Source organism: Faecalibacterium sp. 3 (genome assembly GCF_048323735.1).
GTDB classification, from domain to species: Bacteria; Bacillota; Clostridia; order Oscillospirales; family Ruminococcaceae; genus Faecalibacterium; species Faecalibacterium wellingii.
This window is the reverse complement of sequence record NZ_JBLWFN010000001.1, coordinates 1,107,501-1,162,371: the sequence shown is the minus strand read 5'-3', so window position 1 is coordinate 1,162,371 and position 54,871 is coordinate 1,107,501. Positions and strand designations below refer to the sequence as shown.

54 protein-coding genes and 1 pseudogene (2 of these 55 only partly in view) are annotated in these 54,871 nt (G+C 59.5%); 38 read left to right on the top strand and 17 right to left on the bottom strand.

The features are described 5' to 3' along the window. Together ACNSPV_RS05440 and ACNSPV_RS05435 are read left to right on the top strand one after the other, a co-directional pair. A protein-coding gene (locus ACNSPV_RS05440) for a Na+/H+ antiporter NhaC family protein (protein ID WP_348584281.1) crosses the window boundary here: on the top strand, positions 1–1,441 show its 3' portion. 224 nt of this gene lie to the left of the window's left edge; 1,441 of the gene's 1,665 nt are visible here — the last part of the coding sequence; its start codon lies off the left edge, out of view; it ends in the stop codon at positions 1,439–1,441. A 92-nt stretch (positions 1,442–1,533) separates the two neighbouring features. Next, positions 1,534–1,989 carry a MarR family winged helix-turn-helix transcriptional regulator gene (locus ACNSPV_RS05435; protein ID WP_097800683.1) on the top strand — a complete coding sequence of 152 codons (456 nt, stop codon included), beginning with the start codon at positions 1,534–1,536 and terminating at the stop codon, positions 1,987–1,989. A gap of 45 nt (positions 1,990–2,034) precedes the next feature. Here ACNSPV_RS05435 and ACNSPV_RS05430 read toward each other — a convergent pair whose 3' ends face one another. Further along, on the bottom strand, positions 2,035–2,316 hold the full coding sequence (locus ACNSPV_RS05430) for a hypothetical protein (protein ID WP_348584283.1): 282 nt from the start codon (positions 2,314–2,316) through the stop codon (positions 2,035–2,037). 162 nt (positions 2,317–2,478) lie between these two features. Here ACNSPV_RS05430 and ACNSPV_RS05425 point away from each other — a divergent pair, with 162 nt between their 5' ends. The 6 genes from ACNSPV_RS05425 to ACNSPV_RS05400 all read left to right on the top strand — a co-directional run bounded on the left by ACNSPV_RS05425 (position 2,479) and on the right by ACNSPV_RS05400 (position 5,887). Then, the gene (locus ACNSPV_RS05425) at positions 2,479–3,240 is read left to right on the top strand and encodes an AzlC family ABC transporter permease (RefSeq protein WP_348584285.1); all 762 of its coding nucleotides are present in this window, start codon (positions 2,479–2,481) and stop codon (positions 3,238–3,240) included. Continuing rightward, complete coding sequence (locus ACNSPV_RS05420) at positions 3,237–3,566, top strand: branched-chain amino acid transporter permease (RefSeq protein ID WP_005943786.1); 330 nt, start codon at positions 3,237–3,239, stop codon at positions 3,564–3,566. Before ACNSPV_RS05425 ends, ACNSPV_RS05420 begins: the two co-directional genes overlap by 4 nt. 188 nt (positions 3,567–3,754) lie before the next feature. Further along, positions 3,755–4,612, top strand: coding sequence for an NAD(P)/FAD-dependent oxidoreductase (locus tag ACNSPV_RS05415; RefSeq protein WP_348584287.1), 858 nt, complete (start codon positions 3,755–3,757; stop codon positions 4,610–4,612). Positions 4,613–4,617: 5 nt separating this feature from the next. Then, entirely contained in the window at positions 4,618–5,307 is a 690-nt protein-coding gene (locus ACNSPV_RS05410) for a Crp/Fnr family transcriptional regulator (RefSeq protein WP_348584288.1), read from the top strand. 68 nt (positions 5,308–5,375) lie between these two features. After that, positions 5,376–5,624, top strand: a complete 249-nt coding sequence (locus ACNSPV_RS05405) for a type II toxin-antitoxin system Phd/YefM family antitoxin (RefSeq protein WP_154260095.1) — start codon at positions 5,376–5,378, stop codon at positions 5,622–5,624. After that, the gene (locus ACNSPV_RS05400; RefSeq protein ID WP_154260093.1) at positions 5,624–5,887 is read left to right on the top strand and encodes a Txe/YoeB family addiction module toxin; all 264 of its coding nucleotides are present in this window, start codon (positions 5,624–5,626) and stop codon (positions 5,885–5,887) included. Before ACNSPV_RS05405 ends, ACNSPV_RS05400 begins: the two co-directional genes overlap by 1 nt. A 173-nt stretch (positions 5,888–6,060) precedes the next feature. Here ACNSPV_RS05400 and ACNSPV_RS05395 read toward each other — a convergent pair whose 3' ends face one another. Genes ACNSPV_RS05395 through ACNSPV_RS05385 form a run of 3 tightly spaced genes read right to left on the bottom strand, consistent with a single transcriptional unit; the run spans position 6,061 to position 8,778 of the window. Then, positions 6,061–6,528, bottom strand: a complete 468-nt coding sequence (locus tag ACNSPV_RS05395) for a hypothetical protein (RefSeq protein ID WP_348584289.1) — start codon at positions 6,526–6,528, stop codon at positions 6,061–6,063. Positions 6,529–6,553: 25 nt separating this feature from the next. Then, positions 6,554–7,516, bottom strand: a complete 963-nt coding sequence (locus ACNSPV_RS05390) for an outer membrane insertion C- signal (RefSeq protein ID WP_249237757.1) — start codon at positions 7,514–7,516, stop codon at positions 6,554–6,556. Positions 7,517–7,545: 29 nt separating this feature from the next. Next, entirely contained in the window at positions 7,546–8,778 is a 1,233-nt protein-coding gene (locus tag ACNSPV_RS05385) for a CobW family GTP-binding protein (protein WP_348584290.1), read from the bottom strand. Between the two features lie 416 nt (positions 8,779–9,194). Here ACNSPV_RS05385 and ACNSPV_RS05380 point away from each other — a divergent pair, with 416 nt between their 5' ends. Next, positions 9,195–10,994, top strand: a complete 1,800-nt coding sequence (locus tag ACNSPV_RS05380; protein ID WP_348584291.1) for an aminopeptidase P family N-terminal domain-containing protein — start codon at positions 9,195–9,197, stop codon at positions 10,992–10,994. A gap of 99 nt (positions 10,995–11,093) precedes the next feature. On the opposite strand, the gene ACNSPV_RS05375 is transcribed toward ACNSPV_RS05380, so the two are convergent. Both ACNSPV_RS05375 and ACNSPV_RS05370 read right to left on the bottom strand, forming a co-directional pair. Beyond that, a complete protein-coding gene (locus tag ACNSPV_RS05375) occupies positions 11,094–11,999 on the bottom strand; it encodes a glycosyltransferase family 2 protein (RefSeq protein WP_339394540.1) in 906 nt (301 codons plus the stop codon). Positions 12,000–12,013: 14 nt separating this feature from the next. After that, positions 12,014–12,931 carry a glycosyltransferase family 2 protein gene (locus ACNSPV_RS05370; protein WP_348584292.1) on the bottom strand — a complete coding sequence of 306 codons (918 nt, stop codon included), beginning with the start codon at positions 12,929–12,931 and terminating at the stop codon, positions 12,014–12,016. Between the two features lie 62 nt (positions 12,932–12,993). Between ACNSPV_RS05370 and ACNSPV_RS05365 the strand changes: the two genes are divergently transcribed. Then, positions 12,994–13,716 carry a LytR/AlgR family response regulator transcription factor gene (locus ACNSPV_RS05365; protein WP_339394542.1) on the top strand — a complete coding sequence of 241 codons (723 nt, stop codon included), beginning with the start codon at positions 12,994–12,996 and terminating at the stop codon, positions 13,714–13,716. 53 nt (positions 13,717–13,769) lie between these two features. Here the strand turns inward: ACNSPV_RS05365 and ACNSPV_RS05360 are convergent, their stop codons facing one another. Continuing rightward, complete coding sequence (locus tag ACNSPV_RS05360; protein ID WP_348584293.1) at positions 13,770–14,753, bottom strand: glycosyltransferase; 984 nt, start codon at positions 14,751–14,753, stop codon at positions 13,770–13,772. 208 nt (positions 14,754–14,961) lie between these two features. Continuing rightward, positions 14,962–15,612 carry an HAD family phosphatase gene (locus ACNSPV_RS05355; protein WP_348584296.1) on the bottom strand — a complete coding sequence of 217 codons (651 nt, stop codon included), beginning with the start codon at positions 15,610–15,612 and terminating at the stop codon, positions 14,962–14,964. 147 nt (positions 15,613–15,759) lie between these two features. On the opposite strand from ACNSPV_RS05355, the gene ACNSPV_RS05350 reads away from it, so the two are divergent. Together ACNSPV_RS05350 and ACNSPV_RS05345 are read left to right on the top strand one after the other, a co-directional pair. Next, on the top strand, positions 15,760–16,950 hold the full coding sequence (locus ACNSPV_RS05350) for a patatin-like phospholipase family protein (RefSeq protein ID WP_348584298.1): 1,191 nt from the start codon (positions 15,760–15,762) through the stop codon (positions 16,948–16,950). Next, on the top strand, positions 16,937–18,547 hold the full coding sequence (locus tag ACNSPV_RS05345; protein ID WP_348584300.1) for a phosphoenolpyruvate--protein phosphotransferase: 1,611 nt from the start codon (positions 16,937–16,939) through the stop codon (positions 18,545–18,547). The genes ACNSPV_RS05350 and ACNSPV_RS05345 overlap by 14 nt, the downstream gene beginning before the upstream one ends. A gap of 487 nt (positions 18,548–19,034) precedes the next feature. Here the strand turns inward: ACNSPV_RS05345 and ACNSPV_RS05340 are convergent, their stop codons facing one another. The 3 genes from ACNSPV_RS05340 to prmA form a co-directional block, all read right to left on the bottom strand. Beyond that, positions 19,035–21,164, bottom strand: a complete 2,130-nt coding sequence (locus ACNSPV_RS05340; protein ID WP_348584301.1) for a hypothetical protein — start codon at positions 21,162–21,164, stop codon at positions 19,035–19,037. A 410-nt stretch (positions 21,165–21,574) separates the two neighbouring features. Beyond that, complete coding sequence (locus ACNSPV_RS05335) at positions 21,575–22,318, bottom strand: RsmE family RNA methyltransferase (protein ID WP_249237767.1); 744 nt, start codon at positions 22,316–22,318, stop codon at positions 21,575–21,577. Positions 22,319–22,391: 73 nt separating this feature from the next. Next, positions 22,392–23,306: a 50S ribosomal protein L11 methyltransferase gene (gene prmA / locus ACNSPV_RS05330; RefSeq protein ID WP_348584302.1), complete on the bottom strand. Its 915-nt coding sequence runs from the start codon at positions 23,304–23,306 to the stop codon at positions 22,392–22,394. Between the two features lie 318 nt (positions 23,307–23,624). Between prmA and ACNSPV_RS05325 the strand changes: the two genes are divergently transcribed. The 10 genes and pseudogenes from ACNSPV_RS05325 (at position 23,625) to sstT (ending at position 33,476) form a co-directional block, all read left to right on the top strand. After that, complete coding sequence (locus tag ACNSPV_RS05325; protein WP_348584304.1) at positions 23,625–25,091, top strand: PTS transporter subunit EIIC; 1,467 nt, start codon at positions 23,625–23,627, stop codon at positions 25,089–25,091. Between the two features lie 176 nt (positions 25,092–25,267). Further along, complete coding sequence (locus tag ACNSPV_RS05320) at positions 25,268–25,867, top strand: GNAT family N-acetyltransferase (RefSeq protein WP_348584305.1); 600 nt, start codon at positions 25,268–25,270, stop codon at positions 25,865–25,867. A 299-nt stretch (positions 25,868–26,166) separates the two neighbouring features. Next, positions 26,167–27,060, top strand: a pseudogene (locus ACNSPV_RS05315) (phosphate ABC transporter substrate-binding protein). Between the two features lie 123 nt (positions 27,061–27,183). Further along, positions 27,184–28,095 carry a phosphate ABC transporter permease subunit PstC gene (gene pstC, locus ACNSPV_RS05310; protein WP_249237772.1) on the top strand — a complete coding sequence of 304 codons (912 nt, stop codon included), beginning with the start codon at positions 27,184–27,186 and terminating at the stop codon, positions 28,093–28,095. Next, positions 28,088–28,945, top strand: a complete 858-nt coding sequence (pstA, locus tag ACNSPV_RS05305) for a phosphate ABC transporter permease PstA (RefSeq protein ID WP_348584306.1) — start codon at positions 28,088–28,090, stop codon at positions 28,943–28,945. Before pstC ends, pstA begins: the two co-directional genes overlap by 8 nt. Before the next feature lie 168 nt (positions 28,946–29,113). Further along, a complete protein-coding gene (pstB, locus tag ACNSPV_RS05300; RefSeq protein WP_348584307.1) occupies positions 29,114–29,881 on the top strand; it encodes a phosphate ABC transporter ATP-binding protein PstB in 768 nt (255 codons plus the stop codon). 14 nt (positions 29,882–29,895) lie between these two features. Continuing rightward, positions 29,896–30,564, top strand: a complete 669-nt coding sequence (gene phoU / locus ACNSPV_RS05295; protein ID WP_348584309.1) for a phosphate signaling complex protein PhoU — start codon at positions 29,896–29,898, stop codon at positions 30,562–30,564. Positions 30,565–30,816: 252 nt separating this feature from the next. Further along, complete coding sequence (locus ACNSPV_RS05290) at positions 30,817–31,206, top strand: helix-turn-helix transcriptional regulator (RefSeq protein ID WP_249237775.1); 390 nt, start codon at positions 30,817–30,819, stop codon at positions 31,204–31,206. A gap of 171 nt (positions 31,207–31,377) precedes the next feature. Next, positions 31,378–31,881 (top strand): GNAT family protein, encoded by a 504-nt coding sequence (locus ACNSPV_RS05285; RefSeq protein ID WP_348584311.1) that lies wholly within the window; start codon positions 31,378–31,380, stop codon positions 31,879–31,881. Positions 31,882–32,228: 347 nt separating this feature from the next. Then, positions 32,229–33,476: a serine/threonine transporter SstT gene (sstT, locus tag ACNSPV_RS05280; RefSeq protein ID WP_348585205.1), complete on the top strand. Its 1,248-nt coding sequence runs from the start codon at positions 32,229–32,231 to the stop codon at positions 33,474–33,476. Between the two features lie 199 nt (positions 33,477–33,675). Here sstT and ACNSPV_RS05275 read toward each other — a convergent pair whose 3' ends face one another. Further along, positions 33,676–34,212, bottom strand: coding sequence for an ECF transporter S component (locus ACNSPV_RS05275; RefSeq protein WP_348584313.1), 537 nt, complete (start codon positions 34,210–34,212; stop codon positions 33,676–33,678). A gap of 467 nt (positions 34,213–34,679) precedes the next feature. Here ACNSPV_RS05275 and ACNSPV_RS05270 point away from each other — a divergent pair, with 467 nt between their 5' ends. Further along, positions 34,680–35,531 carry a transketolase gene (locus ACNSPV_RS05270; RefSeq protein ID WP_348584314.1) on the top strand — a complete coding sequence of 284 codons (852 nt, stop codon included), beginning with the start codon at positions 34,680–34,682 and terminating at the stop codon, positions 35,529–35,531. A 1-nt stretch (position 35,532) separates the two neighbouring features. Next, on the top strand, positions 35,533–36,480 hold the full coding sequence (locus tag ACNSPV_RS05265; protein ID WP_339394559.1) for a transketolase family protein: 948 nt from the start codon (positions 35,533–35,535) through the stop codon (positions 36,478–36,480). A 77-nt stretch (positions 36,481–36,557) separates the two neighbouring features. On the opposite strand, the gene ACNSPV_RS05260 is transcribed toward ACNSPV_RS05265, so the two are convergent. After that, positions 36,558–37,448, bottom strand: a complete 891-nt coding sequence (locus ACNSPV_RS05260) for a LysR family transcriptional regulator (RefSeq protein WP_348584317.1) — start codon at positions 37,446–37,448, stop codon at positions 36,558–36,560. 202 nt (positions 37,449–37,650) lie between these two features. Here ACNSPV_RS05260 and ACNSPV_RS05255 point away from each other — a divergent pair, with 202 nt between their 5' ends. From ACNSPV_RS05255 to ACNSPV_RS05195, 13 genes are all read left to right on the top strand, one after another. Continuing rightward, positions 37,651–39,714: an FAD-binding protein gene (locus ACNSPV_RS05255; protein ID WP_348584319.1), complete on the top strand. Its 2,064-nt coding sequence runs from the start codon at positions 37,651–37,653 to the stop codon at positions 39,712–39,714. 169 nt (positions 39,715–39,883) lie between these two features. Further along, positions 39,884–40,192, top strand: coding sequence for a thioredoxin (trxA, locus tag ACNSPV_RS05250; RefSeq protein WP_348584320.1), 309 nt, complete (start codon positions 39,884–39,886; stop codon positions 40,190–40,192). A gap of 289 nt (positions 40,193–40,481) precedes the next feature. Continuing rightward, positions 40,482–42,080: an ATP phosphoribosyltransferase gene (hisG, locus tag ACNSPV_RS05245; protein ID WP_348584321.1), complete on the top strand. Its 1,599-nt coding sequence runs from the start codon at positions 40,482–40,484 to the stop codon at positions 42,078–42,080. Then, positions 42,077–43,354: a histidinol dehydrogenase gene (hisD, locus tag ACNSPV_RS05240; RefSeq protein WP_339394563.1), complete on the top strand. Its 1,278-nt coding sequence runs from the start codon at positions 42,077–42,079 to the stop codon at positions 43,352–43,354. Before hisG ends, hisD begins: the two co-directional genes overlap by 4 nt. 11 nt (positions 43,355–43,365) lie before the next feature. Next, positions 43,366–44,427, top strand: a complete 1,062-nt coding sequence (gene hisC / locus ACNSPV_RS05235) for a histidinol-phosphate transaminase (protein WP_348584324.1) — start codon at positions 43,366–43,368, stop codon at positions 44,425–44,427. A 3-nt stretch (positions 44,428–44,430) separates the two neighbouring features. Then, a complete protein-coding gene (hisB, locus tag ACNSPV_RS05230) occupies positions 44,431–45,027 on the top strand; it encodes an imidazoleglycerol-phosphate dehydratase HisB (RefSeq protein WP_118527613.1) in 597 nt (198 codons plus the stop codon). After that, positions 45,024–45,632 carry an imidazole glycerol phosphate synthase subunit HisH gene (gene hisH, locus ACNSPV_RS05225; RefSeq protein WP_348584325.1) on the top strand — a complete coding sequence of 203 codons (609 nt, stop codon included), beginning with the start codon at positions 45,024–45,026 and terminating at the stop codon, positions 45,630–45,632. The genes hisB and hisH overlap by 4 nt, the downstream gene beginning before the upstream one ends. A 146-nt stretch (positions 45,633–45,778) precedes the next feature. Then, positions 45,779–46,498, top strand: coding sequence for a 1-(5-phosphoribosyl)-5-[(5-phosphoribosylamino)methylideneamino]imidazole-4-carboxamide isomerase (gene hisA / locus ACNSPV_RS05220; protein ID WP_348584328.1), 720 nt, complete (start codon positions 45,779–45,781; stop codon positions 46,496–46,498). Between the two features lie 16 nt (positions 46,499–46,514). Next, complete coding sequence (gene hisF / locus ACNSPV_RS05215) at positions 46,515–47,270, top strand: imidazole glycerol phosphate synthase subunit HisF (protein WP_154260055.1); 756 nt, start codon at positions 46,515–46,517, stop codon at positions 47,268–47,270. Positions 47,271–47,409: 139 nt separating this feature from the next. Then, positions 47,410–48,045 carry a bifunctional phosphoribosyl-AMP cyclohydrolase/phosphoribosyl-ATP diphosphatase HisIE gene (hisIE, locus tag ACNSPV_RS05210; protein WP_249237790.1) on the top strand — a complete coding sequence of 212 codons (636 nt, stop codon included), beginning with the start codon at positions 47,410–47,412 and terminating at the stop codon, positions 48,043–48,045. Between the two features lie 7 nt (positions 48,046–48,052). Then, entirely contained in the window at positions 48,053–48,877 is an 825-nt protein-coding gene (locus ACNSPV_RS05205; RefSeq protein WP_348584330.1) for a histidinol-phosphatase HisJ family protein, read from the top strand. A 224-nt stretch (positions 48,878–49,101) separates the two neighbouring features. Beyond that, entirely contained in the window at positions 49,102–50,478 is a 1,377-nt protein-coding gene (locus tag ACNSPV_RS05200; RefSeq protein WP_348584331.1) for an MATE family efflux transporter, read from the top strand. Beyond that, positions 50,388–50,804 carry a hypothetical protein gene (locus ACNSPV_RS05195; RefSeq protein ID WP_418268308.1) on the top strand — a complete coding sequence of 139 codons (417 nt, stop codon included), beginning with the start codon at positions 50,388–50,390 and terminating at the stop codon, positions 50,802–50,804. The genes ACNSPV_RS05200 and ACNSPV_RS05195 overlap by 91 nt, the downstream gene beginning before the upstream one ends. 154 nt (positions 50,805–50,958) lie before the next feature. Here the strand turns inward: ACNSPV_RS05195 and ACNSPV_RS05190 are convergent, their stop codons facing one another. From ACNSPV_RS05190 to ACNSPV_RS05175, 4 genes are all read right to left on the bottom strand, one after another. After that, entirely contained in the window at positions 50,959–51,594 is a 636-nt protein-coding gene (locus ACNSPV_RS05190; RefSeq protein ID WP_348584332.1) for a phosphoribosyltransferase, read from the bottom strand. A 233-nt stretch (positions 51,595–51,827) separates the two neighbouring features. Beyond that, positions 51,828–52,412: a twin-arginine translocation signal domain-containing protein gene (locus tag ACNSPV_RS05185; protein ID WP_348584333.1), complete on the bottom strand. Its 585-nt coding sequence runs from the start codon at positions 52,410–52,412 to the stop codon at positions 51,828–51,830. 165 nt (positions 52,413–52,577) lie between these two features. Beyond that, positions 52,578–53,192, bottom strand: a complete 615-nt coding sequence (locus ACNSPV_RS05180) for a twin-arginine translocation signal domain-containing protein (protein ID WP_348584334.1) — start codon at positions 53,190–53,192, stop codon at positions 52,578–52,580. Positions 53,193–53,314: 122 nt separating this feature from the next. Continuing rightward, positions 53,315–54,010 (bottom strand): helix-turn-helix transcriptional regulator, encoded by a 696-nt coding sequence (locus ACNSPV_RS05175; RefSeq protein ID WP_348584335.1) that lies wholly within the window; start codon positions 54,008–54,010, stop codon positions 53,315–53,317. Positions 54,011–54,350: 340 nt separating this feature from the next. On the opposite strand from ACNSPV_RS05175, the gene ACNSPV_RS05170 reads away from it, so the two are divergent. Next, a protein-coding gene (locus ACNSPV_RS05170) for a histidine phosphatase family protein (RefSeq protein WP_249237797.1) crosses the window boundary here: on the top strand, positions 54,351–54,871 show its 5' portion. The gene runs 154 nt beyond the window's last position; the window shows 521 of its 675 coding nt (coding positions 1–521); the start codon lies at positions 54,351–54,353; the stop codon falls past the right edge of the window.

Here is a 54,871-nt window from a genome sequence, read left to right as displayed (position 1 = left end):
GCTGTACGCCAACGGCAATCTGGAGCTGGCCATCAACACCCTGTTCTTCAACGAAGACGGCGGCATGGTCGCCAAGCTCTCGGACAGCAGCAATGTGGGCATCCTGATCTTTCTGGTGATGCTGGGCATCCTGGTGGCCCTGATGAACAAGGCCGGCGGCTCTGCCGCCTTTGGCCGCTGGGCCTCCACCCACATCCACTCCCGGGCCGGTGCGCAGTTTTCCACCCTGCTGCTGGGTGTGATGATCTTCGTGGACGACTACTTCAACTGCCTGACCGTGGGCTCTGTCATGCGCCCGGTCACCGACCGGCAGAAGGTGTCCCGCGCAAAGCTGGCCTACCTGATCGACGCCACTGCGGCCCCGGTTTGCATCATTGCACCCGTGTCCAGCTGGGCGGCAGCGGTCACTTCCAGCGTGCCCGAAGGCTCCGGCATCAACGGCTTTACCATGTTCCTGCGCACCATTCCTTATAACTATTATGCCCTGCTCACCATTGTGATGAGCCTGTTCCTCATCTTCACCGGCACGGACTTCGGCTCCATGAAGCTCAACGAGGACAACGCGAAAAACGGCGACCTGTTCACCACCGAGGACCGTCCCTACGGCAACGATGTGGACGACGGCACCGACACCCGCGGCCATGTGGCGGACCTGATCGCCCCGGTGCTGGTGCTGATCGGGGCCTGCATCTTTGGCATGATCTACACCGGCGGCTTCTTTGAGGGCGTGGACTTCGTTACCGCCTTTGCGGACTGCAACGCCTCTGCCGGCCTTGTGCTGGGCAGCAGCATTGCCCTGCTGTTTACCTTTGTGTTCTACCGCGTGCGCAACGTGATGACCTTTCAGGACTTTGCCGCCTGCATCCCCGAGGGCTTCAAGGCCATGGTCAGCCCCATGCTGATCCTCTCCCTCGCATGGACCCTGTCCGGCATGACCGGCCTGCTGGGCGCAAAATATTACGTTGCAAACCTGCTGAGCGGCTCCGCCGCTGCCCTGCAGTACATGCTGCCGGTCATCATCTTCCTTGTGGCAGTGTTCCTTGCCTTTGCCACCGGCACCTCCTGGGGTACCTTCTCCATCCTCATCCCCATCGTGTGCCATGCCTTCCCGGAGGGTGAGATGCTGGTCATTTCCATTGCGGCCTGCCTGTCCGGTGCCGTCTGCGGCGACCACTGCTCCCCCATCTCGGACACCACCATCATGGCCTCCGCCGGTGCCCACTGCAGCCATGTGAACCATGTGTCCACCCAGCTGCCCTACGCCATTACGGCGGCTTCCTGCGCGGCAGTGTGCTATGTCATCACGGGCATTGCACAGGCTTTTCTGGGTGCCAATGGCAGCCTGTTTACCTCGCTGATCCTGCTGGCTGTTGCCATTGTGGTGGAGCTGGCGGTGCTGAACGTGATCCGCCTGCGCACCAAAAAGACGAAGCAGGCCTGAAAAGGCTGTTCGGCTTCTCCGTGATTTCCCTTTGCGCTGCGTGCAAAATGTGGTATACTGAAAGAAAATGAACCATCGGAGGCGCACGACCCATGCTGGAACAGGCATTTCAGGACGTATATACCAAATTCAAGCTGCACTTTTACCAGAACATTTTTCAGCGCTTTGCCACCCGGGAAGCCACCCTGACCACGGTGGAATCCTTCTGCATGGAGGGCATCATGGCCATGGGCGAGCCCACCATTGCGGAGTTCTCCCGCATGATGCAGATCTCCACCCCCAATGCGGCGTATAAGATCGGCAGTCTGGTGAAAAAAGGCTATGTGGAAAAGATCCAGTCCACCACCGACCGGCGCGAATACAACCTGCGTCCCACCCAGAAGTATATCGATTACTACAACATCAGCTATTCCTACCTGCACACCGTAGTGGAGCGCGCCCGCGAACGTTTCTCCCCCGAGGACTGCGCAAAGCTGGAAGAGATGCTCACCATCGTGAGCGACGAGCTGATGCCGGAACTGGATCTGCCCAAAAAGAACGCAGAATAAGCAAAAACCCTCCCGGTCGCTGGCCGGGAGGGTTTTTATGTATCGTTACTTCTGCTCTTTATCCACTACCTGGATCTTGCCCTTCTTCCACAGCACGTAGGAGGTCAGGACGCCGATGGGCAGCATCACGATGATAAAGATGCCCACAAGGCCGCCCAGCGCGGAGCCGTAGCCTGCAAGGCGTGCGGCGAGGGAGAGGACTGTCATGATGACCAGCACCGGCAGCACGCCCTTGATGCCGCCCTTGACCACCTTGCTGCCGCTGGACGAGCTGGCGAACAGACCCAGCGCCATGGAGCCGAACAGGGCCGGCAGGGAAGCCTTCATGCGGAAAACTGGTTTCCATGGCAGCGGGGCCGCTACTCTTGCAAAAGCCGTGAAACCTGCTATAATAATACATACATCTACATATCGAAAAAGTGGGTTTTGCCGGCAGCACTGCGGCTGCGGTCAAAGGCCCTATGCTGTTTTTTTTTTGAGGGAAGACCAATGGAATATGCAACCGGACAACAACTGACAAGGCGGCAGAGCACCGTATGGCGGGCACTGCACGCCGCCGCACCGCAGACCATCCCGGTGCTGGCGGGCTATTTTGTGCTGGGGATGGGCTATGGCATTTATGTGCAGTCGCTGGGCCTGCCGGTGTGGATGCCCATGCTCATGGGCACGGTGGTCTACGGCGGTTCGCTGGAATTTGTGCTGGCAAGCCTGCTGCTGAGCGCGTTCTCGCCCCTTTCGGCCTTTTTGATGGCGCTGATGATCCAGGCGCGGCATCTGTTCTACGGCCTTGCCATGCTGGAACGCTACAAGGGCTACGGCCTGCGCAGCTTTTATATGATCTTTGCCATGAGCGACGAGACTTTTTCCATCACCTGCTCGGCCGAGCCGCCGGAAGGGGTGGACAGGGGCTGGTTCATGTTCTTCATCACCCTGCTGGATCAGTGCTACTGGGTGCTCAGCGCCGGTCTTGGCGCGGTGGTGGGTTCGGTGCTGCCCTTCAGCACCGAGGGTGTGGACTTTGTGATGACCGCCATGTTCACGGTGATCTTCCTCAACCAGTGGGAAAAGGACCGGCAGCACTACAGCGCCCTGATCGGCCTTGCCGCCCCATTGGCGTGTCTGGTGTTTTTTGGCTCCGGCAGCTTTCTGCTGCCCTCCATGGGATGCATCCTGATCCTGCTGCTGGCCCTGCGCAGGCCCATTGAAAAAGCCGAGGGCCCCGCAGAAGAGACCGGGGAGGTGGGCGCATGACCGCCGTTCAGATGGGCCTGACCATTGCGGTGTGCACAGCCGCCACCATGCTCACCCGTTTTCTGCCCTTTGTGGTGTTCTCTTCCAAGGATCAGCAGCCGCCGGAGGTGGTGCGGTATCTGGGCCGGGTGCTGCCCGCAGCCATTTTTGGAATGCTGATCGTCTACTGCCTGAAAAGCGTCACCCCCTTTGCGGGCAGCCGCGGCATTCCGGAGGCCATCGCCCTGCTGGTGACGGTGGGCCTGCACAAGTGGAAGCATGAGACCCTGCTCAGCGTCGCGGGCGGTACGCTGTGCTATGTGCTGCTGGTGCAGCTGGTGTTCTGAAGAAAGAAAAAAGCGCGCTGCCGCGCAGGAAGATTCCTGTACGACAGCGCGTTTGTGCGTGGGACGATCCGCTGACAGCGAACCGGAGCAGGACCGTCCGAAAAAACGATGTTTTGCGACCCGGTCACGGAAATTTTTCAAAAAAAGGTGTATACTGTAGAAAAATGCATCCGAAGGAGGGGGTTCCCATGCCCAGCATCATCATTGTCGGTTCCGGCCCGGCGGGCATTTCCGCTGCTCTGTACGCTGTCCGCGCCGGTGCGGACACCACGGTGCTCACCAAAGGCCCCGGTGCCCTTGACCGCGCCGAAAAAATTGAAAACTACTACGGCTTTGCCCAGCCTGTTTCCGGTGCGGAGCTGGAACGCCGCAGCATGGAAAACGCCAGACGTCTGGGTGTGCAGTTCGTCACGGCCGAAGCGGTGGGCCTGACCTATACAGATAAACTCACAGTAGAAACAGTGGATAAAAATTACCCGGCGGATGCTGTAATCCTTGCCACGGGCGCATCCCGGGCGGTGCCGCGCATCCCGGGCCTTGCCGGGTTGGAGGGGCACGGTGTGAGCTATTGCGCCGCCTGCGATGCCTTTTTCTACCGTGGAAAGGACGTGGCGGTGCTGGGCAGCGGCGAGTACGCCCTGCACGAGGTGCAGGCTCTGCTGCCGGTGGTGCGCAGCGTCACCCTGCTGACCAACGGCGCACCGCTGACGGCGGATTTCCCGCCGGAGGTCACAGTCTGTCCGCAGGCCGTGGAGGCTGTTCTGAGCGAAACCGTCGTCACCGGCGTGCAGCTGTCCGGCGGAGCGCAGCTGCCTGTCAGCGGCGTATTTGTAGCGCTGGGGGTGGCGGGCAGCACCGCACTGGCCAGAAAAATCGGCGCAGAGGTGAACGGGAACCGCATCGTTGTGGATGCGCGGATGCAGACCACCGTGCTCGGCCTGTATGCGGCGGGCGACTGCACCGGCGGCCTGCTGCAGGTGGCAAAGGCCGTGTATGAGGGCGCACAGGCTGGCACCGAAGCCGCCAAGGCCCTGCGGAAAGGATGAATGGAATGACGGAAAAAGCGACCGACCACCGTGGCTGTCTTGCCAAAGGCTTTCCCTTCTGGAACGACCTGACGCCGGAGGAGCAGGAGATGCTCTGCCGCTACACCCGGCCGGTGCACTACGCAAAGGGGGCAAGGGTGCACAGCCCGCTGGAAAGCTGTGTGGGCATCCTGCTGCTGCGCTCGGGCCAGCTGCGGGCCTACCTGCTCTCGGAGGACGGGCGGGACGTGACCCTTTACCGCCTGTTCGGCGGGGAGGTGTGCATCCTGTCGGCCTCCTGCGTCATGGACTCGGTGAACATCGACCTGTATATCGACGCCGAAGAGGACACCGAAGCCTACTGCATCAGCGCGGGCATCTTCCGCAGGCTGATGCAGCAGAACGTGCATGTGCGCTGCTACGCCTATCAGATGACGGCAGAGCGTTTTTCCGACAGCATGTGGACCATGCAGCAGGTGCTGTTCATGAGCGCAGACCGCAGGCTTGCCATTTTTCTCACCGATGAGCTGGCCAAGACCGGCGGTGATGAGGTGCGCATGACCCACGACCAGATGGCAAAGTATATGGGCTCCGCCCGCGAGGTGGTGAGCCGGATGCTGAAATACTTTGCACAGGAGGGCTGGGTGCGGCTGTTCCGGGGCGGCGTGCAGGTGCTGGACCGGAAAAAGCTGCAGCAGCTGGCAAGAGGACAATAAACGCAGCTGTGTGAGATATTGACAAAAATAAAAGCGTACAGTATACTGTACATAAAGGGGGCGGTACTATGACGACCACCAATATCACAAACTTCCGCAAGAATGCATTCAACTATGTGGAGCAGACGATCAAATACAATGAACCGTTGAACATCAGCACAAAAGAAGGCAATGCGGTTCTGCTGAGCGAAGAAGACTACAGCGGCATCATGGAAACGCTTTATCTGGTATCGGTACCCGGAATGCGGGAAAAACTCATGGACGCGATGAAAGAACCGTTGGAGGAGTGCGTAGCTGAAGATGCGGTGGAGTGGTGATGTATAAAATCGTTTATGCCAAAATGGCCTCAAAAGATGTTCCGAAGCTGAAAGCCGCTCATCTGACCGAAAAAGCAAAAATGCTGATCGATCTGCTGCGGGAGAATCCGTTCCAGAATCCACCGCCATATGAAAAATTAGTGGGTGATTTGAACGGCGCATACAGCCGCCGCATCAATGTGCAGCATCGGCTGGTGTACCAGGTATACGAAGAGGAACAGACGGTGAAAATTTTAAGCTTGTGGACCCACTACGAGCGCTGACAAAAAAAGGGCTGCTGCAAAATAAAAATGCGATAGCAATTTGCACAAAGAAATAGCGCAAAATCAGAAACCCGGAACCCTTTTTGAGCCGTTTTGGCCCTGAAAAGGTTCCGGGTTTTGTGCATTGTTTTTTCAGGAAGCTATTTGCAACAGCCTCTTTTTACGTTTAAGATTCAGCCTTTGCAGCCCTGTTCTTCCCAGTCGCCGAAGTCACTGGCTTCGGCGATCTTGGTGGGATCGAATTTTCCGCTCGCGTCTTTGGGTGCCACGGCGGGGCCTGCTTCCACCGGGTTCGGGTTGGGCGCCTCCGGGTCGCACACCGGCTTCTCGCCGTGCTCTGCGGGTGCTGCCGGGGCAGCGGCTTCTTCGGCGGGCTGGGCAGCAGGTTCGGCAGCCGCTTCCGGGGCTTCGGCGGCAGCGGCCTCTGCGTTGGCCTCGTCTGCCGCCTTTGCCTCGCCCTCGGCGTAAGCCTCGGCAGCCTTTTCGGCCTCCTTGGGGTCTAGCTCGGCGTCCTCGGGGAACTCTACTTCCTCCACGTGGAGGGGGTCTTTCTGGTTCAGGATCTTGTCCAGTGCCACGATGGCAGCACCGGTAACGGCTACCGCAGCAGCCGTGCCAAGGATACGGAACAGTGTTTTCATGCCGGGACCTCCTTGAAAGATCAGATCAAGAGAATGTTACTACATCTTCCAGCGGCTTTTCGGCGGGCTCCACCGACACAGCGGTGAGCACCGGGCCTTTGCCGCGGTAGATGTTGTGGAACTTGTAGCCTACCTTTGCGGTCACACGCACCCATGCGCGCTGCTCCAGCGCCTTGTAGCCATCGTAGCTGCAGGGGAAGCCCACGAACTGGATGTCCTGCACGCAGCAGGTCATGGCGAAACGGCCCGGCACGAAGCTGTTCTTGCCGGCACGATTGGTCTGGCACACCTGTGCAAGGAATTTGACCGTTTTGCCGGTGTACTTCTGGGGCTCGTCCTGACAGTCCATGTACCAGATGCCGAAATCGTCATCCGGAATGTCGATGATATCTGCGTTGATGTCAAAGGGCAGCGGGTCGGGGATGTCGTCATAGGCCACGCTGCCGTCGGCAAACTCGTAGGCGATGTCGCACTTGCGGGAAGCCTGACGCACCAGCTTGTGCAGCTCCTGACGGGCGGCGTCATTGTTCACGGCTTCGGCGCGGTTGAACACGATCAGCTCACTGCGGGCGATCTTGTCCAGCAGCAGGCTGCGCATGGAGTTGTCGCGGGCGTAGGTCAGGGCGGTGGTGCCGTCAGCGGTGGCGATGCACTGGTACACGATCCAGCTCTCGGGCAGAGCCTCGGCCAGATCCTGCAGCAGCCACATGCCGTTGTACTCAATGACCACACGGCCTGCGCCGGATTCCTTTTCCAGCTTGAGCAGGTTCTGCGGGTTCAGCTCGGCCTTGTCCTCCAGCACCTTGACGGTCACGCCGGGAAAGGCGAACTTTTTGGGATTATACTCTTCTTCGCCCTCTTCGCAGATCAGCAGCAGGGTCTTGTCGCCAGAGTCAAAGTTGGGGTCTTCAAAGGTCTCCTGAATGAATTTGGTCTTGCCGCTTTCCAGAAAGCCCACAAACAGGTAGACCGGAATTTCTTTTGCCATAGGAATGGTTTCTCCTTTTTACTTTAAGCTCAGCAGCCGAACAGCTCTGCAATGGCCTTTTCGTTCAGCTTGGAGCCGATGACCACCAGCTTGCCGCCCACATCTGCACCGCGGGCACGCACTTCCCACTCGCCGGGCACATAGTCAAACTCCAGCCAGCCGTCTGCGCCGCCGTTCACGATGCCCTTGCTGCGCAGGATCATGCCGTAATTGCCGGTATCCAGCTCGGTGAGGGCATGCTCCACTTCTGCCTTGGTGAATTTGCGGGCCGTCTCAACGCCCCAGCTGGTGAACACCTCGTCGGCGTCGTGGTCATGATGATGGTGATGGCCGCAGCAGCAGTGGCCGTCATGGTCGTGATGATGCTCGTCCTCGTCATCGTCATCATCGTGGTCGTGATGGTGGCCGCAGCAGCAATGGTCATGGTCGTCATGATCGTGATGATGGTGCTCGTGCTCATCGTGGTCATCATCTTCATCGTGATCGTGGTGATGCTCGTGCTCATCCTCGTCGTCATCATCATCGTGGTCGTGATGATGGCCGCAGCTGCACACACCGTTTTCGTCATCGTGGTGATGATGGTGGTGATGCTCTTCTTCCTCGTCCTCGTGGGTGTGCTCTTCGTTGGCCTTTGCAGCCATGGCGATCAGCTCTGCCTTGAAGTCGTCCTTGGTGGACATGGCCTTCAGGATCTGCTCACCGGTCAGCTCGTCCCATGCGGTGGTCACGATGGTAGCGGTGGGGTTCTTCTCGCGCAGCAGGGCGACTGCAGCGGCGATCTTCTCTTCGCTGGCGGTCTGGGTGCGGCTGAGCAGGATGCAGCTTGCGTGGCTGATCTGGTCGTCGTAGAACTCGCCGAAGTTCTTCATATACATCTTGACCTTGTTCACGTCGGCCACGGTGACAAAGCTGTTCAGCTGCACATCCAGATGCTCGGCCACGCCTTCCACAGCGCGGGTCACGTCGGAGAGCTTGCCCACGCCGGAGGGCTCGATCACGATGCGGTCGGGGTGGTACTGCTCCACCACCTGCTGCAGGGCGGTGCGGAAGTCGCCCACCAGAGAGCAGCAGATGCAGCCGGCGTTCAGCTCGTTGATCTGGATGCCGCTTTCCTTCAGAAAGCCGCCGTCAATGCCGATCTCGCCGAACTCGTTCTCGATCAGAACGACCTGCTGGCCGGCAAAGGCCTCTTTGATGAGCTTTTTGATCAGCGTAGTCTTACCGGCACCCAGGAAGCCGGAGAAAATATCGATTTTGGTCATGATTCAATTGCCTCTTTCTTTTTAGCGCAAAGAGCCGCAGAGTGCTGGCTCAAATATCTTACATTCCTATTATAACAAGGCTGTCAATGGGAAAACGGCCTTTTTCAAGAAAAAATTGTAACTTTTTTTGCAAATTGGCGGCATTTTGAAGGAGAACGAACTCCCTCAGTCAAAACCTGACGGTTTTGCTGAGAGGACGCCAACCCTCTCAGGGGGAGCTTTTTGCCATCTGCCGATAAGTGGAGTAAAACCTCCCCCTTTCGGGGGAGGTGGCATCGCGCAGCGATGACGGAGAGGGTTCGTACTCCCCTGCATTGCAATCTTTTTCCCGGAATGATACAATAGGACACAGAAAAATTCCCTGCCGCCGGGGGCTTTTCCGGCGGTCTGACCATAGAAAAAAGGAAGCTGTCATTATGAGCATGAATACCGTACCCGAGCGCCTTGCCGCGCTGCGTGCCGCCATGACCGCAAACGGCGTGGCTGTTTATCTGATCCCGGTGGGGGACCCCCATGCCAGTGAGTACCTGCCCGCCCACTATACCAGCCTGACCTGGTTCTCCGGGTTCCACGGCGAGAACTCCAACCTTGTCGTCACCCGCACCGGGAGCGCCCTGTGGGCCGATGGCCGGTACTTCGTGCAGGCAGAAAAAGAGCTTGCCGGTACCGAGATCGAGTTGCAGCGCATGGGGGAACCGGGTGTGCCCACCGTGGAGGAATACTGTGCCAACGCCCTGAACGAGGGGGAGGTGCTGGGCCTGTGCGGCCTGACCGCCAGCACGGCCCTCGTGAACGGCCTGAAAAAGGCACTGGAGAAAAAAGGCGCTTCCATCCGGACGCTGCGCCTTGAGGACGAGCTGTGGACCGAGGGCCGCCCCGCCCTGCCGGACACCCCGGCATGGATCCTGCCGGAGGAGTACGCGGGCTTCTCCCCTGCCCAAAAGCTGGAACAGCTGCGCGGCAGGCTCCGGGAACTGGGCTGCACCGCGCAGTTCGTGGGCAAGCTGGATAATCTGGCATGGCTGCTGAATCTGCGCGCCATGGACATCGAGTGCACCCCCTACGCCATGGCCTACTGCTACGTGACCCCGGACCGGGCGGTGCTGTTCATCAACACAGCCCGCGTGGCTCCGGAAGCCCGGGCAGAGCTGGAAGCGAACGGCGTCACGCTGGCGGAGTATGATGACGTACTGCCCTGCCTTGCGGCCGAGACCGAGCCGCAGACCGTGCTGGCCGAGACGGCCACCGTCAATTATGCCGTGTATCAGGTGCTGGAACAGAATGCCGCCCTCACCGTGAAGGACGGCACCGACCCGCTGCTGCTGATGAAGGGCGTGAAGAACGAAACGGAGCTTGCCCACACAAAGGAGGCCCATATCCGGGACGCTGTGGCCATGGTGCGGTTCCAGATGGAGCTGGAAAGCCGCCTTGCCGCCGGTGAGACCCTGACCGAGCTGACCGTGGACGAGATCCTGCACAAGTACCGCAGTGCGGACGATAAATTCCTTGTGGAGAGCTTTGGCACCATTGCGGCCTACGGCGGCAATGCGGCCATGATGCACTACCACGCCACCCCGGAAGATCACGCTGTGCTGGAAAAGAAGGGCTTTCTGCTGGTGGACAGCGGTGCCACCTACATGGACGGCACCACCGACATCACCCGCACCTATCCGCTGGGGGAGCTGACCGAGGACGAAAAGCGCTTCTACACATGGACCCTGCAGAGCCATATCGACCTTGCCAGGGCTGTCTGGCTGGATTACTGCGAGTGTAAGATGATCGATACCATCGCCCGGGAGCCGCTGTGGCGCCACCTCATCAACTACCGCTGCGGCACCGGCCACAGCGTCAGCTTTGTGGGCAATGTGCACGAGGGGCCCCATGCCCTGAACAGCCGCAACACCACCCGGATGCGTCCCGGCATGGTGGTCACCGATGAGCCCGGCGTCTACGAGACCGATCTTGTGGGCATCCGCATCGAGAACGAGCTGGTGTGCATCCACAAGGCGGATAACCAGTACGGCACTTTTCTGGGCTTTGAGCCGCTGACCTTTGTGCCCATTGCCACCTCGCCCATCCTGCCCGGTGTGCTGGACAAAGACGAGCTTGCATGGCTGAACGACTACCACCGTCAGGTGTTTGCAAAGCTGGCCCCGCACCTGAACGCGGAAGAGCGGGTCTGGCTGGCCGAAAAGTGCGCCTCCATCGGCTGCTGAGCCGGATAAAAACAGACACACCCGGATGCCGTACAGCGGCAGTCCGGGTGTGTGGTTCTCAGAAAAGCGGTGCGCCGTTTTGCCCGCGGAAACAGCCGGTTACAGCCTGCAGGAATGGGCCTGCGGGGTGTCCAGCGGCGGCAGGGTGAACTCGTTCTCGCCAAAAGCGGAGCGCAGAATGGCGGCCCGGGTCTCCGGGTAGATGCCCAGTTCGGTATAGATGCTCTTGTACAGGCCCATCACCCGCCGCCGCAGCCGAAGGATATCGGCGGTGGTCACTCTGGAGTGGGAAACGCTCTGGCTGCACTGCAGGTAATAGTAGCCGATGTCCGGGATGGAAACGGCGGTGCGCACATAGCGCAGGTATTCGGTGTTGAACAGCTGATCTTCCGCAAACAGCTCCTGCCGGAAGCGGATGCCGTGCCCGGCAAGGAGATCCCGGCGGTAGAGCTTGTTCCACAGCACACCGTAGTAAAAGGTATTGGGCTTTTCGATCAGCTGCCGGGCATACTCCTGACCGGTATACACCCCGGCGGGCAGATAGCCGTAGGCCCGGGTGCGGGGCGGGTTGCGCCGGAGCACGGTGCCCAGCGCCTTTTCCCACGGGCGGATGTGTTCCACGTAGTCCTTCGGATACACCATCCAGAAGGGCGCGATCACAAGATCGGCGGCGTGGGTCTCGGCGGCGGTGACGAGCTTCTCGGTAAAGTCCGGGGCCAGCCAGTCGTCGCTGTCCACGAACTGGACGTAGCGGCCATGGGCCAGCGCAAGCCCCTGATTGCGGGTGTCCGCCGCGCCGGAATTGGGCTTGTCCACCAGCGCGATGCGGTGGTCCTGAGCGGCAAGAGCGCGGCAGACCGAGAGGGTGCCGTCCTTGGAGCCGTCGTTCAGCAGGATGATCTCGATGCTTTTGTAGCTCTGGGCACAGATGCTTTTTACACAGCGGGCAATGCAGCCTGCGGCGTTGTACATGGGCACGATGATACTGACAAGGGGAAATTCCATAGCGTCTCCTTTTCTCAGATGCGGCTGTGGGTGCGTGCAGCGGCGTCGGAGAGCCGCTGCACCGGGCCGTTGGGCAGGGGGCTTTCAAACAGGCTCAGGTAGATGCCCCGCAGCCGCAGACGGAACCGGTCGTACACGCCCAGCTGAATGCACATCTGCCGGTAGGCGCGGTACATCCGGTCACGGTGGCGCAGCATGTCTGCCACCCTCACCTGCGTGTGACAGACGCTCTGCGGGTTCTGGATGTAGCAGTAAACGGCCTCGTCGATGGCGGCGAACCGCTGCGCCGCCTGCAGATACCGGGTGTTGAACAGCTGATCCTCGGCGAAAACGACATTTTCAAAACGGATCTGCGCCATCCGGATCAGGTCGCGGCGGTAGAGCTTGTTCCACAGCACGCCGTAGTAAAAGGCGGCGGCATGGCCGGTGAGCTGCCACAGGTAATCCACCTTGCTGTACTCCCCTGCGGGCAGCAGGCTGTATTCCCGGGTGTCATAGCCGCCGTCTCTGCGGGGCACCATCATCCGGTAGGGGGCCAGCACAAGGTCGGCACGGCTGCGCCGGGCAGCTGCCACAAGGTTTGCCGTGCAGCCCGGCAGCAGATAGTCGTCGCTGTCCGCGAACTGGATGTACTCGCCTCTGGCCAGCGCAAGGCCGCAGTTGCGGGTGTCGGCTGCGCCGGTGTTCAGTTTGTCGATCACCCGGATGCGGGGGTCGGCTTCGGCCAGCTTCCGGCAGATGGCAAGGGTGTCATCCCTGGAGCCGTCGTTCAGCAGAAGGATCTCAAGCTCCTGATAGCTCTGGGAGACGATGCTCTCCACACAGCGGGCAATGCAGCCTGCGGCGTTATAGGCGGGCACAATGATGCTGACAAGGGGTTCCGGCATGGCAATGGTCTCCATTTCTGTTTTTTCGGTGCAGCGAGGTTTCATTTATCATACTCCAGCCCTGCGCAAAAATCAAGGCGGGCGGCTGGCGGAGAGGGGAATGTCGGATGGTCTTTCACATTGCGGTATGCAGCACGGATGCGGCCCTGCGCAGCGGGCTGGAACGTCAGTGCATGGAATATTTTGCCCGGCGGCAGGATGCGTGCATCGTGCAGCAGCTGCCGGACGCAGATGCACTTCTGCGCCGTGATGCCGAGGGCGAGCGGTTCGACCTGTATCTCATAGAGCTGGCAGCGGTGGCGGCTCCGGCCGGGCTTTCGGCGGCTGCGGAGCTGCGCCGCCGGGGCCGCAGGGCTCCGCTGGCCTTTGCGGCCCGCACGGCGGCCCACGCCTACAGTGCCTTCCGGGTGGACGCCATGCAGTATCTGCTGCTGCCGGTGCATCAGCAGGAGCTTTCGGCCCTGCTGGCCCGCGCCACCGAGCCGGAGTATGGCCCGGCCCTCACCGTGGCCACGGCCGAGGGCCTGCGGCTGCTGCCCTATGCCCAGCTCGAGTATCTGGAGTGCACCCACCATGTGGTGCGTTTCCACCTGCTCAGCGGGGAGGATGTGATGTCCCTTTCGCTGCGGGTATCCTTTGCCGAGGTGGCAAGGCCGCTTTTGGCGGACGGCCGCTTTTTGCAGCCGCACCGCTCCTATGTGGTCAATCTGGCGGCGGCCCGGCTGCTGACGGCGGGCGAGCTGCAGATGAGCAGCGGCGCGCGCATCCCCATCCCCCGCGGGCGGGAGGGCATGGTGCGTGAGGCCGTCCGCAGCTGGACCGACCGGTAAAATGGCAAACAAAAAAGAGCTGCCTTGTGCAGCTCTTTCTCATGTACGGAAGTTCAGGCCTCTGATTTGGCGTGGCGTTTCTTTTCCTTGTCGGAAGCATCCAGAACACCAAAGCCCCAGCGGTTGGCCATGTCCATGATGATCTTCTGGGGCGAACCGGCGGGATAGGCATTCTCCGAGAATGCAGTCAGAAATTTGTACAGCTGCGGCTGCACCTTGTCGTACAGGCCCAGCTTTGTGTAAAGCTCCTTGTAATAGCGGAACACCTGCAGCTTGTTCTGCACGATGGAAGCCAGATTGATCTGGGTGTGGCAGATGCTCTGGGGGTTCTGCACATAGTGGTAGCCTGCCTTGGGAATGGAAACGAATACGTTGGCGTACAGGATGTATTCCAGGTTGAATACCAGATCCTCGGCCCAGCGCACCTCGCTGGTGAACTGCAGATGGTTGTCCACAAGGATGTCGCGGCGGTAGAGCTTGTTCCACAGAACGCTGTAGAAGAAGGATGCGGGCTTTTCCATCAGGCGCAGGGCAAAGGTGTCGCGGTCATAGATGCCCTCGGGCAGAAAACCGTATTCGCGCACATCATCGGGACGCTTTTCCTCGATGCCAAGGTTCTCCTGCAGGTTTTCCAGAGCCTGACCGGCCTTGCAGGAGTTTGCCGGGATCACCATCCAATAGGGGGCGATCACCAGATCGGCATTGTTGGTCTCGGCGGCCGTTACCAGCCGCTCGGTAAAATCAGGCTCGATATAATCGTCGCTGTCCACAAACTGTACGTACTTGCCGGATGCAAGGGTCATGCCGCAGTTGCGGGTGTCCGACACGCCGGAATTGGACTTGTCCACCAAAACGATACGCGGGTCTTTTTCGCGGAACTGCTCACAGACCGAAAAGCTTTCATCTCTGGAACCGTCGTTGACCAAAATGATCTCGATATTCTTCCACGTCTGCGCACAGATGCTCTCCAGGCAGCGGGCAACACTATTCTGCACATTGTACACTGGCACGATAATGCTGACGAGTGGGTTGTTCATGACGGAAGGTCTCCTCTTTACGGATATTATACCTTTATATTTTGAAAATCAAACGGTGTATTCTCACATATCTTACAAAAACAGGAAAATGGGGGCACTGCCCCCTTGGGACAGTCCTGTTTATAATATCATACTCTTCTTGACGGCAAAAAGCAAGAGTAATACCCCTTTAATATGAAAAAGAACCGCACCCTGCGGCCCTTTTTTATTACACGGCGGTCCAGTCCAGCGCATCCCACCGGGGGAGGAACTGGCTGCAGACGCGGCGCATCTCCGGCTCGTCGGCGGCGGAGGTGGGGTCTGCGATGCCCACGACGTAAAATCCGGCCCCGTGCGCCGTGGAAGCAGCGTACACTGCATCCTCGCACACCGCACACCGGGCGGGGTCTGCACCGCCCAGACGGCTCATGCATTCAAAGAACACCTCCGGGCGGCTCTTGTGCAGCACGCCCTGCGCCTCCACGATGAAGGAAAAATACCCGGCAATGCCAAGGCGGGTGAGCACGGTGCGGCACTGGTCGGCCCAGGTGTTGGAGCAGATGCACATGCGGGCACCCTCGGCCTGCAGCTTTGCCAGCATCGTGCGCACGCCGGGCTTGAGTTCCACGGTCTCGTACAGCTCGGCGATCACCTCCCGCATCACGGCAAAGTAGCTCTCCTCGGTCAGCGGCAGATCGTATTCCCGGATCAGGTACCGTGCGCCTTCCTGCATCCCCATGCTCAGCAGGGTGGCACGCAGGTCGGCCCGGGGCGTGCGGCCGTAGCGGCGCAGCAGGGCGTCCGGCGCACCCTCCCATACCACGGTCATGCTGTCGGTCAGGGTACCGTCCATATCAAAGATCCATTGGCTGCAGTGCATGAGAATGCCTCCTTTAAAGTATCCTGACAAGTATACCATGTTTCTTAGCCGGGAGAAAGCCTTCAATTTACAAAAAAAGGGAGAAATTTCTCCGGAAATATGCTATAATCTGAACAAAACCGGAACCAATCAAAGGAGGCGGAGGCAATGGAAGAACGCAGTGTCCCGTGCAGGGCTCTGGTGTTGGCCGGCGGCGGTGCCCGCGGCAGCTATCAGGTGGGTGTGTGGCGCGCGCTGATGGAGCTGGACTGGCACCCGCAGATCATCACCGGCACCAGTGTGGGCAGCCTGAACGGTGCCATGTTCGTGCTGGACCAGTACGAAACGGCGCGGGACATGTGGCTGAGCATCCGCAGCAAGGACGTGATGGAGCTGCCGGAAGAGGATGCCGACCTCTCGGCCCTGCACCAGTTCCTGCGCAGTGTGGTGAAGGCCGGCGGCATGGACGTGACCCCGCTGGAGGAGATCGTGGAGCGGGTGCTGGACGAGGATGCCCTGCGCGCCGCACCCATCCGCTTTGGCCTTGTCACGGTGGAGCAGCGGGGCCTCAAGGCCCGGGAGCTGACGCTGGACGAGATCCCGGCAGGAAAGGTCAAGGACTACCTGATGGCCTCCGCCGCCTGCTTCCCTGCCCTGCGGGCGCGGGACATCGACGGGGTCAAGTTTCTGGATGGCGGCTACAGCGACAACATGCCCACCGGCCTTGCCAAACGGATGGGCGCAGAGGAGCTGGTGTGCGTAGACCTTGAGGGGGTGGGCATCACCCGCCCGAACCTCACCGGCCTGCCCACCGTCATGGTGCGCAGCTACTGGGAGCTGGGGGACATCCTGCACTTTGACCCGGACACCGCCCGCCGCAACATCGAGCTGGGCTACTACGACACCCGCCGCGCTATGGGATATCTGCGGGGCTGCGCCTATGCGGTCTCCTGTGACGCCCAGAGCTGCGCGGACGCTGCTGCCTTCCATGCAAAATTTGAGCGGGTGCAAAAGCAGGTGCGGGAGAAATACCCCGTCACCCTGACGGCGGACGCCGCCCTGCTGCTGGCCAACATGAAGGATGCGGACCTTGCCCCGCTGGAAGCTGCCGCCGAGGATGTGGGCGTGAGCCCTACCGGCTACTATACCACCCACACCCTGTGCGATGCGTTCCTTGCAAAGTGCGATCAGGCACGGATGCAGAGCTTTGCACCGCTGTTTGAGGGCAGCGCCGATGCGGCGCGGGCTGCACTGGCGGCATTGCTGCCCAATACCTTTCTGCAGGCGCTGGTCTGGCACACCCTGACCGCGCCGGAAGCGGAACTTTTGCCGGAGGTGAACCAGAATGAAGATCTATAAAGGTTTCTGTGCCTCGCCGGGCCTTGTGCTGGGTCAGGTGAGCCGGTTGGAGCACCATGTGGAGACCACGACCGTGGGCCCCTTTAAACCGTCCCGGGAGCTGCAGCTGCTCACCGATGCCATCCGCACCGCGCAGGACGAGCTGGAATCCATGGCAGACCGCGCTGCGCCCAGCGAGCAGGCCATCTTCCAGTTCCAGAGCATGATGCTGGACGATGAGGGCATGATGAACGAGGTGCGTTTCTGCATCAATGCGGGCGTTGGCGCCGCTGCGGCCATGAATCAGGTGGGCCAGCGCTACGCCGACCAGCTGGCCAACATGAAGGATAACCCTTACATGCAGCTGCGCAGCGTGGATATTCTGGACGCCACCCGGCGGGTCATCAACATCATCACCAACCGCCCCCGCATGTGGCTGGCGCTGGACCACCCGGTGATCCTTGCCGCAGAGCGGCTGATGCCCACCGACCTGTTCAGCGTGCCCTCCGGCATGATTTTAGGCATCATCACGGCAGAGGGCAGCGGCCAGAGCCACGCGGCCATCATTGCCCGGGCAATGAATATCCCGGGCATCGTGCAGGTGGGCCGGGATTTTCTGGACGACTGCGACGGCCGCACCGTGATTTTGGACGCCACCGGAGGCCAGTGCACGCTGGACCCGGACGCTGCCGCCCGCCAGCAGGCCGAGACCCGCATCTGCGAGCTGCAGCGGGAGAACGAAGAGATGGGGCAGCTGCATGCTCTGCCCAACAGGACAAAGGACGGCCAGCCCTTTGAACTGCTGGCCAACTGCTTTGGGCCGGAGGACATCGACACGGCCATGCAGTCCGGCGCACAGGGCGTGGGCCTGCTGCGCACCGGCTACATGATGCTGCCGGGCCGTATTCTGGACGAGCAGGAGCAGTATTTCTTCTACTGCTCCTGTCTGGCGGCGGCGCAGGGCCGGCAGGTGACCGTGCGCACCTTCGACTTTGGCTCAGACCGCACCATTTCCGACGCCTATCAGGGCCTGCAGTCCTCCAAGCTGGGGCTGCGGGGCATCCGCAACAGCCTGCGCCAGCCCCGCCAGTTCGAGACGCAGCTCTGCGCGCTGATGCGCGCCGCCGCCCGGGGCCCGCTGCAGGTGATGTTTCCCATGGTGACGACGGTGGAGGACTGGGACGCCGCCATGCGCGTGGTGGAGCGCTGCCGGGAGCATCTGCGGGAGCGGGGCGTGCCCTTTAAGGAGGATACCAAGTTCGGCGTGATGCTCAGTGTGCCTGCCGCCTGCCTGACGGCGGAGGAGTTCGTGGCGCACGGGGTCGATTTTCTTGTGGTCGGCACCAACGACCTGACCCAGTACACCCACGCCGCCGACCGTGAGCTTGCCAGCGCGGAGCACTACTACCGCCCGGCCAGCAGCGCCATGAAAAAGCTTATCACCATGGTGATGGACGCCGCCAGAGAGCGGGACGTGCCGGTGACCATCTGCGGCCTTGCGGTGGGCAACCCGGCCAACACGGTGCAGTATCTGCAGCTGGGCCTGCGCAGCTTCTCGGTAAGTCCGCAGAACCTTTTGAACGTGAAGAAAGCTCTGCGGGAAGCAGAGATCAAATAAAAACAGGGGCTGCTGCCGGAAAATGCAGCGGCTGCTTTCCTGCGCCCTCATCCGTCTGCTCACTGCGTTCGCATCCACCTTCCCCCGACCGGGTGAAGGCTTCAGCGCGTACGGTACAGTTTCTGGTCAACCGCAAAGCCTGTCGGTTTCAAAAGCCTTCACCCCTTGGGGGGAAGGTGCTGAACGAAGTGAAGCGGATGAGGGGTGATCTTCTGGCAGGCAAGTCGGAAATTAAGAAACAAAAAACAGGGGCTGCTGCACGCATGGATGTGTGCAGCAGCCCCCTTTGTTTGGGGAACCTGCCGTGCAGCTTGCGGAATGCACAGCAGGAGGAGATGGCTTTTAAAAATGGCTCCTCAGTTCATGCGGCGGTTCTTGCGGTCCAGCACAAAGCCTGCGGCCAGCAGGAACATGCCGCTGAGGGCAGTGCCTACCACCGCCAGCCAGTTTGCACCGCTTGCGGCCAGCACGGCAGAGGAGGCAGTGTTTACTGTGCCGTCACGTTGGCGATGACGTAATATTGGCAGCCGCTCGCCTTCACGGCCTGCTCATAGACCGTGCCCGCAGCGTCTGCAGCAGGGTGGATCATCAAATCGCCCACGTCCTCCGCCAGCTTCCAGTTTGCCTTGTCTGCCAGCAGAGACTCGACCTGTGCTTTTGCTGCCGTTGCGGTCTGCTTATCTGCCGAGAGCACCTTGCCCTGCAGGGCTGCCGGGGCAGCCTGTGCGGCGGCATCCCAGAAGATCACGCCGACCTCGCGCGTTTCAACACTGCCGGATTCCTCCGGGGTCAGTTTGGGCAGCACCACACGCTTGGTCTGGCCGCACTTGTCAATGCTGCAGACGTAGTCTGCATAGCCGTCCTTTTCCAGCGTAGGCTCCACGACCTTGCCCACCAGCTTCCAGTCGTGCAGGTCGCTGTTTTCCAGCTTGTTGATGTCAACAATTTCTTTGGGGTGCTCTTCCATGTACTTGCGGTTGTGGACGGTCTGATAAAGGGTGCCGAGGGTGTAACCGGTCAAATCTCCCTCATATTTGCTGAAAGGACCATATCCCGTAGTAGTAGACGAACCGTGGTTATACATCCGGACAATGACGCTGCCGTCTTCGCCGAAGGGAGATTTTCCGTCTTTGTCATAGCCGATGATATCGGCAGCACCATTACCGGTACTGATGGCGCTTTCCTGATCCAGCCAGCAGGACGCATTGACGGTGGTGTTGCCCGTGGTGCCGTTGATGGTAACGGTGACATCCTGCACTTTGTCGGAGTTGCCGCCGCCGATGGCAGATGCAAGACTTTTGTAGCAGTTTCCATTCCAGTAATCAATGTAGGATTTTCCGCCAATAGCAGTTACCGTACCACCGGTAATGGTGACCGTTGTTTTCCCCTGCTGGGAAGAAGCTCCGTTTCCGATCGCTGCTGCTCTGTAGGAGCCGACAGCCGTCACCTCAGCGTTTTCGGAGATGGTGACGCTGGTATCCACTAATTCCGGATGGTCGCCCCAGCACGAGCAACTATAGCCGGAACCGATCCCGGCACCGCAGTTAGCGCCCTTGGCGAAGACCTTCGCGTTGCCGGAAATTTCCACAGAGCCGCCGCGGTAAGGGCCACCGCCAATTCCGGCACCCTGATTTCCGCCGTAGGCGGTCACATCGGCATGGTCGGTAATGCGGATGTTTTTGCCTACGCCGTCGTCACCGCCGCCGATGCCGGCACCGCCGGAGTTTGAACCGGTTGCAGCGACCTTGGCGTTGCCGGAAATGGTGATGTTGGTGGCATTGCCGTCGTCACCGCCGCCGATCCCGGCTGCATAGTAGCCGCCCGCAGCAGATACATCAGCATTGCCGGTGATGGTGATATTGGTGGCATTGCCGTGACCAGTAGCGCCGCCGATGCCGGCACCGCTGTATTCCGGCTGATGATATTCTTCCTTCGTCTCGATGAGGGATCCCGCCTTGATCTGACCGCCTGTTATGGTGATATCGGAAGTACTGGCACAGGCATCCGATTCTTCTCCATCCTTCTTTTTGCGCCCGCCAATGCCAGCACCGTCATAGCCACCGGCAGCTATTAAGGTGCCGGTGTCGCCGCCGGTGGAATAGCCGGACCCGTCTTTTTCTTTTTCGGTGCGGTTGTCGTTGTTCAGATCATCCTTGATGGTCAGGGAACCATGACTTACATCATCGGCTTTTTCCAGACCTGCATGATAGTGTCCGCTGATAAGAGTATTATCCCCGTTCAGTTCGATTTCGGTATCGCCCTCTCCTTTGATGGTCATTGCGGCAGATTTGTTGTCCCACTCGTCTTTTTGGATATTCACATCCTGCAAGGTCACATTGGTGGTCTGATCTTTTGCCGTCTCCACCGTGATGGTATTTGAAGTCTGTGTGCCGTTGCTGGTGATGGTAACGCCGGTAGTGTCTGGGCGCACTTTTATATCTGTGTTCTCCTGCGTCACATAGGTGGTGCCGTTATCTTTGGTCTCTACCGTCACACTGCCCGTGTTCAGGTCGTAGGTATCCGCAAACGCCGCTGTGGCGATGGACGAGACCATGGCCAACAGAGCCGCCGTGGACAGCACCCGCAAGGCAAGCTGTTTTTTCACGTTTTTCCTCATTGCAAAACCCTCCAAACAAAAAAGCTTACAGAGACGCGAACGTTACCGTGAACGTTACCGGGAACGATACCGAAAACCGGCAAAAACCGGGATTTCGGGGCATAAAATCACATAGCTGCGCATTTTCATGCCCGGCGTCTCTTTGCGGCACAAGTATAGTGCTGTGCTGCGGAAAATGTCAAGATAAAATGCCGAATTTTCGGGGGGGGGGTGGGCAATTTTGTGAAACATGCATAAAAATAGCTGAGAATTTGCGACAGAATGACAGGACAAAGCTGCACAAAAATCCGGGAGATCTTTATACGGGGCAAAAAAATAAAAAATGGGCCCGGGAAAGCCCGCAGACTTTCCCGAACCCGTAGGTCAGAATTTTTCTTTTATGGAAGGTGCGCCGCCCGCCGGAGCCCCGGTTATTCCAGATCCCCGGTCAGTGTCATGACGGACGCAAGCACGGCCAGCGGGGCGGTCTCGCACCGCAGGATGCGGGGGCCAAGGCCCACTGTTCTGGCACCGGCCTTTGCGGCCATTTCGGCTTCCTCGGCGGCAAAGCCGCCCTCGGCTCCGGTCACGATGGCAATTTTCCGCTTTCTGCCGTCGGCAGGCGCGGTCTCTGCCAGCAGCTGGCGCAGGGGCGCGCCGCCGCACTCGTAGCAGAACAGCACAAGGTCATACTGGTCAAAGGTGCGGCACACGGCCCCGAAGTTCGGCAGCGGCAGGGCCACATCCGGCAGAACGCCCCGGCCGCACTGCTTGGCGGCTTCCGCTGCAATGCGGTTGTAGCGCTCGTTCTTCTGCTCCTCTTTTTTGGGCGCGGCCACGCAGTACCGGCTGAAGAAGGGGATGAAGTGGGCTGCGCCCAGCTCCACCCCGTGCTTGATGATCTGTTCCAGCTTGTCCTGCTTGGGATAACCGGCCAGCAGGGTCACTTCCACGCCGGGCTCGGCGGCGCTGGGATAGCCCGGCTCCACCCGGAACTCCACGCACTCGTCCCCAAAGCCGGTGATGGTGGCGGTGTATTCCACGGCGTTGCCGTCGCATAAAATGACAGTGTCGCCCAGCTTTGCGCGCATCACGCGGGCAAGATGGTGGGCATCGGCCCCGCGCAGGGTAGCGGTGCCGTCAGAGATCTCGGTGGTAAAATAACGGTGCGGCATTTTATCAATCCTTTTACATCTTATAGCTCGCCCTTCGGGAGAGCTGGCGCGTCAGCGCCTGAGAGGGTTCTCCTTACGCTTTCTTGCAGACGATGCACTCCCAGCCGCGCTTCTCCTTCACTTCCACAACGGCAAGGCCGGCCTTTTCCAGACCTGCGATCACTTCGTCCTTGCGGCTGTCGATGATGCCGCTGGCAATAAAGGTGGCACCCTCCGCCATCAGGCCCGGCACGGCGGGGGCCAGAGACAGGATGGCGTTGGCCACGATGTTGGCGGTGATGATGTCATATTTGCCGCTGGCCTTGTCCGAAAGGTCGCCCACCAGCACGGTCAGCTTGTCCTGCACGCCATTCAGGGCGGCGTTTTCCCCGGCGGTGCGCACCGCCACAGGGTCAATGTCCACGCCCTCGGCCACGGCAGCGCCCAGCTTCAGCGCCGCAATGGCAAGGATGCCGCTGCCGGTGCCGATGTCCAGCACCCGCTCGCCGCCGGTCACCCGCTCGTCCAGCGCTTCCATGCACAGGCTGGTGGTCTCGTGGCCGCCGGTGCCGAAGGCAAGGCCCGGGTCAAGGATCAGCTTTACCCGGTCGGTGTCGTACTGCTGCCACGAGGGCACCACCGCCAGCCGTTTGCCGATCTCCAGAGGGTGATAATACTTGCGCCAGCCGTTCTGCCAGTCCTCCTGCTCCACGCCCTCGGTCGCTACGGTGTAGGCGATGCCGGCGGCTTCCATGCGGGCGGCAATGAGGGCCAGCGTCTCCACGGGAGAAGCGCCCGGCTCCAGATACATATGGATGATAACGGTGTCGCGGGGCTTGTCCAGCAGCTCCTGCTCGATCAGATCCACATGGGCGATCTCGGCCACCTGCTGCTCGATGTCGCTGTAGTCTTCGATATAAATACCGCCCTCGGCGATCATGGTGGCAACGGCTTCGGCGTTGTCGGCATCGGCCTTGGCCACGGTCAGGCGGATATCAGTCCATTCCATAAAGTAAACCTCCTTCGGTTCCCGGCTTTTCTTATAATAGTATAGTACCCGATTCGGCTGTGGGATGCAAGCCTTTGGGCAAAATGTACGCAAAAAGAAAGGAATTTTCAACATAAAAACGGTACGCGTGCGGAAAAACCAAAAATTATCGACTATAAAGCCGGTAAATAAGGACTTTTGACGCATTTTGATAGAAAAAATGAGAAAGGGGCTTTCTTTTCTTTCAAAAATATGTTACTATTCTATTACGGAATTATGGACGGCCGACAACCAGAGGCGTCTGTAAACACAAACATTTCTTAAGGAGGAATGTGCTTTATGATGAAGTATCTCCAGAAACTGGGCAAAGCATTGATGCTCCCCGTCGCGGTCCTGCCGATCTGCGGCATCCTGATGGGTCTCGGTTATGCCCTTGCTCCGGGCGTTATGGGCGTTCCCGGTGCTGCAACCTCCGGTGCAGCTTACACCGTTGGCTTCCTGCTGGTCAAGGCAGGCGGCGCTCTGATCGATAACATGGCATGGCTGTTTGCCATTGGTGCCGCTGTCGGCCTTGCTGACAACGACGGCACCGCAGGTCTGGCCGGTCTGGTCAGCTTCCTGATGATGCAGCAGCTGCTGAACCCCGGCGTGGTCGGCATGGTCCGTCACCTGGAAGAAGGCACTGCTACCTACATCGCCTTCCAGAAGGTCGCCGGCAACTCCTTCATCGGCATTCTGGCCGCTGTTGTGGGCGCTGCCTGCTACAACAAGTTCAAGGATATCCAGCTGCCTGACTGGCTGGCATTCTTCTCCGGCAAGCGCTTCGTTGCAATCGCTACCGGTCTGATCTCCATTCTGGTGTCCGTTGTTCTGCTGTTCGTCTGGCCCGTCATCTTCGACGCTCTGGTCGCAATCGGCAACGGCATCGCTGGCATGGGCGGCATCGGCGCTGGCATCTACGCCTTCCTGAACCGTCTGCTGATCCCCACCGGCCTGCACCACGCTCTGAACAACGTGTTCTGGTTCGACACCATCGGTCTGGGCGACCTGTCCCACTTCTGGGCTGGCGAGACCTCTGCTGATGTGGGCTGGAGCCTTGGTATGTACATGTCCGGCTTCTTCCCCTGCATGATGTTCGGTGTCCTGGGCGCTGCTCTGGCTATGGTCAAGACCGCTAAGAACAAGAAGGCCGCCATCGGTCTGGTTCTGTCTGCTGCAATCTGCGCATTCGTCTGCGGCGTTACCGAGCCGTTTGAGTTCGGCTTCATGTTCCTGTGCTTCCCGCTGTACGTTGTGTACGCTGCTCTGTACGGCATCTTCACCGTCATCACCTACTACTCCGGTTTCCGTGCTGGCTTCTGCTTCTCTGCAGGCGCTACCGACCTGGTGTTCTCCGCTTCTCTGCCCGCAGCTGCCAAGACCTGGATGATCATTCCTCTGGGCATCGCAGCCTTCGTGGTGTTCTACGCAGTGTTCTACTTTGCCATCACCAAGTTCGACCTGAAGACCCCCGGCCGTGAGGACGAGGACGATGAGGCCGAGAAGAAGGTCGTTCTGGCAAACAACAACTACACCGAAGTTGCTTCCGCTGTTCTGGCTGCTGTCGGCGGCAAGGAGAACGTGAAGGACGTTGGCTACTGCGCAACCCGTCTGCGCTTTGAGGTCAAGGATAACGCAAAGGTGGACGAGAAGGCCGTCAAGGCTGCTGGTGCTGCCGGTGTCATCCGTCCCAGCAAGACTGCCTGCCAGGTGATCATCGGCACCAAGGTCCAGTTCGTGTACGACGAGCTGAAGAAGATGCTGTAACACAAGGCATTCCATCTGACCCGATGCGGGAGACTGGTTGATCCCGCACCATCATAAAACTGCCGCCGGGAGACGGGACTCAGCTGTCCGCTCCCGGCGGCTTTTTGCGTTCCCGCACGGAGTATGCTATACTGGAAGCAGCAAAACAGGGCGCACCTGCCCGGGAGGAGAAAGCGATGAGCAAAACGTACAACTGGCGGAAACTGAACGAAAAAGAGCTGACGCGGGTCTATCTGGACGAAATGCGGCGGGACTTCCCGCCCACGGAGCTCAAGGCCCTGAGCATGATCCTGAACAGCGAAGCCAACGGCACAGCCCACACATGGGGCGTGTTCGACGGCGAAACACTGGCGGCGTACCTGCTCATGGTGCGCCCGGCGGGCAGCAGGGTGAGCCAGCTGGATTACTTTGCCGTGCTGCCGGAATACCGTGCTGCAGGGCTGGGCGCGCAGCTGCTGGCCGACCTGCCGCAGCACGAGCGGGGTGCACAGGCCATCCTCATTGAGGCCGAATGCCCGGATAAGGCGGAGGACGAGGCAATGGCGGTGCGGCGGCTGGGCTTTTATGCCCGGTGCGGGGCCCGGGACTCCGGCTTCACCGAGCATCTGTTTGATGCATGGTTCCGCATTCTGGTGCTGGACTGCCCGGGTGCCGGTACCTTTGCGGACCGGCAGGCCGTGGATGCCCTGGTGGACTGCTACCGCCGCACCATCAGCGAGACCGAGTGGCAGAAGTACGTGCAGTTCTACTGCCCGGACGGAACAAAATACTGCTGAGCAGAAGGCGCTCCATGGAGGGCGCCTTCTTTTTTTGTCACTTTGCCCAGCCGGAAAATGGCATTTTCGGCATATTTATCCTGTTTGTAAAATCCGAGTGCAGGTTTTTCATCCCGGCTTTACGCAGGCTTGACACGGCCGCCGGAGCCTGTGCAAAAGCTTTACCTCCATTTTGCGCGTACATGGTCGCAGCGCGCACGGCGGTGCGGTACAATAAGGCCGTTCCCAAGGAAAACACAGAGAAACAAGAAAACATCGGCCGGAAATGCATTCCGGCATTTATTGGAGGAAAAAGGGTTATGAAAAAGATCACTCGTCGTTCGTTTATCACTGTCTGCGGCGCTGCTGCTGCAGCGATGGCTCTGACCGCCTGCGGCGGCGCAGCCTCTTCCACTGTGGCATCCTCTGCTGCAGAGTCCACCTCTTCTTCTGCCGCTGCTGAAACCGCTGCGGGCACCCTGTCCGGCAATGTGGCTACCGGCGGTTCTACTTCCATGAAGAACGTCATCGCTGCCCTGACCGAGGGCTTTGCCGAGGTGGAGCCGGGTGTCACCGTCAGCTACGACCCCACCGGTTCCGGCGCAGGCATCACCGGTGCTACCGATAAGACGCTGGACATCGGCCTGTCCTCCCGCGCCCTGAAGGACGACGAGAAGAACGACGTGGACGGCACCATCGTGGCTCTGGATGGCATCGCTATTGTTGTCAACAAGGCCAGCTAGGTGGCAGACCTGACCGTAGACCAGCTGAAGCAGATGTTCACCGGCGAGATCACCAACTGGAAGGATGTGGGCGGCGATGACGGCGAGATCGTTCTGGTGGGCCGCGAGGCCGGTTCCGGCACCCGCGATGGCTTTGAGAGCATCGTGGACGTGAAGGACAGCTGCAAGTACGCACAGGAGCTGACCGCTACCGGCGCAGTCATCAGCGCTGTGGAGGCCAACCCTCTGGCCGTCGGCTACGCTTCCCTGTCCGCTGTGGGCGACACCGTTGCCATGGTCACTGTGGAGGGTGTGGAGTGCAGCGAGGATACCGTCAAGGACGGCAGCTACAAGATCCAGCGTCCCTTCGTGTTCGTCACCAACAAGAGCGTGACCCTGTCGGAGCAGGCACAGGCCTTTGTGGACTTTGCCACCAGCAAGGATGCTGCCGACCTCATCCGCACCGCAGGCGCTGTGCCGGTGAACGAGTAATTACCGGGTGGTTTGCCGGGGAGTTTCCCCGGTGAACCGCCTGCCCTGCATCTGAACAAGAGAGCTGCCGCGTCGGGCTGCCGTTTCTGCGGGCCGACGCGGCTTTTATAAAGGATCTCCGCTATGAACAAAAAATCCTATCTGAGCCGGGTGCGGCTGCCCCGCACCCCCGCCGAATGGCTGGAAGCGGTGATGAACTTCATCTTCTTCCTGTGCGGTATGCTGGCGGTGGGCTGTGTGGTGCTCATCTCGGTGTACATGGTGATCTCCGGCGTGCCGGCCATCCACAAGATCGGCCTGTTCCAATTCCTGTTCGGCACAAAGTGGGCCTCCACGGCAGCCCAGCCGCTGTTCGGCATCCTGCCCTTCATCCTGTCCAGCATCTACGGCACGCTGGGCGCTGCAATCATCGGTGTGCCCATCGGCCTGCTGACGGCGGTGTTCCTCTCCAAGGCCGCCGACCCCAAGCTGCGCACCGTGGTGGTCACCGCCATCGAGCTGCTGTCCGGAATCCCCAGCGTGGTGTTCGGCCTGCTGGGCATGCAGGTGCTGGTGCCTGCCGTGGCAAAGACCTTCGGCAAGGCTTCCGGTGCCTGCCTGCTGAGCGCTATCGTGGTGCTTTCCATCATGATCTTGCCCAGCATCGTGTCCGTGTCGGTCACGGCACTGAACGCCGTGCCGCCGGAGTATGAGCAGGGCAGTCTGGCACTGGGTGCCACCGACACCGAAACGTGGTTCAAGATCAGCATCCCGGCTGCCAAAAGCGGCATTGCCGCAGGCGTTGTGCTGGGCATCGGCCGTGCCATCGGCGAGGCCATGGCGGTGATGATGGTGGCAGGCAACAGCCCCAACATGCCGGACAGTCCCTTCCGCAGCGTCACCTTCCTGACCACCGCCATCGCCAAGGAGATGAGCTATGCCGGCGGTCTGCAGCGGCAGGCGCTGTTCAGCATTGCGCTGGTGCTGTTCGTCTTTATCATGATCATCAATGTTGTGCTGAATGTTGTGCTGAAGGGAGGAAGCCGGGATGAATAAGGGCCTTTCGCCTTCCCGTCAGATGTGGAACCGGGTCATGACCGCACTGGTCTGGGCCAGCGCCGTGCTGGTGATGGTGCTGGTGGCCGGTATCATCGGCATGGTGCTGGTGCGGGGCATCCCCCACATCAGCTGGAAATTCCTTTCCACCACCGCCAGTGTGCTGAAAAAGACCGACGGCATCCTGCCTGCCATCCTCAACACACTGTATGTCATTGCGCTGACATTACTGATCGTACTGCCGCTGGGCGTAGGCGCGGCGGTCTACCTGACCGAGTACGCCTCCAACCGGCGGCTCATCGAGGTCATCGAGTTCACCAACGAAACGCTGGCGGGCATCCCCAGCATCATCTACGGTCTGGTGGGTATGCTGGTGTTCAGTCAGGCGCTGGGCTTCCAGACCTGTCTGCTGTCCGGTTCGCTCACGCTGGTGGTCATGAACCTGCCCACCATCATCCGCACCACGCAGGAATCCCTCAAGACGGTGCCGCAGGGCTACCGGGAGGGTGCCATGGGTCTGGGTGCAGGCAAGTGGCACATCATCCGCACCATCGTGCTGCCCTGCAGCATCGACGGCATCGTGACCGGCTGCATTCTGGCTGTGGGCCGCATCGTGGGCGAAAGCGCCGCCCTGCTCTTCACTGCCGGTGCCGCAGAGGTCATTGCCAAGAGCGTGGCCAAAGCCTACACCTCCAACGGCGCCACCCTGTCGGTGCTGCTGTACCTGCGTGCCTTTGAGGACGGCGATTTTGCTTCGGCCTGGGGCATCGGTGCAGTGCTGCTGGTGCTGGTGCTGGTCATCAACCTTGCGGCGCGGCTGGCAAAGACTAAGCTGAAACAGAAACAGTAAAAAGAGAAGAAACCCTCTCAGTCATTGCTGCGCAATGCCAGCTCCCCCGAGGGGGGGAGCTAGAGTGGTGCTGACCGGCAGATGATCAAAAGCTCCCCCTTCGGGGGAGCTGGCACGCCGTCAGGCGTGACTGAGAGGGTTCGTTCCAATTCAACAATGAGGTACTCTATGGAAAACACGAATGTGCCGGTGATATCGGCAAAAGACCTGAACCTCTGGTACGGCGACTTCAAGGCGCTGAAAGGTATCTCGCTGGACGTGGGCGAGCGGGAGATCACTGCTCTCATCGGCCCTTCCGGCTGCGGTAAATCCACCTTTCTGAAAACCCTCAACCGCATGAACGACCTTGTGCCGAATGTGCGCATTGAAGGCGATGTGCGGCTGAAGGGCGAGGACATCTTTGCCCGGGAAATGCAGCTTACCGACCTGCGCCGCCGGGTGGGCATGGTGTTCCAGAAGGCCAATCCCTTCCCCATGAGCATTTACGACAATATCACCTACGGCCCCAAGCTGCACGGCGTGCGCAATAAGGCTGAGCTGGACGAGCTGGTGGAAAGCTCTCTGCGGGGTGCGGCCCTGTGGGACGAGGTGAAGGACCGCCTGAAAAAGAGCGCGCTGGGCCTTTCCGGCGGCCAGCAGCAGCGTCTGTGCATCGCCCGTGCACTGGCGGTGAAGCCCGAAGTGCTGCTGATGGACGAGCCCACCAGCGCACTGGACCCCGGCTCCACCATGAAGGTGGAAGAGCTGATGAGTGAGCTGAAGAAGAACTACACGGTGGTCATCGTTACCCACAACATGCAGCAGGCGGCCCGTATCAGCGACCGCACCGCCTTTTTCCTGCTGGGCGAGCTGGTGGAAGTGGATCCCACGGCGCAGATCTTCAGCGCACCGCAGGATAAACGCACCGAGGACTACATTTCCGGTCGGTTCGGTTAAAGGAGGAAACAGCTATGAGTATCCGTAAACAGTACGACACCGATCTGGAATCGTTGAAAAAATCGCTGACCGAAATGGGCCGCAACTCTGCCGATGCCGTGGAGAACGTTCTGGAAGCGCTCTGCGTCGCTGACGCCGATGCAGCTGCGGCCATCGTGAAGGGAGACGCCCGCATCAACAACATGGAGCGGGATATCGAGCACCGCTGCATGACCCTGCTGCTGCGTCAGCAGCCGGTGGCGGGCGACCTGCGCCGCATCTCCACGGCCATGAAGGTGGTCACGGACATCGAGCGCATCGGTGACCATGCCGCCGATATCGCCGAGATCATCCCCCACCTTGTCACTGTCCGCAAAGAGGGCGACCCAGCGGTAAGTCAGGCCATTGCCATGGGCAAAAAGGCTCACCAGATGATCCTGGATGCCCTTGCCGCCTTGACGGCAGAGGACGAGCTGGCGGCGCGCAAGGTCATTGCCGCAGACGACGCGGTGGACTACGATTTCAACGCCATCAAGCATCAGCTGGCGCAGGAGATCGCCGAAGACCCCGGCAAGGTGGACGCAGCGCTGGATCTGCTGATGGTCATCAAGTATCTGGAACGCATCGGCGACCACGCCGTGAATGTGGCCGAGTGGGTGCAGTTTGTGCGCACCGGCCGCTATAAGGACGAGAGCATGTTCTGAGCATTTCCCTTCCTCATTTTTGAGGGTTCGTGTTTTCTTTATTTCTCCTGAAAAAGGCCGTTTCTGCCTTGTGCAGAGGCGGCCTTTTTCTGCAGGACGAAAATTGACTAAAAATTTTTTAGCTTTCTGCAATATTCCGGTGCGTCGGTTCGTATCTGAGGTGTAGGGCGGCAGGAGCCGCCATTCCCTGTGCGGCGGGCGTCCGACATCCCCCAGTCCCCGCCCGCCGCACCCTTTACGGAGGAAACGCAGATGACACAGACGAATCCTATCCTGCCGGAAGTCAGGGCCGGAACGGTCAGCCGCGAAGCGCTGGTGCAGGCGGCACTGAAAGAGATCACCCAGAACTACCGGGAAGCCAGCCTTTCCAACGTGGCGCGGGAGTATGGCGTTTCGCTGGCATACGTCAGCGAGTGCGTGCGTGCCGAGACCGGCCGCACCTATAAGGAATTGCTGCAAAAGCACCGTATGGAGACCGCTGCCCGCCTGCTGCGCCGCAGCGACATGAACATCCAGCAGATCATTTCTCTGGTGGGCTACGAGAACACCAGCTATTTCTACCGCCTGTTCCACGAGCGCTACGGCCTCAGCCCCCGGGAATACCGGCTGGTGCGCACGGGCCATACCCGCACCAGTGCATGAACCACAGCCTGACCAGACAAAACAGGGCACAGCAGACGCCGTGCCCTGTTTTGTCGTTTCGGAACGTTTTATGGCAGATCGATGCAAAAAACTGGATTTTTATGGAAAAATGGAGTACAATAGAACCATTCTAGCAGCGTCGGTGCGGCGCTGTCGAAAGAGGTGGAATGAATGTTTCGTGGAGCAGTGAGAGGGGATCTGCCCCAGATCCTGAAGATCTACGCCCATGCACGTGCAGTCATGAAGGCATCGGGCAACCCGACCCAGTGGGGGGATGATTTCCCGCCGCAGGAATTGCTGGAGGAGGATATCGACTCGAACCGGTTGTTCCTCTATGTGGTCAACGGCCAGATCGAGGCCGTGTTTGCCTTTATTCTGGGAACGGACCCCACCTACGCCGTCATTGAGGACGGTCAGTGGCTGGACGATACCCTGCCCTATGGCACGGTGCACCGTCTGGCATCGGCCGGCAAACAGAAGGGCGTGGGCAAGGCCGTGCTGGACTGGAGTCTGGAGCACTGCCAGAGCCTGCGTGCGGACACCCATGCCGATAACAAGATCATGCAGCATCTGCTGGAAAAGAACGGCTTTACCCGCTGCGGCGTCATCCATGTGCGGGACGGCTCGCCCCGCTTTGCCTACCAGAAGCTTGCGCCCACCCAGCCGCTGCGCTGAAAACAGAGTACACCCCCAAAGAGCCCCGGTCTGCGGATGCAGAGCCTGCCATGCAGGACTGCGCACGCAGGCTTTTTTGTTTGCCCCCGCTCGCTCCGCCCTGCGCCGCTCGACGGTGACGGAGAGAACAAAGCCGCGAACGACCAAAGCTGTCCTTGCCACAAATACAGATCGACGGAAAAACCCCATGGGCACCGACCTGAACGCAAATTTGTGAACGAAAAATGTCTGAAAATGCTTTCATTTCTCTGCCGTGTGTGCTATAATAACACCCGTCCTCGTGTAAGAGACAGGAAACTGTGCGCCAATGGCGTACAATAGGAAAGAGGAGTGTCTATATGAAAACGTTGAACAAGGCAGTTGCCCGCTACAACGGCATCAGCCTGATCGTTCGCATCCTGATCGGTCTGATCATCGGTGCGGTGCTGGCTCTGGTGGCCCCCGGTGCAGGCTGGGTGGGTGAACTGGGCAGCCTGTTCGTTGGCGCACTGAAGGGCATCGCCCCGGTGCTGGTGTTCGTGATCGTGGCAAGTGCTCTGGCACAGGGCTCTTCCAAGCTGGACCGCCGCTTCGGCACGGTCATCTGGCTGTACATGCTCACCACCTTTCTGGCTGCGGCCATCGCAGTGGTGACCAGCTTTCTGTTCCCGGTCACGGTCGTGCTGGCAGACGCTGCCCAGTCGGACGTGGTGCCGCAGGGTCTGGGCGAAGTCATGGGCACCCTGCTCACCAACTTTGTGGCAAACCCCGTCAGCGCCATCATGAGCGGCAACTACATCGGCATCCTGTTCTGGGCCTGCATGTTCGGCGTGGCCATGAAGAAGATCGGCTCTGACACCACCAAGACCTTTATGGCAAACACCGCCGATGCGGTCTCCCAGATCGTGCGCTGGATCATCAATCTGGCTCCCTTCGGCATCATGGGTCTGGTCTACACCAACGTTTCCGGCAACGGCCTTGCCATCTTTACCCAGTACGGCAAGCTGCTGGCCCTGCTGGTGGGCACCATGCTGTTTATGGCCCTCATCGTCTCCCCCTTCATCATGTTTATCTATCTGGGCTGCAACCCCTATCCGCTGGTGTTCCGCTGCCTGCGTGAGTCCGGCCTGACCGCCTTCTTCACCCGCAGCTCCGCCGCCAACATCCCCGTGAACATGGCCCTGTGCGAAAAGCTGGGTCTGGACAAGGATATGTACTCCGTCTCCATCCCGCTGGGCGCTACCATCAACATGGACGGTGCCGCCATCACCATCACCATCATGACGCTGGCCGCTGCCAACACCTTGGGCATTCAGGTGTCTCTGGCTGCAGCCATCGTGCTGAGCGCCATGAGCGCTCTGGGTGCCTGCGGTGCTTCCGGCGTGGCCGGCGGTTCCCTGCTGCTGATCCCCATGGCCTGCTCCCTGTTCGGCATTTCCAACGATGTCGCCATGCAGATGGTAGGCGTCGGCTTCATCATCGGCGTGGTGCAGGACTCTGTGGAGACTGCCCTGAACTCTGCCGGTGACGTGGAGTTCGCTGCTACGGCAGAGTACCATCAGTGGCGCAAGCAGGGCAAGCCCCTGCCGGAGTTCCTGACCGGTAAGAAGAACTAAAAACTTGTTTTTGAATTGCGAACCAGCAAAGCTTACGGACTTTGCTGGTTCGTTTTTTATAGAACAAACTTAAAATTACGGCCCCTCCTGTGAAAAAACAGAAGAGCAGCGGCCGCAGCCGCTGCTCTTCTGTAATAATAAAAATAAAATTTCCGCTGTTTATGCCCAGAGCAAAGCGGAGGGCATTCTAAATAGTAAGTCAATCGATGACCTTTGCCTTCTGCAAAGCCACCAAAATCAGCGGGATGAGCACCAGCTGTGCCACGATGCCCGGCACGGCGGTGAGCAGCGCGCCGGACAAAAACGCGCTGAACGGGAAGGACGAGCCGGTGAGGCCTGCCAGCACAAAGCGGACGGCACCCCACACCAGACGTCCCGCCACCATGGCGGTGACGAGAGAAGCGTACATCATGGGAACGGTGTGCTTCACCTTGCGCCAGAGCACGCCGGACACAAGGCCGTAAGCGGCCAGCTCAAAGGCCATGGAGATGGCGATGGGGAACATGGGCGGCATGCCGAACAGCACCGAGCGCACCAGCGGAGCAATAAAGCCCACGGCAAGGCCCCATGGGCCGCCCAGCACAAAGCCGCACAGCAGAATGGGAAAGTGCATCGGGCACAGCATGTTGCCCACCTGCGGCACATGGCCGGTGACCATGGGCAGCACAAAGGCCAGTGCAAGGAACAGTGCAGCCAGCACAAGGCTGCGGGTGGTGGAACGGGGGTTGGTTTTCATAAAAAAGCTTCCTCCTTTTGCCAGATAAAAAAGGGGCCTGCCCGGCTTGCAAGCCAAAGGCAGACCCCTTCGTGGCGTCTGTAAAAATTAAGATGGCAGGGCCTGGACCGGCCCGCCGCGCCGCGCACATGCGCAGCGCGCAGATGGAGCGGATGCTCCGCACAAATGGAGAAAACAGGCTTCTGCCTGCGCATCCGGCTTCCTGCCGGAATCTGTGAAAAATATAGCAGATGCCTCTGGCTTTGTCAAGATACGGCAAAAAGCCTGCAATTTGACCAAAAAGCGGCAAATTTCCATGAATATTTCCCCGCGTATGTACATTTTGCATGAAGAAGCTTGACCTTTTTGCATAGAATAGCTAATATAAACTTGAAAAAGAGCGCGCTGCGGGCAGCAGGACTGCACCGGCGCTGACGAAAGGCTTTTTTGAACATGTGCAAATCTGAGGTTCATACGGGAGGACCATCATGACAAATGCAGAAAAACTTACTCTGGCCAAGCACGCCTGCCACATCCGCATGGGCGTGATCGAGGGCACGCACAGCGCAAAGTGCGGCCATCCGGGCGGCAGTCTGGATATCGCCGAGCTGCTGAGCTACCTCTATTCTGTGGAAATGAACATTGACCCGAAGGACCCCAAGATGGCCGACCGCGACCGTCTGGTGCTGTCCAAGGGCCATGCTGCACCGGCACTGTATGCAGCGCTGGCAGAGCGCGGCTATTTCCCGGTGGAAGACCTCAAGACCCTGCGTAAGATCGGCAGCTATCTGCAGGGCCACCCCAACATGAACGAGACCCCGGGCGTGGATATGTCCACCGGCAGTCTGGGTCAGGGCATCTCTGCCGCCTGCGGCATGGCACTGGGTGCCAAGCACGCCGGCAAGCCCATCAACGTCTACACCATCGTGGGCGACGGCGAGGTGGAAGAGGGCGAGTGCTGGGAAGCCTTTATGTTTGCCGCACACTACGGCCTTTCCAACCTGTGCGTTGTGCTGGACCGCAACCATCTGCAGATCGACGGCACCACCGAGACCGTGATGAACAGCGCCCCGCTGGAAGAGAAGCTGAAGGCCTTCAACTTCAATGTCGTCACCATCGACGGCCACGACTACGACCAGATCGAAGCCGCCATGCAGGCGTTCCATGCAGAGACTGTAAAGCCCACCTGCATCATCATGGACACCACAAAGGGCAAGGGCGTTTCCTATATGACCAACTCTGTGGACTGGCACGGCAAGGGCCCCAACGATGACGAGTACAAGATCGCAATTGAGGAACTGAACGCCGCATACGCCGCGCTGGAGCAGGAGGAAAACTAAGATGGCAGATGTGAAGAAGATCGCTACCCGTGAAAGCTACGGCAACACCCTGAAGGAGCTGGCCGCAGAGGGCCACGAGGATCTGGTGGTGCTGGACGCAGACCTTGCCGCTGCCACCAAGACCGGCATGTTCCGCAAGGCTTACCCGGACCGTCACTTTGACTGCGGCATTGCCGAGGGCAACATGATGGGCGTGGCCGCAGGCCTATCCACCATGGGCTACGTGCCCTTTGTTTCCAGCTTTGCCATGTTCGCCGCCGGCCGCGCCTTCGAGCAGGTGCGCAACTCCATCGGCTACCCCCACCTGAACGTGAAGATCGGTGCCACCCACGGCGGTATCTCGGTGGGCGAGGACGGCGCTTCCCATCAGTGCTGCGAGGACTTTGCCCTCATGCGCAGCATCCCCGGCATGACCGTGATCTGCCCGGCAGACGATGTGGAGGCCCGCGCCGCTGTGCGTGCCGCCTACGAAATGGAAGGCCCCGTCTATCTGCGCTTTGGCCGTCTGGCCGTTCCGGTGTTCCACGATGCCGAGAACTATCACTTTGAGATCGGCAAGGGCGAGCAGATCACCGAGGGCAGCGACATTGCCATCATCGCCACCGGCCTGATGGTCAACGAAGCCCGCATGGCTGCGGAGCAGCTGGCTGCTGAGGGCATCCACGCCCGGGTCATCAACATCCACACCATCAAGCCTCTGGACGAGGAGATCGTCCTCAAGGCTGCAAAGGAGTGCGGCAAGGTCATCACTGCCGAGGAGCACAACGTCATCGGCGGTCTGGGCGAGGCTGTCTGCGCCGTGCTGAGCGAAAAGCTGCCCACGCCGGTGCGCCGCGTAGGCGTGCAGGACGTGTTCGGCTGCTCCGGCCCGGCATGGGACCTGCTGAAGTTCTACGGTCTGGATGCTGCCACCATCTGCAAGACTGCCCATGAAATGCTGGGCAAATAAAACTGTCGGAATATTATAAGAGCTGAAGGGCTGCTGCACGTTCGTTCAAAAGGATGTGCAGCAGCCCCTTTTTGCATTCATTCTTCGCCCAGCAGCTTTGCACGGCTGGCGTATACAGCGGTAAATACCTCCCGCAGCCGTTGGATCTCGGGACGCGGGTCGTCCCGCAGAGTCAGCAGACAGGTGTCCGGCAAAGGCAGCTGCAGCGGCAGATACCATGCCGCCGGAAAGGCCGGGTATTTCATCGGGCACAAAAACATGCCGCGCCCGGCAAGCAGATCGTTGTAAACACACTCGTAGTTTTCCACCATGTGCCAGCTTGGTGCGGAAAACGGCAGGCCGGGCTGAACAACGGCAAGATCCACCATTTCCTGATACAGCGGCTCATAAAACAGCTGCTGCCCGGCAAGATCAGCCAGCGTCAGAGTGCTGCGCCCTGTGAGCGGGTGCTCCGGCGATACGATCAGGTAAAAGGTGTTGTGCAGGATGGGGGTGCGCTCGATCTCCGGCTGCAGCGGCCCAAAGGGCAGATAGAGGGCTGCGTCTGCCTCGCTGCAGAGCATTTCGTGGGGGTTGCGTGACACGGGCCGAGTGTCCACCGCAAACTCATATCCCGGCAGCGCGGCGTGCAGCCGTGCCATCAGGATGGGATAAATGGGGTCCCGCTGCAGCAGCACCGGCGGCAGGCGCAGGGTCAGTGTGTGCCGCCGGGCAAAGCCCTTCAGTGCGGTGCGGGCGTTCAGGATGCTGCGATAGATCCCCTCCGCCTGCGGCACAAAGGCCCGGCCTGCTTCGGTCAGCGCCACGCGGGTGGTGCTGCGCTCAAACAGGGCCAGATCCAGCTCCTTTTCCAGACTGCGGATCTGGTAGCTGAGGGCGGGCTGGGTGCAGTACAGCTCCCGGGCGGCTGTGGTAAAATTCAGGGTCCGGCTCACGGTGAGAAAACACAGCAGCTGGTGGTCGTTCATCCGAAAAAAGCTCCTTTCTGTGCAGGGGAAGATCCGTCTGCTCTCAGTATAGCATGGCAGGAGCCAGTTATAAACAATTTTTATTGGCATGGCAAAATTTTTTTGTTTCCCTTTTACTTCGTTATATTTTATACTAAGTGCGGCGCGGGAAAAACTCCCGCAGAGACGAAGAGAAAATGATGAGAAGAAAGAGGAAATCCAAATGGAAAAGATCTCCCGCAAAGGCTTTTTGAAGGTCGCCGCTGCTGCCGCCATGAGCGGCGTCACCGCCGGTGCACTGGCTGCCTGCAACTCCGCAGCTTCTTCCAGCACCGCCGCTTCCGGTGATGCCATCTACACCGCCGGTACCTACACCGGCACGGCCACCGGCATCGGTGAGGTGAAGGTGACCATGACCTTCAGCGAGACCGCCATCACCGAGGTGGTCATCGATGCTTCCAACGAGACCGAGAGCATCGGCGGCGTGGCTGCGCCTACCCTGCAGGAGGCCATCATGGCCGCACAGGGCACCGAGATCGACAACATCTCCGGTGCTACTGTTACCACCAACGCCGTCAAGAAGGCGGCTGCCAGCTGCATCGAGCAGGCCATGGGCGTCAAGGCAGACGGCGCAGACAGCTCCGCTGCCGCTTCGGAGAACGACTGGCTGGGCACCGAGCCGGAGATCGACGAGAGCAAGGTCACCAAGACGGTGGACGTGGATGTGGCCGTGGTGGGCTGCGGCATTGCCGGTGTGGCAGCCGTGCGCAGCATCGCCGAGGACGGCGGCAAGGTAGCAGCCTTTGAAAAGGCTGACGGTCCCCAGTGCCGTAGCGGCGAGTATGCCGTCATCAACGGCAATGTGCAGGCCAAGTGGGGCCGCAACACCTGGACCCGTGAGCAGATCGACGAGATCGTGGATTCTCACATGGTGGAAAGCACCTACCGCTGCAAGCGCTCCATTATGAGCAAGTGGGCCCACAACATCGGCGATGCCTTTGACTGGTGGGTGGAAGCAAACCCGGAGCTGTACTACGCCGAGACCACCCGCAGCGCCATCCCTGACGAGAACGCAAATAACTTCCTGATCCCCATTTTCTACCCGCTGCCCGAGAACTACGACTGGAAGCAGGAGCGCTTCCCCTGCTACCCCACCTCTGTGGAGTTCCTGCCCAACCAGTCCGTCACCGTCAACGCCAACATGCAGAAGGCCGTTGACACCGGCAACGTGGAAACCTTCTACGGCTGCTTTGTGGAAAAGCTCATCATGGAGGACGGCCGCTGCGTGGGCCTGTATGCCCGCGATGCTGCCACCGGCGAGTACATCAAGTGCAACGCCGCCAAGGGCGTCATCCTGTCCACCGGCGATTACTCCCAGAACACCAAGATGCTGCAGCATTTCTGCCCCGAGGTCATTGAGAACAACATCCAGTGCCTGTTCACCAATGTGGACGTGGAGGGCAGCTTCACCAATCAGGGCGACGGCATCCAGCTGGGCATGTGGGCAGGCGCTCAGGTGCAGCAGAGCCACGCACCCATGATCCACCATATGGGCGGCGGTGCCGACCTGTCCGGTGTGGGCGTCATGGGCAACGCAGGCTTTTTGAATCTGGATCTGAACGGCAAGCGCTTCATGAACGAGGACCTGCCCGGCCAGCAGCTGGAAAACCAGATCGAGCTGCAGAAGAACCGCGAGAGCTGGCAGATCTTCGACTCCAACTGGCCCCAGCAGCTGCCCTACATGCCCGCAGCCCACGGCGGTGCCTGCTACTACGAGGACTACGCCAGCGAGGCAGAGGGCCCCAAGAACAACACCACTTACCGCAACTACAAGAGCCCCTATCAGCTGGAAGCAGCCGTGGCCGACGGCCGCGCCGTCAAGGCCGACACGCTGGAAGAGCTGGTGGCAAAGATCTACCCCGATGACACCGCTGCCCAGCAGACCGCTCTGGAGTCCATCCAGCGCTACAACCAGCTGGCAAAGGACGGCTACGACGAGGACTTCCACAAGCCCGCATCCCGCATGTGGGCGCTGGAGAACGGCCCCTTCTACGCCGACAAGTTCACCACCGCCCTGCTGCTGGTCTGCATCGGCGGTCTGGAGAGCGACGAGAACTGCCACACCTTCGACGCCGACCGCAACGTGATCCCCGGCCTGTATGTGGCAGGCAACGTGCAGGGCAACCGTTTTGCCACCGAGTACCCCATCGGCCTGAAGGGCGTCAGCCACTCCATGGCCATGTACTACGGCTACGTTGCAGGCAAGAACGCCATGCAGGAAGTCTGAGCCTGACCGCACAATAACATAACCATTCCCCGCCCGGAGCAGTATTCTTTCTTCCTGCTCCGGGCTTTTTTGCGCCCCAATGTGACCCGGTTACGGAAAAGCCCCGGCATTTGGGGTATACTGATGCCATAAGAACAACCACGAACGAACCCTTTCAGGAGGTAGAAATATGGCAGTTGTTACGATCACGAAGGAAAATTTTGAGCAGGAGGTGCTGCAGAGCGCAAAGCCCGTCCTGCTGGACTTCTGGGCCAGCTGGTGCGGCCCCTGCCGGATGCTCAGTCCTATTGTGGACGAGGTGGCCGAGGAGCGCACCGATGTGAAGGTGGGCAAGGTGAATGTGGACGAACAGCCGGAGCTGGCCGGGGAGTTCGGCGTCATGAGCATCCCCACCCTGCTGGTGTTTGAGCAGGGCAAGCTGGTGCGTCAGGCCGTGGGTGCCCGCCCGAAGGCCGGTGTGCTGGACCTGCTGGGATAAAATCTGCCTGAAAAGGAGCTGCTGCATTCGGTGCGGCGGCTCCTTTTTTCCTGCGCTCTGTACAAACGCACAGAAAAATCGTGTCATAAAACAGAAAACACTGGCACTTTCCTACTTTACAACTTTATCTTGATAAAGTAAAATAACAATAGAACCAATTCCGTATGGAAAAGGCGCGGAGGTGCCGCGCAAAGGATCGCCGGGCAGTGGGGCCCGGCGGATGAGATAGAGGAGTCGAAAAGTGCCGGAGAACGCCGGCGATGGATGTAAGAAACAGGGGGAACCGACGATGGAATTCAGCCTTGCAAACCTGCAGCCCAAGGAGCGCGCCTCCTTTGCGCTGCGCGCCTTGTACGAAGCGGCGGGCTGCCGCAAGTACCACATGGGCCGCTTTGAGGAGTACGGCCTGTATCAGGAGAACCGCAGCTTCCTCTCGTCCGAGCAGGTCATCACCTTTACCGATCTGGATGGCCGGCTGCTGGCCCTCAAGCCGGACGTGACTCTCTCCATTGCCAAGACGGCGCAGCCCGCCCCCGGCGAGACCCTGCGCTACTACTATCACGAGAACGTCTATCGCCCTTCCGCCGAGAGCCACACCTTTAAAGAGATCAGCCAGATGGGCCTTGAGATGCTGGGCGCGGTGGGCGAAGCACAGGTGCAGCAGGCGGTGTGTCTGGCGGCGCGGTCGCTGGATGCGCTGGGGGCTGAGTGGGTGCTGGAAGTGAGCCACATGGGTTACCTGTTCGGCCTGTTCGACGCGCTGGGCGTGCCGGATGCCGCCCGCGCAAAGCTGCTGGAAAAGCTGCGGGAGAAAAACGCCCACGAGCTGCGGGCCGCCGCCGGAGCTGCCGGTCTTGCCGATGCCGCCGCCGACATCCTGTGCAGCGTGCTGAGCCTCTGCGGCAGCTATGCCGATACCCTTGCAAAGGCCGCTGCCCTGTGCCGCAATGACGCCATGCGCGCGGCTGTGGCCGAGCTGGAAGCGCTGGCTGTGCCGCTGGAAAAGGCGGGCGGCGTCATCCGGCTGGACATGACCCTAGCCGGTGAGATGGAATACTACAACGGCCTTGTGTTTCAGGGCTATCTGAAAACCCTGCCCCGCCCCCTGCTCAAGGGCGGCCGCTACGACCTGCTGATGCAGAAGTTCACCCCCGGTGCCGGTGCCATCGGCTTTGCGGTCTATCTGGACGAGCTGGACCGCCTGAGCGCCCCGCTGCCGCCGGTGCAGAAGAACAGCACCGACAGGGTGATGCTGAATGTGGCCCTGCCCAAGGGCCGTCTGGGCGATAAGGTGTATAACCTGCTGGCGGTCATCGGCTACGGCTGCCCGGAGGACTATAACACCACCCGCAAGCTGGTGGTGGAAAACCCGGAGGCCGGCATCCGCTACTTCCTCGTCAAGCCCAGCGACGTTGCCATCTATGTGGAGCACGGTGCCGCCGATGTGGGCATCGTGGGAAAGGACATCCTCACCGAGGCTTCTGCCGATGTGTACGAGCTGCTGGACACCGGCCTTGGCAAATGCCGCATGTGCGTTGCCGCCCCGGCCGATTACAAGGACGACCCCAGCCGCCCGGTGCGGGTGGCCACCAAATTCGTCAGCATCGCAAAGAGCTACTACGCATCCATGGGGCGGGACATCGATATCATCAAGCTGAACGGCTCCATCGAGCTGGCCCCCATTCTGGGCCTTTCGGACGTCATCGTGGATATCGTGGAGACCGGCACCACCCTGCGGGAGAACGGCCTGAAGGTGGTCACCGAGTTCATGCCCATCTCGGCCCGGTTCATTGCCAACAAGGCCAGCTACCAGTTCAAGCACGCCGAAATGGACACCATGCTGGAAAAGCTGCGGGCGGAACTGCAGAACAAGGAGGAAGCAAAATGATCAAGCTGTATAACTTTGACGAGCTCAGGCCCGAAGAGATTTTGAACCGCGACATCCGCGCGGAAAAGAACGTGGAGGATGTGGTGGACGGCATCATTGCCGATGTGCGCGCCCGGGGCGATGAAGCCCTGAAGGATTATGCGCTGAAATTTGACGGTGCAAAGATCGATGCCCTGCAGGTGACGCAGGAGGAGATCGACGAGGCCTTTGCGAACATGGACCCCTACTTCCTCGAGACCCTGCGCGAAGCCGCCGCCAACATCGAGAGCTTCCACCGCCAGCAGGTGCACAAGAACTTTGTGGTGAACGACAAGCCCGGCATCGTACTGGGCCAGAAATATACCCCCATTGAAAAGGCCGGTGTCTATGTGCCCGGCGGCACGGCGGCCTATCCCTCCACCGTGCTCATGGACGTGATTCCGGCAAAGGTGGCAGGCGTGTCCGAGATCGTCATGACCACCCCCGCCGGAAAGGACGGCAGGGTGAACCCGGTCATCCTTGCCGCCGCTGCTACCGCAGGCGTGACCAAGATCTTCAAGACCGGCGGCGCACAGGCCGTGGCGGCTCTCGCCTACGGCACCCAGAGCATCCCTGCGGTGGATAAGATCGTTGGCCCCGGCAACATCTACGTTGCCACTGCCAAGCGCAAGGTGTTCGGCAAGGTGGGCATCGATATGATCGCCGGCCCCAGCGAAATTCTGGTGCTGGCCGACGGCGGCTGCAACCCTGCATGGGTGGCGGCGGATCTGCTGAGTCAGGCCGAGCACGACAAACTGGCAAGCCCGGTCCTCGTCACCGACAGCCCGGAGCTGGCCAAGGCCGTGCAGGCGGAGCTGGAGGTGCAGATCCCGCAGCTGCCCCGTGCCGCCATCGCCCGCGCCAGCGTGGACGACAACGGCAAGATCATCCTCTGCACCGACCTGCACAAGGCCATTGAGGCCTGCAACATCATTGCACCGGAACATCTGGAAGTGTGCGTGGAGGATCCCTTCGGCGTGCTGAACGAGATCAAAAACGCAGGCAGCATCTTCCTTGGCCGCAACGTGCCGGAAGCGCTGGGCGATTACTTTGCAGGCCCCAACCACACCCTGCCCACCAGCGGCACCGCCCGCTTCTCCAGCCCCTTGGGCGTAGACGACTTTGTAAAGAAGTCCAGCTTCCTCTACTACACCCGGGAAGCGCTGGGCGAGGTGGCTCCCCGCATCGCCGATTTTGCCGAGCGCGAGGGCCTGCACGCCCACGCCCGCAGCGTGACCATCCGGTATGAAAAGTGAGGATTTGAACCATGAGTAAATTCCTTTCTCCCACGCTGGCCGCTGTCACCCCCTACACCCCGGGTGAGCAGCCGCAGGATCAGCAGTACATCAAACTGAACACCAACGAAAGCCCCTATCTGCCCTCCCCGGCGGTGATCGCCGCCGTGAGCGAGCACGAGGTGGAAAAGCTGCGCCTTTACTCCGACCCCGCCTGTGCCGACCTGCTCAAGGCGGCCGCAGCCCACTTCGGTTTGCAGCCGGAGCAGATCATGCCCGGCAACGGCAGCGACGAGAACCTCTTCTTTGCGCTGCGTGCCTTCTGCGACGCAGACCACCCGCTGGCCTATGCCGACATCACCTACGGCTGCTACGGCGTGTGGTGTGGGCTGATGCACATTCCCAGCCACATCATCCCGCTGAAAGAGGATTTCACCCTTGACCCGAAGGACTACTACGGCCTGAACCAGACCATCGTCCTTGCAAACCCTAACGCCCCCACTGGCATTGCACTGCCCCGGGCGGAAATTGAGGGCATCCTGAAAGCGAACCCGAACAACGTGGTCATTGTGGACGAGGCCTATGTGGACTTTGGCGGCGAGAGCTGCGTGCCCCTCATCGACCAGTACGAGAACCTGCTGGTGGTGCAGACCTTTTCCAAGTCCCGGCAGCTGGCCGGTGCGCGTCTGGGTCTGGCCATGGGCAATGCAAAGCTCATTGCCGACCTGAACCGGGTCAAGTTCAGCCTGAACCCCTACAACATCAACCGCCTGACCCTGAAGGCCGGGCAGGCCGCGCTGGAAGACACCGCTTATTTTGACAGGACCCGCGCCGCCATCGTGGATACCCGCGCATGGACAAAACAGCAGCTGGAACAGCGGGGCTTTGCCGTGCTGGACAGCCGCTCCAACTTCCTGTTTGCAAGTACCGACCGGAAAGACGGCGAAACACTCTACAAAGAGTTGAAGAAAAACGGCATTCTGGTGCGCCACTTCGACGCGCCCCGCATCCAGAACTGGCTGCGCATCACCATTGGCACATCGGAACAGATGAAGATATTCGTGAACACACTGGATAAGATCATGGAGGAATGAACCATGCCGAACCGAATGATCTCGCTGGAACGCAACACCAATGAGACCCAGATCGACCTTACCCTTGATCTGGACGGCACCGGCCGCTACGAGGTGGACACCGGGTGCGGTTTTCTGAACCACATGCTGGAGCTGTTCGCCCGCCATGGCCGTTTTGACTTAGTGCTCACCTGCCACGGCGATGTGCAGGTGGACTACCACCACACCACCGAGGATGTGGGCATTGCACTGGGTCAGGCCTTTGCACGGGCGCTGGGCGATATGCGCGGTATCCAGCGCTACGGCAGCTTTTATCTGCCCATGGATGAAGCGCTGATCCTGTGCGCCGTCGATCTTTCGGGCCGCTGCACCCTGAACTGGGACGTCCATTGCAGCACCGAAAAGGTGGGCGATTTTGATGTGGAATGCGCCAAGGAATTCTGGCTGGGCTTTGCCCGCAGCGTGCCCGCCACGGTCCACTTTGTACAATTTGCGGGAGAAAATACCCACCACATCCTCGAGGCCTGCTTCAAGGGCGCAGGCCATGCACTGGGCGCGGCCGTGAAGATCGACGAAGCTCACAAGGACGAGATCCCTTCCACGAAAGGACTGCTGGTATGATCGCAATTATCGATTATGGCGTGGGCAACCTGTTCAGCCTGAAGTCCAGCCTGAAGCAGCTGGGGCTGGAAGCCGTTGTGACTGCGGACGCGGACACCATCCGCAAAGCCGACCGGCTGATCCTGCCGGGTGTGGGCGCTTTTGCCGACGCCATGGCAAAGCTGGAGGCAACGGGTCTTGTGCCGGTGATTCGGGCCGAAGCCGAAAGGAAGCCGCTGCTGGGCATCTGCCTTGGCATGCAGCTGCTGTTTGAAAAGAGCTACGAGTACGGTGAGCACGAAGGCCTCGGCTTTGTGAAGGGGGAAGTCTGCCCGCTGGAGCCCGACCTTACGGACAAGAGCCTGAAGGTGCCGCAGATCGGCTGGAACGCCTTGCACATTGTAAAGGACGACCCGCTGTTCAAGTACATCCGTGAGGGCGAATACGTCTATTACGTCCACAGCTACTACGGCAAGAACTGCGCCGAAAGCACGCTGGCCGTGAGCGATTATTCCATTCCCGTCACCGGTGCGGTGCGGGCAGGCAGGGTGTACGGCACCCAGTTCCACCCGGAAAAGAGCGGCGACACCGGACTGCGAATCTTGAAGGCGTTTGCGGAGCTATAACCCTCTCAGTCAACGCCTGCGGCGTTGCCAGCTCCCCCGAAGGGGGAGCTTCTAAAGAGTGAACCGTAAAATGCAAAAAGCTCTCCCTTCGGGAGAGCTGGCGAGCGAATGCGAGCCTGAGAGGTTCGTTTCTGAAGGAGATTCAAATGCAGCTATTTCCAGCCATTGACCTGCGGGGCGGCAAAGTGGTGCGTCTGACGCAGGGCGACTACGACCGCATGACCGTCTATGGTGAGGACCCCTGCGCACAGGCGCGGGAGTTCCTTGCAGCGGGGGCCAAAAATCTGCACGTCGTCGATCTGGACGGCGCAAAGGACGGCACCCTTTCCAACTACGATACCATTGCCGCGCTGGCAAAACAGGGCGGCTTATACATTGAGGTGGGCGGCGGCATCCGCACCGAGGAACGCATTGAAACATACCTCTCCCTCGGTGTGGGCCGCTGCATCCTGGGCAGCGTGGCGGTGACGGATTTTGACTTTACCGCCCGGATGCTGCAGAAATACGGCGATAAAATTGCCGTGGGTGTGGATGCAAAGGATGGCTATGTGGCCATCCATGGCTGGAAGGAGGTAAGCCGGGAGCCGGGCGTGGACTTCTGCAGGCGTCTGGCCGCCGCCGGATGCACTGCCATCATCTACACGGACATTGCCTGCGACGGTGCCATGAAGGGCACCAATCTGGGCCTGTACCGCCAGCTGGCAGAGGAAGTGCCCGGCGTAGCCTTTACGGCCAGCGGCGGCATCTCGTCCGAAGCAGAGCTTCTGGAACTGAAAAAAATGGGCACTGCCGCTGCCATTTTGGGCAAGAGCCTGTACACCGGCGCACTGGACCTTGCGCGCTGCGTGCAGCTGGTGCAGGAGTGAACGGAGGGGAAACGACATGATCACCAAACGCATTATTCCCTGTCTTGATGTGCGCAATGGCCGCGTGGTCAAGGGCACGAACTTTGAAGGCATCCGGGACGTGGCCGACCCGGTGGAAATGGCCCGCATGTACAACGCTGCCGGTGCCGACGAGCTGGTGTTCTACGATATCACCGCCAGCTTCGAGGGCCGGGCGCTGTTCACGGATATCCTGACCCGCGTCGCCAGCGAAATTTTTATCCCGCTCACGGTGGGCGGCGGCATCAATACGCTGGAAGACTTCGACCGGGTGCTCAAGTGCGGTGCGGATAAGGTCAGCGTCAACTCGGGCGCACTGAAGGACCCCGGCCTCATCCCGGCGGCGGCACAGCGCTACGGCAACCAGTGTGTGGTGCTCTCTGCCGATGTAAAGCGGGTGGACGGCCAGTTCCGGGTGTTCGCCAAGGGCGGGCGCGAGGATACCGGCCGGGATGCACTGGACTGGATCAGCTGGTGCGTGGACCACGGCGCGGGCGAGATCTGCCTGAACAGCATCGATACCGATGGCGTGCGCAGCGGCTTCGACCTTGAGATGCTGGATGCAGTTGCGGCGCGGGTGAACGTGCCCATCATTGCCAGCGGCGGCGCGGGCAAAAAGGAAGACTTTCTGGAGCTGTTCCACCACAAGGGCATCGATGCAGGTCTTGCCGCGGGCATCTTCCACCAGAAGCTGCTGACCATCCGGGATCTGAAGGAATACCTCAACGCAAACGGCGTGGAGATGCGGCTGTAACGCAGGGACATTTCTCCCCGGCGCGGGGAAAAGCCGTAACGCGAAGCTGGATTTCCGCAAAAACAACCCGCAAACTCTTGCGTTTGCGCACGGAATACGCTAAACTAGTAGTATCCCCATCCGGGGAGGGAGAACCGTTATGAATCTGAAATTTGATGAAAAGGGCCTGATTCCTGCCATCGTGCAGGACCACTACACCAAAGAGGTGCTCACCCTCGCATACATGAACGCCGAGACGCTGGCACTCACCATTGCTGAGGGCCGCACCGTGTTCTGGAGCCGCAGCCGTCAGGAGATCTGGCGCAAGGGCGAGACCAGCGGCAATGTGCAGCGGGTGGTGTCCATCACCGCCGACTGCGACGCAGATGCACTGGTGGTGGAAGTGGTCAAATCCGGCCCCGCCTGCCACACCGGCGCCGAGAGCTGCTTCTTCAACGAAGTATACGTCTCGCCGGAGCTGAAGCAGTTCAGCTGGCAGGGCCTGTATGAGCTCATCAAGGGCCGCAAGACCGATCCGCAGGAGGGCAGCTATACCACCTACCTGTTCGAGAAGGGCAAGGAGAAGATCCTGAAAAAGGTGGGCGAAGAGTGCACCGAGGTCATTATTGCGGGCGAAAAAGAGGATAAGGAAGAGACCGTTTACGAGATCAGCGATCTTGCCTACCATGTTCTGGTGCTGATGGTCAGCGCCGGCATCACGGTGGAGGATGTGACCCGTGAACTGGAAAAACGTCACGTCATTGACCACAAGGTCAAACAGGAAAGGATGCAGTGAATTATCTATGGCAGATTATAAGAAGTCCAGTGTCCATTGCCACTCCACCATGTGTGATGGCAAAAATACCTTGCAGGATATGGCAAGTGCTGCATGTGCGCAGGGCTTGACCACGCTGGGCTTTACCGGCCATAGCTACACCCAGCGCGACCGCGAATACTGCATGAGCCCCAGCCGCACCGCCCAGTACAAGGCCACCATCGCAAAGCTCAAGGCCGAATACAGGGGCAAGGTGGATATCCTGTGCGGCATCGAGTGGGATATCCTCAGCGAGGACAAGCGCACCGGCTACGATTACTGGATCGGCAGCGCACACCACCTGTACGGCAAGAACACCGGCAAGTATTATGAGATCGACTTCCGTCCGCAGGACCTGTGGGACTGCATCAACGACGACTTTGACGCAGACCCGCTTGCCGCTGTGGAAGCCTACTTTGCCGAGGTGGAAAAGGTGGCCGCCCTCAAGCCGGATATTCTGGCCCACATCGACCTGATCAAGAAGCTGAATGCCAACGGCGAGTTCTTCGACGAAGAGTCGCCCCGCTACAAGGCCGCTGCCCTCAAGGCTCTGCAGGCCGCAAAGGCGAACGACTGCCTGCTGGAAGTGAACACCGGCAGTGTCTACCGCGGCTACCGCAAGGACTTCTACCCCGGCCCGTGGCTGCTGGGCGAGTGGCAGAAGATGGGCGGCAAGGTCATCATCACCTCGGACTCTCACGACATTAACAGCCTGACCTTCGGCTTTGACGAAGCTGCCGCCGCCATCAAGGCTGCAGGCTTTACCAGTGTGCAAGTGCTCACCGGCAGCGGCTTTGAGACGCAGGAGCTGTAACGATTTAGAATTGCCTCCACTTGCGCTCTGGCAATAAATAGCGGAAAATTGGTTTATCTTTGCAAATCTGGAAAATCTGCGGATTTTCCAGATTTGTCTTTTCACGAGAAGAGCCCGTGCGGGCAGCTTCATCGGAAAAAGCAACAGCATCACACGGCAAAACAAGGGGCTGACTTTTGTGCAGTCCCTTGTTTGCGGTAAAAATAGAACTTTGGAGGAACCCTATGACCCACGCACAGCCCCAAAAGAAAAGTTTATGGAACATGAATGTGGACCTGATGCACGGCTCTATCCTGAAGAGTCTCCTGCTCTTCATGCTGCCGATTCTGGTCTCGAACCTTTTTCAACAATTGTACAACACTGTAGACACCATGATCGTGGGCAATGTGCTGGGCGACACGGCCCTTGCCGCCATTGGCTCCTGCGGCTCCATCTACGAGCTTCTGGTGGGCTTTGGCATCGGCATCGGCAACGGCCTTGCCATCGTTGCGGCGCGCTCCTACGGCGCACAGGACGAAGACCTGCTCAAGCGCACCGTGACCGGCTCCATCGTCATTGGGCTGATCGCATCGCTGGTCATCACGGCGGCGGGCTTTTTGGGGCTGCGTCCCCTGCTGCAGCTGCTGGACACCCCGGCAGAGATCCTGGAAGAAGCCTACAGCTACATCATCGTCATTGATCTTGGCGTGATCGTCATGTTCCTGTACAACCTGTGCGCCGGTCTGCTGCGCGCCATCGGCAACAGCGTGATGCCGCTGGTGTTCCTGCTCATCAGCTCGGCGCTGAACGTGGGGCTGGATCTGTGGTTCATTGCCGGCGTTGGCATGGGCGTGCGGGGCGCAGCGGTGGCAACGGTCATTGCACAGGGCATTTCGGTGGTGCTGTGCATCCTGTATGTGCTGGCAAAGGTGCGCATCCTCATCCCGGAGAAAAAGCACCTTGCCGTGGGCTCCCATCTCTATTGGGAGCTGTTCAGCCAGAGCATTTCCATGGGCCTGATGAGCAGCATCGTCTCGGCTGGCTCTGTGGTGCTGCAGTACGGCATCAACGGTCTGGGCACTCTGACCATCGCAGGCCACACCGCCGCCCGTAAGCTGTTCGCCTTTACGGATATGCCGCTGATCTCCATGGCGAATGCAGGCTCTACCTTCGTTTCCCAGAACCGCGGCGCAAACCAGCCCGACCGTGTGCGCAGGGGAATGCGGCAGATGTATCTGTATTCCGTGGCGGTGATGATCGCGGCGGTCTTCCTGATGAAGTTTGGCGCGGAATGGATGGTGCGGCTCATCTCCGGCTCCACGGAGCCCATCGTGCTGGAAAACGGTGCGCGGTACCTGCTGTGGAACGCACCGTTCTATGCGGTGCTGGGGGTGCTGCTGTGCACCCGCTACGCGCTGCAGAGCCTTGGCCAGAAGGTCCTGCCGCTGTTCTCCAGCGTGATCGAGCTGGTGGGCAAGGTGATCTTTGTGCTGGTGTTCATCCCGAAATTCCAGTACAATGCGGTCATCCTGTGCGAGCCCATCATCTGGTGCTTCATGGCGCTGTATCTGGTGCTGGTGTATCTGCACGAGCCCTTTGTGTTCCCGAAAAAGAAGAAGTAAAAACAGGGCTTTGCAGCGATAAAAGCGACTGCAAAGCCCTGTTGTGTTTTGATGAAAAGTATGCTATCATAAAACTGCCGCTTTGGCGGCAGGGCGCTGTGCCACAAACACAGGCGGCTTTTTCTCCTTACCGGCACCTGAGCGCGCCGGGTAAAGAGATTTTTCTTGAAATCTCGCTCCCCCGGACGCTTGAGGGCGGAAAGGGGGGATGCACCATGACGTTTGAACAGGTCGTATTGCTGCTCACGCTTCTCGGCGGAGCGATCTACGTTACGTTTGAAATTACATGGACTGTTTCTCACAGCGATAGACGCAAGAAAAAATGACCGCCTCCAGCTACCAACTTGAACGGTCATTTTTCTTGATCTGATTCAGTAAGGAGCGAGCCGTTTGCGGGCCAGCGCCTTTCTATTTATAGTATAATCATTTCACAAGGGACTGTCAAGGGCGCATCCGTGAGCACTTGACAGCCTTTTTACGTTACAGCGCCGAATAGCCAAAGCTGTTCACCAGCGCATCGATGTGCTGGCCGGCCTTGCACATGGGGCAGTCGCGGCTGTCGAAGCTGGCGTAGTCCGGCAGGCTGGAGGGGTCGAAGATCGAGGTGACCTCATAGCCCATGCACTCGTGGGTGGTGGCGAAGATGGCAGAAAGGCCCGCCACCATGCCGCCGTAGTAGTTCACGGCTTCCACAGCGGCCTGCACGGTGTAGCCGGTGGTGAGGGAAGCAGCCAGAATGAGCACATGCTTGCCCTTGACCATGGGGGCCAGATTGTCGCGCAGAATGATCTGACTGCCGGTAGTGTACTCCGGCGTGATGACATAGATGGTCTGGTGGGCATTCATGTTGGCAAAGCCGTCCTTGGTCAGCTCATTGGCAAGGCAGGTGCCGATGACCTGCGTGCCGTCCAGACAGAGCACGGTATCCACGATGGTGTTGTGCTGGTAGGCGGAAACCAGCTCCTTTGCCACGGCTCTGGCCTCGGAAAGACGGGACTTCTGGGTAGTGACGTCGATGTAATAGTTGATATGGCTGTGGCTGGTAGCAAAGTGGCCCTTTGCCACGCGCAGGAACAAGTTGCTTTTCTTGGTGGGAAGCTTTACCATGTTGATCATCGAAACAGCACTCCTTTTTTCAGGTTCTTCGGGTCGCCCCTCAAATGCAAAAAGCACCGCATCCCTGCGATGCTCTTTCACGTTTTTATATCCCTATTGTACCGAAAAACGGCCCTGTGCACAAGGCACAAAACAACTAAAATGTCTTGGCTGCTTTACAGCATAACTTCCAAAAACTGGGATACAAAAAGGCCCGCACCTTGTGGGTGCGGGCCTTTGATGCATCAATAAAATCAAGCTTTGAGGAACAGAGAGGTGATCTCCCAGGTTGCGTAAACATCGCTGTAGGTGTCGTCTTCTCTGCCCAGAGCGTTGTTGCGGGGGAAGTACTGGATGTAAACAGCCTTAGCACCTTCCACAGCAGGCTTTACATTCTCCGGAATGGTAACGGTTACAGTGGCATGCGCTACTTCGTTGGCTTTCAGACCTTTACCACCGTTGGACGCCACGCCAGTAGCACTGGTAACATAATGGTTGCCATCCTCAGTAACATACTTCAACTGGTAGCAGGAAGCGATAGCGCTGGTGCCTTCCGAAATAGGATAGTGGGTGAATTCCAGCTTGAGAGTGCGGGAAGCAGAATCATACGAAGCATCCTTATTCAGGACGAGGTAATCCGGTGTGCCGCCAAAGCCCAAAACGCCGCCGGACTTGCCGCCAAAGCTCAGCTTGCAGTCAGCATCTTTGGTATAGGTGCCGAAAGGACGGTTGGGGTTGGAGAAGCTGCCACATCCGGTGAACATGCTGGAACCGGCAACGGCAACGGCTGCAACAGCAGAGTACTTCATAAAATCACGGCGGGAGAATGTATAAGACATAATAATTCCTCCTTTGAATAAAAGATCATAATAAAAGCCTTGCGGCGTTACCTATAAAATAGGCGAAAACGGGGCAAAAGTCAATGCTTTTGGCAAAATAAAAGTATGAAAATTTGAGCAGCAACGTACATTCCGGACGAAATTTCGTCTCAGGAAACCGTTCTCTCAGGCGCGGGTCATGTCGGCGGCGGCCATGTTGAAGGTGATGGTCTTATCCGCCACAAAGGTGGGCATGTAGGTGATCTGCAGGTTCTGCCAGCCCTTGGGGACCATCAGCATCAGCTGCAGATAGCCGCTGCCCTGCGGGGGCAGGTTGGTGGACTCGGAGAAGGTCTGGGAGTTGGAGTTGTACAGCGAGATGTTGGCACCGCACTCCACACCCTGACCGTCGCAGGAAGCGGCAAAGTCGGTGGAAGCAGCAGCCAGTGCGTGGAAGTTGGCGTCCACGTTCTCCTGCGGGGGCACAGGGTAAGCTGCGCTGATCTCGGCCAGATTCTGTGCGCCGATGTTGAAGGTCTGGTTCTTGGTGCGGTTGACCACAGTGACCAGCACAGCGATATATTCATAACCCTCCTGTGCGGGAGCGGTATCGATGCGGAACAGGCTGGTCAGCATCACGCCAAGGCCGTTCCAGTTGCTGATCTTATCGCCGACCTTGACATCCACGATGGTGTCACCGCCACTCTGCTGGCAGCCGCCCAGCAGGCCTGCTGCACCCAGAGCAACAGCGGATGCGCCGGTGCACTTGAGGAACGTACGGCGGGAAATGGGATTCGACATAAAGAGATCCTCCTTATCGATCGGAAAAAACGTATTCCAGAATATTCTAATTTGTTTATACCCTTTCTGCCCGCAAGATGCAAGGGTTTCGGGGCTGAATTTACAGCTTTTTCACAGGAATATCACCCTTCGGGAGAAAGGCCCTTCACATGCGTCTCGCTGGTTTTGACCAGATTTAACAGGCTGGGGGTATAAAGCGGGAACTCCCGGGTCAGGCTTTCGGTGGTCATGGAAAGGCAGGCCGGGTCCTTGACGCCCTCGCCGCCGTTCACATCCTGCCCGGTCAGCAGGGCTTCCACGTTGGCCTCGGACATGCGCATCACGGCGTCGGAGCAGCCGCGCCAGCGGATGGGCTCGATGCTGAACAGGCTGGCGGCGTTGTGGGGCTCTGCCGAGTACAGCAGGCGGAACATCTTTGCCACGGCCATCATCAGGTAGGTGCTCACCTCGGTGGTCAGGGCCTTGCTGTGGCACTGGCCGATCTTGGCGTACAGCACATTCAGGCTGTTGGAGATCAGCTTTTTGTTCATGGTGGGCAGCACGCTGCCGTGGTAGATATTATCCTTCATCTTATCCGGGTTCGGGATGTCCTCTGCGGAGAGCATCATGCCGTTGCGCTCTGCACTGCGGCCCAGAAGATAATCGCAGGAGACATTATAATAATCGGCCACACGCACCACAAAATCCAGACCGCATTCGCGGATGCCTTTTTCGTAGTGGGAAAGCAAAGCCTGCGAAACGCCCAGATCCTCGGCGGCCTGCTTCTGGGTGATGCCGCGCTCCTTGCGCAGCAGCTTGATGATACGGTTGAATTCCATGATTTTTGGCTCCTCAAAGTTCGGTGGAAAGGAACATCCTTGTTTTTGGTTTACAGCAGGTTGATTATACACAACGGAAAACCTTTTGTAAAGCAAGAAAAGTGACGATATTTTCCGTTGATTTTCGTCATTTTTGTCAAAAGGCTTGCTCTGGATACCATATCTATGTTAAACTAAAGGTATTAACGCATACATTTTGTGGCGTGCGCAAAGCGGCTGCCGCCGCCAAAAGGTGAAAAATCTGGCAGACGGGATGATTTTCTGCCAGATTTTTTCTCCGCAGCGGAACCGGCAGCCTGTTTTCGCGCAGGCCGCACAGCGATAAAGAGAGGCACTACCCATGAAAACTTTCAAGCTTCACCTCATCCGCCACGGCATGACTGCCGGCAACCTGCAGGGCCTGTACATCGGCAGCGGCACGGACATCCCTCTGTGTGATGAGGGCCGCGCTCAGCTGGCGGAGCTGAAGGAGCGGTTCGAGTATCCGCAGGTGGATACCGTGTTCTCCTCTCCACTGCTGCGTGCAGTGGAGACGGCAAACATCCTGTTCCCGGATGCAAAGCACACCTTTACGGTCCACGACCTGCGGGAGGCCGGTTTTGGCAAGTTTGAGAACAAGCCTGTCAAGGAGCTGGTGCACGACGAGGACTTTAAAAAGTGGATCACGCCGGGTTCCAACTATCTGCCGGAAGGGGCAGAGCCCACCGACCAGTTCCACGCCCGCTGCGCCGAGAGCCTGATGAAGCTGTTCGAGTATATGATCCGCATGGACGTGACCGAGGCCGCCTGCGTGACCCACGGCGGCGTCATTATGAGCATGCTCAGCCAGCGCGCCGTGCCCACCCGCCACCCGGAGCAGTG

What these genes read in the sequence shown, in the direction of transcription:
- ACNSPV_RS05435 (WP_097800683.1), top strand. Translation starts at nt 1,534, where the DNA reads ATGCTGGAACAGGCATTTCAGGACGTATATACCAAATTCAAGCTGCAC.
- ACNSPV_RS05430 (WP_348584283.1), bottom strand. Translation starts at nt 2,316, where the DNA reads ATGAAGGCTTCCCTGCCGGCCCTGTTCGGCTCCATGGCGCTGGGTCTG.
- ACNSPV_RS05425 (WP_348584285.1), top strand. Translation starts at nt 2,479, where the DNA reads ATGGAATATGCAACCGGACAACAACTGACAAGGCGGCAGAGCACCGTA.
- ACNSPV_RS05420 (WP_005943786.1), top strand. Translation starts at nt 3,237, where the DNA reads ATGACCGCCGTTCAGATGGGCCTGACCATTGCGGTGTGCACAGCCGCC.
- ACNSPV_RS05415 (WP_348584287.1), top strand. Translation starts at nt 3,755, where the DNA reads ATGCCCAGCATCATCATTGTCGGTTCCGGCCCGGCGGGCATTTCCGCT.
- ACNSPV_RS05410 (WP_348584288.1), top strand. Translation starts at nt 4,618, where the DNA reads ATGACGGAAAAAGCGACCGACCACCGTGGCTGTCTTGCCAAAGGCTTT.
- ACNSPV_RS05405 (WP_154260095.1), top strand. Translation starts at nt 5,376, where the DNA reads ATGACGACCACCAATATCACAAACTTCCGCAAGAATGCATTCAACTAT.
- ACNSPV_RS05400 (WP_154260093.1), top strand. Translation starts at nt 5,624, where the DNA reads ATGTATAAAATCGTTTATGCCAAAATGGCCTCAAAAGATGTTCCGAAG.
- ACNSPV_RS05395 (WP_348584289.1), bottom strand. Translation starts at nt 6,528, where the DNA reads ATGAAAACACTGTTCCGTATCCTTGGCACGGCTGCTGCGGTAGCCGTT.
- ACNSPV_RS05390 (WP_249237757.1), bottom strand. Translation starts at nt 7,516, where the DNA reads ATGGCAAAAGAAATTCCGGTCTACCTGTTTGTGGGCTTTCTGGAAAGC.
- ACNSPV_RS05385 (WP_348584290.1), bottom strand. Translation starts at nt 8,778, where the DNA reads ATGACCAAAATCGATATTTTCTCCGGCTTCCTGGGTGCCGGTAAGACT.
- ACNSPV_RS05380 (WP_348584291.1), top strand. Translation starts at nt 9,195, where the DNA reads ATGAGCATGAATACCGTACCCGAGCGCCTTGCCGCGCTGCGTGCCGCC.
- ACNSPV_RS05375 (WP_339394540.1), bottom strand. Translation starts at nt 11,999, where the DNA reads ATGGAATTTCCCCTTGTCAGTATCATCGTGCCCATGTACAACGCCGCA.
- ACNSPV_RS05370 (WP_348584292.1), bottom strand. Translation starts at nt 12,931, where the DNA reads ATGAAACCTCGCTGCACCGAAAAAACAGAAATGGAGACCATTGCCATG.
- ACNSPV_RS05365 (WP_339394542.1), top strand. Translation starts at nt 12,994, where the DNA reads ATGGTCTTTCACATTGCGGTATGCAGCACGGATGCGGCCCTGCGCAGC.
- ACNSPV_RS05360 (WP_348584293.1), bottom strand. Translation starts at nt 14,753, where the DNA reads ATGAACAACCCACTCGTCAGCATTATCGTGCCAGTGTACAATGTGCAG.
- ACNSPV_RS05355 (WP_348584296.1), bottom strand. Translation starts at nt 15,612, where the DNA reads ATGCACTGCAGCCAATGGATCTTTGATATGGACGGTACCCTGACCGAC.
- ACNSPV_RS05350 (WP_348584298.1), top strand. Translation starts at nt 15,760, where the DNA reads ATGGAAGAACGCAGTGTCCCGTGCAGGGCTCTGGTGTTGGCCGGCGGC.
- ACNSPV_RS05345 (WP_348584300.1), top strand. Translation starts at nt 16,937, where the DNA reads ATGAAGATCTATAAAGGTTTCTGTGCCTCGCCGGGCCTTGTGCTGGGT.
- ACNSPV_RS05340 (WP_348584301.1), bottom strand. Translation starts at nt 21,164, where the DNA reads ATGAGGAAAAACGTGAAAAAACAGCTTGCCTTGCGGGTGCTGTCCACG.
- ACNSPV_RS05335 (WP_249237767.1), bottom strand. Translation starts at nt 22,318, where the DNA reads ATGCCGCACCGTTATTTTACCACCGAGATCTCTGACGGCACCGCTACC.
- prmA (WP_348584302.1), bottom strand. Translation starts at nt 23,306, where the DNA reads ATGGAATGGACTGATATCCGCCTGACCGTGGCCAAGGCCGATGCCGAC.
- ACNSPV_RS05325 (WP_348584304.1), top strand. Translation starts at nt 23,625, where the DNA reads ATGATGAAGTATCTCCAGAAACTGGGCAAAGCATTGATGCTCCCCGTC.
- ACNSPV_RS05320 (WP_348584305.1), top strand. Translation starts at nt 25,268, where the DNA reads ATGAGCAAAACGTACAACTGGCGGAAACTGAACGAAAAAGAGCTGACG.
- pstC (WP_249237772.1), top strand. Translation starts at nt 27,184, where the DNA reads ATGAACAAAAAATCCTATCTGAGCCGGGTGCGGCTGCCCCGCACCCCC.
- pstA (WP_348584306.1), top strand. Translation starts at nt 28,088, where the DNA reads ATGAATAAGGGCCTTTCGCCTTCCCGTCAGATGTGGAACCGGGTCATG.
- pstB (WP_348584307.1), top strand. Translation starts at nt 29,114, where the DNA reads ATGGAAAACACGAATGTGCCGGTGATATCGGCAAAAGACCTGAACCTC.
- phoU (WP_348584309.1), top strand. Translation starts at nt 29,896, where the DNA reads ATGAGTATCCGTAAACAGTACGACACCGATCTGGAATCGTTGAAAAAA.
- ACNSPV_RS05290 (WP_249237775.1), top strand. Translation starts at nt 30,817, where the DNA reads ATGACACAGACGAATCCTATCCTGCCGGAAGTCAGGGCCGGAACGGTC.
- ACNSPV_RS05285 (WP_348584311.1), top strand. Translation starts at nt 31,378, where the DNA reads ATGTTTCGTGGAGCAGTGAGAGGGGATCTGCCCCAGATCCTGAAGATC.
- ACNSPV_RS05275 (WP_348584313.1), bottom strand. Translation starts at nt 34,212, where the DNA reads ATGAAAACCAACCCCCGTTCCACCACCCGCAGCCTTGTGCTGGCTGCA.
- ACNSPV_RS05270 (WP_348584314.1), top strand. Translation starts at nt 34,680, where the DNA reads ATGACAAATGCAGAAAAACTTACTCTGGCCAAGCACGCCTGCCACATC.
- ACNSPV_RS05265 (WP_339394559.1), top strand. Translation starts at nt 35,533, where the DNA reads ATGGCAGATGTGAAGAAGATCGCTACCCGTGAAAGCTACGGCAACACC.
- ACNSPV_RS05260 (WP_348584317.1), bottom strand. Translation starts at nt 37,448, where the DNA reads ATGAACGACCACCAGCTGCTGTGTTTTCTCACCGTGAGCCGGACCCTG.
- ACNSPV_RS05255 (WP_348584319.1), top strand. Translation starts at nt 37,651, where the DNA reads ATGGAAAAGATCTCCCGCAAAGGCTTTTTGAAGGTCGCCGCTGCTGCC.
- trxA (WP_348584320.1), top strand. Translation starts at nt 39,884, where the DNA reads ATGGCAGTTGTTACGATCACGAAGGAAAATTTTGAGCAGGAGGTGCTG.
- hisG (WP_348584321.1), top strand. Translation starts at nt 40,482, where the DNA reads ATGGAATTCAGCCTTGCAAACCTGCAGCCCAAGGAGCGCGCCTCCTTT.
- hisD (WP_339394563.1), top strand. Translation starts at nt 42,077, where the DNA reads ATGATCAAGCTGTATAACTTTGACGAGCTCAGGCCCGAAGAGATTTTG.
- hisC (WP_348584324.1), top strand. Translation starts at nt 43,366, where the DNA reads ATGAGTAAATTCCTTTCTCCCACGCTGGCCGCTGTCACCCCCTACACC.
- hisB (WP_118527613.1), top strand. Translation starts at nt 44,431, where the DNA reads ATGCCGAACCGAATGATCTCGCTGGAACGCAACACCAATGAGACCCAG.
- hisH (WP_348584325.1), top strand. Translation starts at nt 45,024, where the DNA reads ATGATCGCAATTATCGATTATGGCGTGGGCAACCTGTTCAGCCTGAAG.
- hisA (WP_348584328.1), top strand. Translation starts at nt 45,779, where the DNA reads ATGCAGCTATTTCCAGCCATTGACCTGCGGGGCGGCAAAGTGGTGCGT.
- hisF (WP_154260055.1), top strand. Translation starts at nt 46,515, where the DNA reads ATGATCACCAAACGCATTATTCCCTGTCTTGATGTGCGCAATGGCCGC.
- hisIE (WP_249237790.1), top strand. Translation starts at nt 47,410, where the DNA reads ATGAATCTGAAATTTGATGAAAAGGGCCTGATTCCTGCCATCGTGCAG.
- ACNSPV_RS05205 (WP_348584330.1), top strand. Translation starts at nt 48,053, where the DNA reads ATGGCAGATTATAAGAAGTCCAGTGTCCATTGCCACTCCACCATGTGT.
- ACNSPV_RS05200 (WP_348584331.1), top strand. Translation starts at nt 49,102, where the DNA reads ATGACCCACGCACAGCCCCAAAAGAAAAGTTTATGGAACATGAATGTG.
- ACNSPV_RS05190 (WP_348584332.1), bottom strand. Translation starts at nt 51,594, where the DNA reads ATGATCAACATGGTAAAGCTTCCCACCAAGAAAAGCAACTTGTTCCTG.
- ACNSPV_RS05185 (WP_348584333.1), bottom strand. Translation starts at nt 52,412, where the DNA reads ATGTCTTATACATTCTCCCGCCGTGATTTTATGAAGTACTCTGCTGTT.
- ACNSPV_RS05180 (WP_348584334.1), bottom strand. Translation starts at nt 53,192, where the DNA reads ATGTCGAATCCCATTTCCCGCCGTACGTTCCTCAAGTGCACCGGCGCA.
- ACNSPV_RS05175 (WP_348584335.1), bottom strand. Translation starts at nt 54,010, where the DNA reads ATGGAATTCAACCGTATCATCAAGCTGCTGCGCAAGGAGCGCGGCATC.